47 protein-coding genes and 1 tRNA gene (2 of these 48 running past the window's edge) are annotated in these 57,671 nt (G+C 63.8%); 31 read left to right on the plus strand and 17 right to left on the minus strand.

Going from position 1 to position 57,671, the window contains the following annotated elements; translation table 11 throughout:
* Positions 1 to 41, plus strand: partial view of a hypothetical protein gene (locus EI171_RS20300; RefSeq protein WP_011088238.1) — the end only. The gene continues 163 nt to the left of window position 1, outside the view; only the last 41 of its 204 coding nucleotides appear in the window; the start codon falls outside the window, past its left edge; it ends in the stop codon at positions 39 to 41.
* 9 nt (positions 42 to 50) lie between these two features.
* Here the strand turns inward: EI171_RS20300 and EI171_RS20305 are convergent, their stop codons facing one another.
* A complete protein-coding gene (locus tag EI171_RS20305) occupies positions 51 to 764 on the minus strand; it encodes an ABC transporter substrate-binding protein (protein ID WP_161534522.1) in 714 nt (237 codons plus the stop codon).
* 334 nt (positions 765 to 1,098) lie between these two features.
* Between EI171_RS20305 and EI171_RS20310 the strand changes: the two genes are divergently transcribed.
* On the plus strand, positions 1,099 to 3,504 hold the full coding sequence (locus EI171_RS20310; RefSeq protein ID WP_097532320.1) for an ATP-binding protein: 2,406 nt from the start codon (positions 1,099 to 1,101) through the stop codon (positions 3,502 to 3,504).
* Positions 3,505 to 3,821: 317 nt separating this feature from the next.
* Positions 3,822 to 3,895: transfer RNA gene (locus tag EI171_RS20315), tRNA-Gly, on the plus strand.
* A gap of 714 nt (positions 3,896 to 4,609) precedes the next feature.
* Here EI171_RS20315 and EI171_RS20320 read toward each other — a convergent pair.
* Positions 4,610 to 4,849: a hypothetical protein gene (locus EI171_RS20320; protein WP_038967506.1), complete on the minus strand. Its 240-nt coding sequence runs from the start codon at positions 4,847 to 4,849 to the stop codon at positions 4,610 to 4,612.
* Between the two features lie 295 nt (positions 4,850 to 5,144).
* On the opposite strand from EI171_RS20320, the gene EI171_RS20325 reads away from it, so the two are divergent.
* On the plus strand, positions 5,145 to 6,437 hold the full coding sequence (locus EI171_RS20325) for a c-type cytochrome (protein WP_038967505.1): 1,293 nt from the start codon (positions 5,145 to 5,147) through the stop codon (positions 6,435 to 6,437).
* Positions 6,438 to 6,496: 59 nt separating this feature from the next.
* Here EI171_RS20325 and EI171_RS20330 read toward each other — a convergent pair whose 3' ends face one another.
* Positions 6,497 to 6,790, minus strand: a complete 294-nt coding sequence (locus EI171_RS20330; protein WP_244647574.1) for a hypothetical protein — start codon at positions 6,788 to 6,790, stop codon at positions 6,497 to 6,499.
* A gap of 4 nt (positions 6,791 to 6,794) precedes the next feature.
* A complete protein-coding gene (locus tag EI171_RS20335) occupies positions 6,795 to 8,765 on the minus strand; it encodes a 4Fe-4S binding protein (protein WP_161534523.1) in 1,971 nt (656 codons plus the stop codon).
* Positions 8,766 to 8,917: 152 nt separating this feature from the next.
* Between EI171_RS20335 and EI171_RS20340 the strand changes: the two genes are divergently transcribed.
* The 10 genes from EI171_RS20340 to EI171_RS20385 all read left to right on the plus strand — a co-directional run bounded on the left by EI171_RS20340 (position 8,918) and on the right by EI171_RS20385 (position 18,128).
* Positions 8,918 to 9,673, plus strand: coding sequence for a biotin/lipoate--protein ligase family protein (locus EI171_RS20340; RefSeq protein ID WP_246740591.1), 756 nt, complete (start codon positions 8,918 to 8,920; stop codon positions 9,671 to 9,673).
* 2 nt (positions 9,674 to 9,675) lie between these two features.
* Complete coding sequence (locus EI171_RS20345) at positions 9,676 to 10,215, plus strand: DUF6505 family protein (protein WP_028176011.1); 540 nt, start codon at positions 9,676 to 9,678, stop codon at positions 10,213 to 10,215.
* Positions 10,212 to 11,219, plus strand: a complete 1,008-nt coding sequence (locus EI171_RS20350) for a DUF6352 family protein (RefSeq protein ID WP_161534524.1) — start codon at positions 10,212 to 10,214, stop codon at positions 11,217 to 11,219. Before EI171_RS20345 ends, EI171_RS20350 begins: the two co-directional genes overlap by 4 nt.
* Entirely contained in the window at positions 11,216 to 11,734 is a 519-nt protein-coding gene (locus EI171_RS20355) for a DUF3305 domain-containing protein (protein ID WP_161534525.1), read from the plus strand. Before EI171_RS20350 ends, EI171_RS20355 begins: the two co-directional genes overlap by 4 nt.
* Positions 11,731 to 12,357 carry a DUF3306 domain-containing protein gene (locus EI171_RS20360; protein ID WP_161534526.1) on the plus strand — a complete coding sequence of 209 codons (627 nt, stop codon included), beginning with the start codon at positions 11,731 to 11,733 and terminating at the stop codon, positions 12,355 to 12,357. The genes EI171_RS20355 and EI171_RS20360 overlap by 4 nt, the downstream gene beginning before the upstream one ends.
* Before the next feature lie 132 nt (positions 12,358 to 12,489).
* Complete coding sequence (locus EI171_RS20365; RefSeq protein WP_011088228.1) at positions 12,490 to 13,269, plus strand: molecular chaperone TorD family protein; 780 nt, start codon at positions 12,490 to 12,492, stop codon at positions 13,267 to 13,269.
* A gap of 29 nt (positions 13,270 to 13,298) precedes the next feature.
* On the plus strand, positions 13,299 to 13,517 hold the full coding sequence (locus EI171_RS20370) for a twin-arginine translocation signal domain-containing protein (protein WP_011088227.1): 219 nt from the start codon (positions 13,299 to 13,301) through the stop codon (positions 13,515 to 13,517).
* Positions 13,518 to 13,519: 2 nt separating this feature from the next.
* Positions 13,520 to 16,462 (plus strand): formate dehydrogenase subunit alpha, encoded by a 2,943-nt coding sequence (locus EI171_RS20375; RefSeq protein WP_161534527.1) that lies wholly within the window; start codon positions 13,520 to 13,522, stop codon positions 16,460 to 16,462.
* Between the two features lie 12 nt (positions 16,463 to 16,474).
* Positions 16,475 to 17,071 carry a formate dehydrogenase FDH3 subunit beta gene (gene fdh3B, locus EI171_RS20380; protein ID WP_011088224.1) on the plus strand — a complete coding sequence of 199 codons (597 nt, stop codon included), beginning with the start codon at positions 16,475 to 16,477 and terminating at the stop codon, positions 17,069 to 17,071.
* Between the two features lie 43 nt (positions 17,072 to 17,114).
* Positions 17,115 to 18,128, plus strand: a complete 1,014-nt coding sequence (locus EI171_RS20385; RefSeq protein WP_161534528.1) for a formate dehydrogenase subunit gamma — start codon at positions 17,115 to 17,117, stop codon at positions 18,126 to 18,128.
* A gap of 17 nt (positions 18,129 to 18,145) precedes the next feature.
* On the opposite strand, the gene EI171_RS46460 is transcribed toward EI171_RS20385, so the two are convergent.
* Entirely contained in the window at positions 18,146 to 18,268 is a 123-nt protein-coding gene (locus tag EI171_RS46460; protein WP_256380430.1) for a hypothetical protein, read from the minus strand.
* Between the two features lie 114 nt (positions 18,269 to 18,382).
* On the minus strand, positions 18,383 to 18,697 hold the full coding sequence (locus tag EI171_RS20390) for a hypothetical protein (RefSeq protein ID WP_011088222.1): 315 nt from the start codon (positions 18,695 to 18,697) through the stop codon (positions 18,383 to 18,385).
* A gap of 238 nt (positions 18,698 to 18,935) precedes the next feature.
* On the opposite strand from EI171_RS20390, the gene EI171_RS20395 reads away from it, so the two are divergent.
* Positions 18,936 to 19,190, plus strand: coding sequence for a hypothetical protein (locus tag EI171_RS20395; RefSeq protein WP_161534529.1), 255 nt, complete (start codon positions 18,936 to 18,938; stop codon positions 19,188 to 19,190).
* Positions 19,191 to 19,242: 52 nt separating this feature from the next.
* Here EI171_RS20395 and EI171_RS20400 read toward each other — a convergent pair whose 3' ends face one another.
* Together EI171_RS20400 and EI171_RS20405 are read right to left on the minus strand one after the other, a co-directional pair.
* Positions 19,243 to 19,623, minus strand: coding sequence for a hypothetical protein (locus EI171_RS20400; protein WP_244651782.1), 381 nt, complete (start codon positions 19,621 to 19,623; stop codon positions 19,243 to 19,245).
* Between the two features lie 122 nt (positions 19,624 to 19,745).
* Positions 19,746 to 20,165, minus strand: coding sequence for a hypothetical protein (locus tag EI171_RS20405; protein ID WP_028176019.1), 420 nt, complete (start codon positions 20,163 to 20,165; stop codon positions 19,746 to 19,748).
* Between the two features lie 240 nt (positions 20,166 to 20,405).
* Here EI171_RS20405 and EI171_RS20410 point away from each other — a divergent pair, with 240 nt between their 5' ends.
* A complete protein-coding gene (locus tag EI171_RS20410; protein ID WP_161534530.1) occupies positions 20,406 to 22,844 on the plus strand; it encodes a DUF5801 repeats-in-toxin domain-containing protein in 2,439 nt (812 codons plus the stop codon).
* The gene (locus tag EI171_RS20415) at positions 22,751 to 32,074 is read left to right on the plus strand and encodes an immunoglobulin-like domain-containing protein (protein ID WP_161534531.1); all 9,324 of its coding nucleotides are present in this window, start codon (positions 22,751 to 22,753) and stop codon (positions 32,072 to 32,074) included. The genes EI171_RS20410 and EI171_RS20415 overlap by 94 nt, the downstream gene beginning before the upstream one ends.
* A 53-nt stretch (positions 32,075 to 32,127) precedes the next feature.
* Here the strand turns inward: EI171_RS20415 and EI171_RS20420 are convergent, their stop codons facing one another.
* From EI171_RS20420 to EI171_RS20435, 4 genes are all read right to left on the minus strand, one after another.
* Complete coding sequence (locus EI171_RS20420) at positions 32,128 to 33,165, minus strand: transglutaminase-like cysteine peptidase (RefSeq protein WP_371740522.1); 1,038 nt, start codon at positions 33,163 to 33,165, stop codon at positions 32,128 to 32,130.
* Between the two features lie 234 nt (positions 33,166 to 33,399).
* Positions 33,400 to 34,650, minus strand: coding sequence for an HlyD family type I secretion periplasmic adaptor subunit (locus EI171_RS20425; protein ID WP_011088217.1), 1,251 nt, complete (start codon positions 34,648 to 34,650; stop codon positions 33,400 to 33,402).
* Positions 34,640 to 36,895: a type I secretion system permease/ATPase gene (locus EI171_RS20430; RefSeq protein ID WP_161534533.1), complete on the minus strand. Its 2,256-nt coding sequence runs from the start codon at positions 36,893 to 36,895 to the stop codon at positions 34,640 to 34,642. The genes EI171_RS20425 and EI171_RS20430 overlap by 11 nt, the downstream gene beginning before the upstream one ends.
* Before the next feature lie 191 nt (positions 36,896 to 37,086).
* Positions 37,087 to 38,811 (minus strand): TolC family outer membrane protein, encoded by a 1,725-nt coding sequence (locus EI171_RS20435; protein WP_161534534.1) that lies wholly within the window; start codon positions 38,809 to 38,811, stop codon positions 37,087 to 37,089.
* Positions 38,812 to 39,375: 564 nt separating this feature from the next.
* Here EI171_RS20435 and EI171_RS20440 point away from each other — a divergent pair.
* The 4 genes from EI171_RS20440 (at position 39,376) to EI171_RS20455 (ending at position 42,565) form a co-directional block, all read left to right on the plus strand.
* On the plus strand, positions 39,376 to 39,696 hold the full coding sequence (locus tag EI171_RS20440) for a hypothetical protein (RefSeq protein ID WP_049832405.1): 321 nt from the start codon (positions 39,376 to 39,378) through the stop codon (positions 39,694 to 39,696).
* A gap of 508 nt (positions 39,697 to 40,204) precedes the next feature.
* Complete coding sequence (gene gmd / locus EI171_RS20445) at positions 40,205 to 41,275, plus strand: GDP-mannose 4,6-dehydratase (RefSeq protein WP_011088213.1); 1,071 nt, start codon at positions 40,205 to 40,207, stop codon at positions 41,273 to 41,275.
* Entirely contained in the window at positions 41,256 to 42,209 is a 954-nt protein-coding gene (locus EI171_RS20450) for a GDP-L-fucose synthase (protein WP_028171353.1), read from the plus strand. The genes gmd and EI171_RS20450 overlap by 20 nt, the downstream gene beginning before the upstream one ends.
* A gap of 152 nt (positions 42,210 to 42,361) precedes the next feature.
* Positions 42,362 to 42,565: a hypothetical protein gene (locus tag EI171_RS20455; protein ID WP_161534535.1), complete on the plus strand. Its 204-nt coding sequence runs from the start codon at positions 42,362 to 42,364 to the stop codon at positions 42,563 to 42,565.
* A 34-nt stretch (positions 42,566 to 42,599) separates the two neighbouring features.
* On the opposite strand, the gene EI171_RS44815 is transcribed toward EI171_RS20455, so the two are convergent.
* Positions 42,600 to 42,950 carry a hypothetical protein gene (locus EI171_RS44815; RefSeq protein ID WP_179883825.1) on the minus strand — a complete coding sequence of 117 codons (351 nt, stop codon included), beginning with the start codon at positions 42,948 to 42,950 and terminating at the stop codon, positions 42,600 to 42,602.
* 120 nt (positions 42,951 to 43,070) lie between these two features.
* On the opposite strand from EI171_RS44815, the gene EI171_RS20465 reads away from it, so the two are divergent.
* The 7 genes from EI171_RS20465 to EI171_RS20495 all read left to right on the plus strand — a co-directional run bounded on the left by EI171_RS20465 (position 43,071) and on the right by EI171_RS20495 (position 49,914).
* A complete protein-coding gene (locus EI171_RS20465) occupies positions 43,071 to 44,468 on the plus strand; it encodes an MFS transporter (protein WP_011088210.1) in 1,398 nt (465 codons plus the stop codon).
* Between the two features lie 124 nt (positions 44,469 to 44,592).
* Positions 44,593 to 45,420 (plus strand): 3-keto-5-aminohexanoate cleavage protein, encoded by an 828-nt coding sequence (locus EI171_RS20470; RefSeq protein WP_097532579.1) that lies wholly within the window; start codon positions 44,593 to 44,595, stop codon positions 45,418 to 45,420.
* A 134-nt stretch (positions 45,421 to 45,554) separates the two neighbouring features.
* Positions 45,555 to 46,760: an MFS transporter gene (locus tag EI171_RS20475; RefSeq protein ID WP_161534536.1), complete on the plus strand. Its 1,206-nt coding sequence runs from the start codon at positions 45,555 to 45,557 to the stop codon at positions 46,758 to 46,760.
* Between the two features lie 183 nt (positions 46,761 to 46,943).
* Positions 46,944 to 48,173 (plus strand): CaiB/BaiF CoA-transferase family protein, encoded by a 1,230-nt coding sequence (locus EI171_RS20480; protein ID WP_028171358.1) that lies wholly within the window; start codon positions 46,944 to 46,946, stop codon positions 48,171 to 48,173.
* A gap of 4 nt (positions 48,174 to 48,177) precedes the next feature.
* A complete protein-coding gene (locus tag EI171_RS20485; RefSeq protein WP_161534537.1) occupies positions 48,178 to 49,053 on the plus strand; it encodes a 3-keto-5-aminohexanoate cleavage protein in 876 nt (291 codons plus the stop codon).
* Positions 49,054 to 49,210: 157 nt separating this feature from the next.
* Positions 49,211 to 49,426, plus strand: a complete 216-nt coding sequence (locus EI171_RS20490; protein ID WP_028171360.1) for a hypothetical protein — start codon at positions 49,211 to 49,213, stop codon at positions 49,424 to 49,426.
* A gap of 95 nt (positions 49,427 to 49,521) precedes the next feature.
* Positions 49,522 to 49,914 carry a RidA family protein gene (locus tag EI171_RS20495; RefSeq protein WP_028171361.1) on the plus strand — a complete coding sequence of 131 codons (393 nt, stop codon included), beginning with the start codon at positions 49,522 to 49,524 and terminating at the stop codon, positions 49,912 to 49,914.
* Positions 49,915 to 49,917: 3 nt separating this feature from the next.
* Here EI171_RS20495 and EI171_RS20500 read toward each other — a convergent pair whose 3' ends face one another.
* Positions 49,918 to 50,589 (minus strand): TetR/AcrR family transcriptional regulator, encoded by a 672-nt coding sequence (locus tag EI171_RS20500; protein WP_161534538.1) that lies wholly within the window; start codon positions 50,587 to 50,589, stop codon positions 49,918 to 49,920.
* A gap of 326 nt (positions 50,590 to 50,915) precedes the next feature.
* Between EI171_RS20500 and EI171_RS20505 the strand changes: the two genes are divergently transcribed.
* The 3 genes from EI171_RS20505 to EI171_RS20515 all read left to right on the plus strand — a co-directional run bounded on the left by EI171_RS20505 (position 50,916) and on the right by EI171_RS20515 (position 54,187).
* Positions 50,916 to 52,151, plus strand: a complete 1,236-nt coding sequence (locus EI171_RS20505; protein WP_011088203.1) for an acyl-CoA dehydrogenase family protein — start codon at positions 50,916 to 50,918, stop codon at positions 52,149 to 52,151.
* A 139-nt stretch (positions 52,152 to 52,290) separates the two neighbouring features.
* Positions 52,291 to 53,349, plus strand: coding sequence for a phosphotransferase family protein (locus tag EI171_RS20510; RefSeq protein ID WP_161534539.1), 1,059 nt, complete (start codon positions 52,291 to 52,293; stop codon positions 53,347 to 53,349).
* A gap of 211 nt (positions 53,350 to 53,560) precedes the next feature.
* On the plus strand, positions 53,561 to 54,187 hold the full coding sequence (locus tag EI171_RS20515) for a LysE family translocator (protein ID WP_161534540.1): 627 nt from the start codon (positions 53,561 to 53,563) through the stop codon (positions 54,185 to 54,187).
* A gap of 123 nt (positions 54,188 to 54,310) precedes the next feature.
* Here the strand turns inward: EI171_RS20515 and argE are convergent, their stop codons facing one another.
* From argE to EI171_RS20530, 3 genes are all read right to left on the minus strand, one after another.
* Positions 54,311 to 55,483 (minus strand): acetylornithine deacetylase, encoded by a 1,173-nt coding sequence (argE, locus tag EI171_RS20520; protein ID WP_161534541.1) that lies wholly within the window; start codon positions 55,481 to 55,483, stop codon positions 54,311 to 54,313.
* Between the two features lie 126 nt (positions 55,484 to 55,609).
* Positions 55,610 to 56,176 (minus strand): hypothetical protein, encoded by a 567-nt coding sequence (locus EI171_RS20525; RefSeq protein WP_246740592.1) that lies wholly within the window; start codon positions 56,174 to 56,176, stop codon positions 55,610 to 55,612.
* A 207-nt stretch (positions 56,177 to 56,383) separates the two neighbouring features.
* Positions 56,384 to 57,671, minus strand: partial view of a YadA-like family protein gene (locus EI171_RS20530; protein ID WP_161534543.1) — the 3' portion only. Its footprint extends 689 nt past the window's final position; the window shows 1,288 of its 1,977 coding nt (coding positions 690-1,977); its start codon lies off the right edge, out of view; the stop codon is at positions 56,384 to 56,386.

Here is a 57,671-nt window from a genome sequence, read left to right on the forward strand (position 1 = left end):
TCGCCGCTGTGGCGTTACGCGAACGGCTTCGCGCGACCTGAGCGGCGCTGTTACGGCGCGCTCAGGACCTGCTTGACGAGGACCTCACGCAGCGCCGCCAGCTCGCCGCTCGCCTCCATCTGCGCGATCACCTTGCCGACCTTCGGCACCAGATCGCGATGACGTTCGTGCAGGTAGTGGTAGATGTGGATGCGCTCGAGCGGCGGGGAGAGCGGGTAGATCCTGGCCTGGAGGTTGAGCTTCCTCACCGCGACGAGTCCACTGAAGAGGTCGGTGACCATCACGTCGAAACGGTCGGCATCAAGCATCTGGATCATGTTCTCGAGGCTGGTGGTCGCCGTGACACGGGCCATGTCGCGGGTGCCGGCCTCCGATGAGCCGACGCCGCGGACGATGCCGATGTTGTAGTCCCTGATCGAATTCCAGCCGGCGACGTCGAAACGCAGTTTCGTCGTGAACACCGCGGGCTCGATGTAGTTGATCGCCGGCGTGACCTGGATCAGCGTCGGGTAGTCGCGCGAGAGCGTTCCGATCCGCTGGATTTCGCCGTCGACCTCGCCGGCGCTCGACAGCGCGAGTGCCCGCTTGCCGGGGACGTCCTCGAATTCGAGCTTGATGCTGAGCTTGGCGTAGACGGCCCGCAGCATTTCGCCGCCGACATATTGATCGGGGATGTCCGCGATGCGCGCCAGCCGGATCAGCTCCTGCGCCTGCGTTGGACCGGCTGCGAGCAACGACAGGCAGGCGATGGCCATCCGCCACATCACGCGTCTCCTTGGTCGTGCCTTGCTACCACTGGATTCGGAGGCCCGCGCGATCTACCGGGAGTGGCGCGCGCCTGCGCGCCAGCCGCAACGGCCATCACTCGCCGCCATGCCGGCGACTCCGGACTTTAACCGATGTTATTCTAGCACGCGAAGTGATAGTTTGCGCCGGAATCCTGCTGCTGGGCGCAAGATATGACCCCGCCGACCTCAAGCCGCCCATGGGCCGACAGGAATCGCCACGCGCATCGCGTGGAGGGGAAGTCTCAACGATCGAATTGCTCGCGACCGCTGCCGGCCGGAGCAGGATGCCGCCATTCCGGGGACGTGGTGCATGGGCAACGCAGGCGACGAGGATTCCAAGCGCGGCCGCGCCGTTGCCCCGGCGGCCGCGAAGCAGGATTTGAGCGGGATCGGCGCCGCGTTTGCGCCGGCGATGATCGGTGCGTTGCTGTCGCGGATTTTCAACTGGTCGCGCAGCGGCGTCGGGCCGCGCCTCCTGGCCGCCGTGCTGCTGTTCTCCTCAATCGTCACGCTGATGCTGACCGCGCTTCAGCTCTATCTCGACTATGACCGCGAGGTCGGCGTCATCGAGACGCGGCTCGACGAGATCGGCCGGAGCACCACCGGCAGCCTCGGCGAAAGCCTGTGGAATCTCGACCAGAACCAGCTCAAGCTCCAGCTCGACGGCATCCTGCGGCTGCCCGACATCCGCGCCGCCGAGGTGCGCGAGATCGCTGATCGCCCCAATCCGGTCCGTGTCGCGGTCGGCGAGCCGAACACCCGTTCGATCGTCACGCGCGATTACCCGCTGAACTACTCCGTGCAGGGCGCCGCGCGCCCGATCGGCGTGCTCCATGTCGAGGCGACGCTGAGCGAGGTCTATCAGCAATTGCTGCACCGTGCCCTGATCATCCTGGCAAGCCAGGCGGCGAAGACGTTCCTCGTCTCGCTGTTCATCATCTACATGTTCCATCTCCTGGTGACGCGGCACCTTGTTGCCATCGCCGACTTCGTCAGCAAGTACAGCCTGGTGCGGCCGCCGCCGCCTTTGCACCTGGAGCGCCGGCCGCCCTACGATGCGGACGAACTGGACAAGGTGATCGACGCCTTCAACGCCATGTGCGCCAATCTCGAGCGGGCCTATGGCGAGCTGCGTGAGGCCAATACGAATCTCGAGCGCGACCTGAAAATCCGCCAGCGCGCCGAAGGCGACGCGCGCGCGAGCGAGCAGCGCTTCCGTGACTATGCCGAGACCGCGTCCGACTGGTTCTGGGAGACCGGGCCGGATCATCGGTTCACCTACATATCCGACCGCGCAGGGGCCTTCGGCATGGACCATAAGGCGCTGATCGGCAAGCGCCGCACCGATGCCGCCTTCGACCACGACGCCGAGCCGGAGAAATGGCGCGCGCACATGGCGGTGCTGGATCGCCACGAGCCGTTCCGGAAGTTCGAGTATCGCGGCCGCGATATGACCGGACGCGTGCGCCATTTCAGCGTCAACGGCCAGCCGGTATTCGCGGCCGACGGACGCTTCATGGGTTATCGCGGCTCCGCCACCGACCTCACTGAGCAGCACGAGACCGAGGAACGGCTTCGCCAATCCCAGAAGATGGACGCGATCGGCCAGCTCACCGGCGGCGTCGCGCACGACTTCAACAACGTGCTCACCGTCATCACCGGCACCATCGAGATCATCCAGGAAGGGCTTGCGGACAGGCCCCAGTTCGCCGCGATCGCGCAGCTCATCGACGATGCGGCCGCGCGTGGCGCCGAGATTACCTCGCAGCTGCTGACCTTCGCGCGCCGCCAGCCGCTGGAGCCGCGCGAGATCGACGTCAACGCTCTCGTGGTCGAGACGGCGAAGCTGCTGAAGCCGATCCTGGGCGAGCATATCGAGATCGTGACCCGGCTCGCGGACGACGCCTGGTCCGCGATGGCGGATCCGTCGCAGCTCTCGTCCGCGATCGTCAATCTCGCCGTCAACGCGCGTGACGCGATGCCGGACGGCGGCAGGCTCACGCTCGAGACCGCGAACCGGGAGCTTGACGGCGTGCGCAGCGACGGCGACATCATGCGCGGCGCCTTCGTGATGATTGCGGTGACCGATACCGGCCACGGCATCCCGGCCGACATCCGCGAGCGCGTGTTCGAGCCGTTCTTCACCACCAAGGGGGTCGGCCGCGGCACTGGGCTCGGGCTGAGCATGGTCTACGGCTTTGCCCGCCAGACCGGCGGCACCGTCGCGATCGAGAGCGAGGAGGGACAAGGCACGGTGATGCGGTTGTTCCTGCCACGATCGGAGGGCGAGGCGGCAACCAGGACGGGACCGGCTCAGGCGGCCGCCGCGGCGCGCGGGCACGAGACGATACTCGTGGTCGAGGACGATCCGCTGGTGCAGGGCTATGTCATCGCCCAGCTCGGGAGCCTCGGCTATCGCACGCTCGTGGCCGGCGACGGCGCAGCCGCCCTCGCGCTGGTCGACCAGGGCGCCAGTTTCGACCTGCTGTTCACGGACATCATCATGCCCGGCGGCATGAACGGGCGGGAACTGGCCGAAGCCGTCCGGCTCCGGCGGCCGGGGGCGAGGGTGCTCTACACCTCCGGCTATACCGACAACACCATCGTCCACGAAGGACATCTCGATCCCGGCGTGGCGCTGCTTCAGAAGCCATACCGGAAGTCGGAGCTGTCGCAGAAGATTCGCGAGGTGCTTGCGGGCGAGCCGGCCGCCTGAGCGGCGCCCGCCCACGAAAAAGGCGCGGCGGGGAGGCCCCGTCGCGCCCGATTTCGTGCTCGCTGGTCCAGGGCTGAGAGCGCCCCGATGCCAAGCCTTGTTCAGAGCTTAGCGGGCGATCCCAGCGAGGTGACAGCGCTTGAGATAAGACACTGGATCACCTCCTTTCGTTGGTTTCGGGAGACTCAATATAGGGCGAAACACCCTCGTCGTTAATAGGTAGGGCGGGCGGCCGGGAACAAGCCCTTCGCGAAGCGGGAAAGACCGATCCGGGGCAGTTGAGGCCGCCGCGCGGCCGTGTTAGGGGAACGCGAGATGCGGGTGTAGCTCAATGGTAGAGCAGCAGCCTTCCAAGCTGAATACGAGGGTTCGATTCCCTTCACCCGCTCCAATGTTTTCAATGGCTTAGCGCGTCAAGAGTTTTCCATTCTGACAAGTCGCGCATTCTCATTCTGACAGACGTTCGCTTTCCTATCGCTTGTCTTGCGCGGCGCTTGACGCGTTTCACTTGCGCGTCTTGCTTTGCTTCATCGTCGTGATGCACATCAGGCGCCATGGCCGCTGCGTGACGTGTGCATCGAGAGGTCAAGAAAGACCTATTGAACGCAAATGTCAGCAGTCCTTCCACGGCGCACCAGATGACTGGAGCGAGGAACAGCCGCCCCGGCGATGATCAAGAGATGATCAAGAGAAAGAGAGATGTGAGAGATCTCACACGGGAACTTCGAGTCTTGCACTAGTCAGAGCTTCGACTCTCTCAGAACCAACGGAGGTTCGCGTGAAGCTCCTGATGATCTCTGGCTTGGCCGTGTTCGCGGTTTTCGTGGCCGCGACGAATATGCTGCGATCGCATCCATTACCGGTAAGTCGCACATCGGTAGCAGGGATGTCGGTGCAAGAGATGCAAAGACAAGCGCAACAAGGCAAACTGCCGGTTGAAGATTTCGTAGATCGATCTCTTGTGTTTCCAAGGGGAACACAGGAGTAGACGCGTCTCAACCAATCGTGGCCGAGCTGGACGTCTTGGTCGGCTCGTATGTTCTCGAACGGCTATGCGCCAGCGGCTGGTCGGGTCGCGAGCGCAGCAATTGTCGCAGGCGCTGTCTCAAGGACCCATGAAAATCGGGTTGATCCCGATGGGATCGCCGAGCAGTCCCAGGGATTGAAGCTGCGCGCTGTGGATGTCGATTTCAAGGACAGCCAAGAGCAGCGCTAACACGACGGCGATGTAGACGAGCAGTGCCGACGCATCCTGGCTGTCGGGATCGCGATTTCGCGGCGGCGACGCGCGAAAGTGCCACAACCGCGCGATGAGCTGCAGATAGGCTTTCGGGTGTACTTGCATGTCCGGCCTCGCTCTCTGAGGCGCCTTTCGCAAGACTGCGACCACCTCGATCGCCAATCAAGGCGCCGCTTGTCGCACCTGGAACCGAATATGAGCTACCCCCGTTGAGCTGGATCAAATGGGTGCGCTTTTGCCCAGAGGCCAGGCCAGTCGGCCACGGACACGCCACGGAAGATCTCCACAGAACGATCGCCGGCAAGAAGCGCGGGACGTCACGGGACGGCATTTGGCCATGGTGCAAAGGCCGGGCAAAATGGCACGGTGGGTGCTTTGCTGTGAGTGTCTCCGACGGCCAATGGATTTGACCTTGCGTCTCGCCACCGCCCTTCTGACGGCATCGCTGCTTCTTCCACTGCGGCCCGCGCAGGCGCAATTGGCGGGGCACGGCGGGCCTGTCCGCGCAATCGCCGTTTCGAGCGATGGTAAGACGGTTTTGTCGGGGAGCTTCGACACGGCAGCGATCCGATGGTCCCTGGCAACCGAGTCGGCCGAGCAGGTCCTTCGCTTCCATTCGGGTGCGGTGAACGCGGCTGCCTTCCTCGGAGACGGACGAATGGCAACGGCTGGTGCGGACGGCCAGATTGCCATCTGGACGGCGGGCGGACTGCAGCCAGACCAGGTTCTCGAAGGTCATACAGGACCCATTGTCGGACTCGTCGTCTCGCCCGATACATCGAAGCTCGCGTCGGCCTCGTGGGACCACACCGTGCGGATTTCATCCCTGTCCGATGGTGGGACGCGCGTGCTGCAAGGTCACTCGCAAAGCGTGAACGGTGTGGCCTTTGCCCCCGATGGAAAATCGCTGGTGAGCGTTGGCTACGATCTGACGGTGCGGATCTGGCCCTTGGCAGGCGGCAGCCCCGAGATCGTTGTGATGCCGGCGCCGCTGAATGCCGTCGCCATCTCGCCTGATGGCGAAATCGTCACCGGCGCGGCAGACGGGAAGCTGCGCATGATGACCGCCGATGGCAAGGAGAACGGCGAGGTCATGGCTGGCGCCAGGCCGATCGTGGCCCTGGCGATCTCGCAAGACGGGGCTTTGATCGCCACGGGGGCAATTGACGGCACCGTTGCGATCGTCGATCGCAAGGCGCGCAGCGTGATGCGCACGCTCGCCGGGCTCGGCGCGCCGGTCTGGTCGGTCGCGTTCCTGCCTGATGGCGCGACGCTCCTGACGGGCGGTGCTGACGGCAAGATCAGGCGCTGGAACGCACTGACCGGCGCGGCGATCGGGTCGAACGTGCTGGGCACGCCGGCGGATCCGCTCGCTGCCTATGTCGGCGATCACGGCGCCGAAATGTTCAGGGCCTGCGTTGCCTGCCATACATTGTCGGAGAATGAGGTACAGCGTGCCGGGCCGACGCTTGCGGGGCTCTTCGGCCGGAAGATTGCCTCGCTGCCGGGCTATCGGTTCACCGACGCGCTCAAGGCGATGGATATCGTCTGGACGCCGGAGACCGTGTCAAAACTGTTCGAGATCGGGCCGAACGCCTACACGCCCGGCACCAAGATGCCGGAGCAGCGGATCGGCTCGGCCGAGGATCGCCGCGCGCTCACGGACTTTCTGGCGCGTGCGACGTCGAAGTAGCCCGCAACAACGCCTTGCGCGTCTTCAAGCGAAGGCGGCAAGGTCTTGATGTCAACGCCCTAATAGCCCGGCCATCGCTCCACGGGAATATTCGTCAGATCCGGGTTCTCCTCGAGCATGCGAGCCACGTTGACGCTGGGACGTTCCTTGAGCGCCGTCACGACACACTGATTGACGTATGTCCGGCGTGACAGCCACTTGATCTTCTTGCCCTTTGCCTCGGCCTTGCAGGCGACGATCGCCTGCTTGAGCGCGACCTTTTCCGCCTTGGCGAGGGCGGCGGCCTCGACGGCTGTGCCAGCGAGCACCGTGATGACGAGGCATGTCCAAAAGACCATCATGAAACGAGGCATACGGCTAGTCCTTGTTCTCGCGTTGACGCAGATAGTCGTCCGTCGTCCGCGGTGGCGCGCGTTCCGGAACGTCCTGGATCGGATCGAACTGCTGTTCGCTCATGACAATGACGCGGCAATCGGCGCACATCCGCAAGGCCTCGGTCCGGCGGTCCCCGGTGGGATACATCCAATGGTGCCCCTCGAGCTTCGTCGCGATCCGATCGATCGTGCTCTTCACGCCGAAGGGCGTGCCGCAGCGGACACACAGGGCCGGTTCTTCTTCCTTGATCACTTGCGCCTGCGCACGCCTTGCCCGGAAGTCGATCTGCGGGGTGAGCGTGATGACCTTCTCAGGACAGGTGCTCTGGCACAGACCGCACTGCACGCAGGCGTCCTCCACGAATTTGAGGACGGGACGCTCGGGATCGGCGCGAAGCGCGCCGGTCGGGCAGGCCGAAACACAGGCCAGGCATAGCGTGCAACCGCCGGTGTCAACGGTGATCGCACCGATCGGTGCGCCTTCGGGCAAGGCGATTACGTCGACCGGCTTGGGTGCGAGGCGATGCAATTCACTCAGGCCAAAGCGAAGCAGATCGCCGCGCTTGCCGACCGTCCGGAAAGTCGCAGGATTGTCGAGGCCGGCGAGGGGACCAATCCCCGTCAGTTGGTCAGCCAGAGTGTCGGGATCGTCGGTTTCGATCGTGGCCACGCGTCGGCCCTCAAATCCGAGCCCGGCGAGAATGGTCTCGGCCATGACGATCGTCTGCAGCAATCCGGTCACGCCGTGTCGCGGCTTGGCGCGCAGGAGAAACCGCACGGCCGCCGCGCCATACGCGAATGCGCCGATAACGGCCTCCAGGCCGACCTGCGTCAACTCGTTGACGGCGAGGGGCAGCACGTTGGCTGGCAATCCGTCGCCATGACGGGCGAGCGCATCGATCAGCGGCGTGCCGTGCGCGCCGTCATGCAGCAGCAGCACCGGATGCGTGCCGCCGGCTTCGCGATAGGCGAGCAACATGGCGCGAAGCATCTGCAACTGGGTGTCGGCCGGCGGCAGCGCGTAGGATGCAGCGCCTGTGGGGCAGGCGGCCGCGCATTGCCCACAACCTGCGCAGACGTCTGCGTTGACAGCGACATGGTCGCCGTCCGGCGTAATCGCGCCGGTCGGGCATAAGTCAAGGCAGCGATGGCATCCGGTCAGCTTCGAGCGCGAATGCGCGCAGAGGCTGGGCGTGAAGTCGACATATCTCGGCTTGTCGAAACTTCCGACGAGATCGCGAGCGGCAAGCACCGCGCGCAGCATCGCCGCCGGATCTCTCGGATCGGCGCGGAGATAGCCGTCCCGCAGGTCGTGCGCCGGAAACAGCGGTGGCTCGCCGGAGAGGTCGAGCACCAGATCGCAGCGCGAGGTCGCCCCGTTGCGCGGGGCCTCGAACACGAAGCGGTCGCGTGAAGAGGGGTGCGGTTGCGCGTAGTCGTCGATCGTGAGCTCGAAGGCGCCAAAATGTCCTCGCGCGTTGCGGATCTTGCCTTTGACGATCGGAAACACTGCCGCGGCAGGCGGCGTAACGTCTGCCGGCGGCTTCAGCATGACCGTGACATCGAGATGGTCTGCGAGCAGCCGCCCGGCTTCGATCGCGGCCTCGTCGCGGCCATAGATCAGGATGATGCCGTCACTCGACAATGTGACCAGCGGAAAGTCCGGTGCGGGAATTGCGGCTGCCGCAAGCAGCGCCGCCATCTTCGCGCCCGCATTCGCACCGTCGCGCGACCAGCCCGCCGTCTCGCGGATATTGACGAAGGTGATCCCGCCAGGGCGTTCGCCGATCTCATGGGTGAATTGCGCAGCCTGCTGCGTGCAGGCCACCGTCAGCGGGCCATCGGCCTTTGCCGCGTCGCGGAAATGATCGAGCTCCGTGCCGCAGAGATGGCGAAAGCTTCTGATCTCGCAGTTGGGGCATCCTCGCCGGATCGCAGCCGTGTCGAGGCGCATCGTGTCTTCACACGAGCAGATCAGGACGGTCTTCGCTGGCTGCTCCAGGTGAAATCCCTCCGTCAGTGCGGCGCCGACTTACGGACTCGCGCCGTTCCTGCACCTCGTATAGATTTTCACTATTGGGAAGAAAAGGAAAGTGGAGGACGGCCTTGCGGTCGACCCCGATCAACCACGTTTCCCTGGTAGAACCGATCCAGCTGCCGCCGCCCTTCACGCTCGTCCGGCTGCGGGAGAGCGGAGACGCCTTTGCCCACGCTTGCGGCATTGCACCCAAGTGCGGCGCCGGCACGCTGGTGTGCGTCGGGCGGTTCGATCTCGCCGAATTCGCCGTGGTGCTCGAGCCAGGCGAACCTTTGAGCACCGCGCGGCGCGCCTTCTACGCCGGCATGGTCGCGCTGACCGACGCTCTTCGCGGCTATGCGCCGCCCAACAAGACGGTTGCGATCGGCTGGCCCGGCTCCGTCGAGATCGACGGCGGGCTGGTCGGCGGGGGGCGGATGGGGTGGCCATCGTCCGCGCGCGAGAATGAGCCGCCCGCGTGGCTGGTGTTTGGCGCCATGATCCGGACGGTGGCAATGGCCGATCAGGGGCCCGGCGTTCATCCGCTCGCGTCCGCGCTGGATGAGGAGGGGTTCGGCGAAGCGGGCGCCGTGCAGGTGACCGAGAGTTTTGCCCGGCACCTGATGCGGGCGATCGATCGTTGGCAGGTCGATGGCTTTGACAGCGTCGCACGCGATTATCTCAGCCGGGTTCCCCGTGAGCGGCGAACCGTCCTCAGCATCGACGAGAGCGGCGATCTCCTCACGCGCCAGGTCGGTACCGGCAAGGTTGAGCGGAGCGAGCTCGTCAAGGCGCTCGCCAGGCCATCCTGGCTCGATTCGAAGCTCGGAGGGCCAAGGACGTGACTGTGAAACTGCTGCGCGCCATCGCGCTCGATCCCTCCGACACCTTCGTGTTCGACGCGGCGGCAGAGCCCGGCGAATGGGCCGTCTCCGGCGCGTTCCGCTTCTGCGACCAGGATCCGGCGACGTTGAGCGGCAAGGCGCGCGCGGCGTTCCGCAGCGGCTTCCTCGGGGTGCAATCCTGGGGCTGGTCGACGCTGGTGCAGATCGTGCCGGCAACGGAGAGCGATTGCCGGGCGCTGATCGAGCTCCTCGCCGGACAACTCATCGATCGTTTCGGCGCGCCGGATCCGGCAACCGCGCGGACGGCCGCCGAAGAGGAGGTCGCCTTCGTGCGGTCGCTCTGCACGCATCCGATCAGTTCGCTCATTGCCGTCCACCGCTCGGTGAGCGACGGCGAAGTCCGCGAGTCGTTCCGCAGGCTGCAGCTGCGGCAAGGGCAGGGGCACGGCAAGGCGTTCTCGTTCATGGAAGCCGAGGATGATGTCGAACCCGACAGCAATGTCAGGCTTGCCGATATGAGCCAGGAGCCGCAGCATCGATGAATGATTTCTGGATCGCATGCGGCCACCATCTGCTCGATCGCGAGGCGGGCGGCGGGCTTTGCGTCACCGACGAGTTCCTGAAGGTCTATTTCGTCCGGCCCGAGCTGATTCCACCGGACGAAGCATGCCCGGTCGAGCGGCGGCTGCACCGCGAGCTGCTGGCCGCTCCGCGCCGGGCGGTCAGTGCGGACGAGATCGCAGCGATTGTCGATGCGGATGCCCGGGAGAACTGGCAGTTCGTGCTTGCCGTTCGCGATCTCCTGGTGCGGCACCCGACCCTGGAGGCCGCCTATCTTGCGACCGTCCGGTCGGGGGGAAACGGATTGCCGCCGCTGTTCGTCAATCAACTCGTGCATGTCATCCTGCGCAATGCGCTGGATGGCTGCGATGACCCGTTCGTGCTGCGCGCCGCCGAGCTGTTCTTCCGCCCCCAGCGCATCCTGCCGCATGAACGGGCCTTGCTGCTCGGCGATGAGGAGGTCGTCGGTGGGCAGAGCCCGACCCCGGTGCTCTCGCTGATGTCGATGCTCGGGGCCGTGACCGATGCCGAGCTGGACGTCTTGAACGAGGATAACGCCGACGACTATTGGCACCGAAGCGACCATTTCGACATGGTTTTCGATCTCACCGCGGGCGGGCGCGGGCCGAGGGCGCTGGCGCAGGCGATGGCGCGCTGGATCTCCCATCTGCTCGGGATCGACGTCGGCATTGAGCCGCTGCGCGAACTGCGTGATGCGCGGCTCACCTGGTATGTTGGGCTCGACGCCGATGCGACCAGGCTCGGCGACCGTCTCTGGCATGGCGAGCAACTCGACGACCGCAGCGCCGGCCGCGTGCTTTCATTGTTCCGCCTGACGTTTGCAGACACGAGCGCGGTCGCAGACGAGATGCAGGGCGAGCCGGTCTATCTCATCCTGTCGATGAACTCCGATCAAAAGCTCCGGATGAAACCGCAGAATTTGCTGACGGGGCTGCCGATCAAGCACCTGGAGAGGGTAACATGAGCCCGGCTGCGCTGCCGCTTGTGCGCATCCCCGTCGGTATCGTGGTCGGGCGGTACAAGGCGGACTCGCCGTGGACCGACTTTGTCTGGCGCGCCGTCGCCGTGCTGCCGGACGAGCCGGACACAAAGTCCTGGACGGTGCTCCGTGACGAGGGCGGTGGGACGACGCTGTTCTATGCCGGCAGCACTATGGTCGATCTCTACAGTTCCGAGACGGCGCGCTATCGCGACAATCTTGCTACGGGTCGTCCGAGCATCTGGACAGTGTTGTCGCCTGCGGAAGGCACCTGGCCCTATTCGGTGGCTGCCGCCACCGCCGATCCTGCGGAAGGCGAGGCGTTCACCGGGACCGCTGCGAATCTGGTCGAGGCCGTTCCCATGCCGGACGTGCTGCGTGAGCAGATTGAAAGCTTCGTTGCCGAGCACCACGTCGAACGGGAGTTCTTCAAACGGAAGCGGCGGCAGGCCGATCCGGAGGCGCTGGCGCGCCGGCAGCATGAAGGCGGACACGAATGAGTGAGGATAGGTTCCTGACGCGCTGGTCCCGTCGCAAGCAGCACGCAAAGGCGAGCCCGACGCAATCGGATCCGGCAAAGCGCGACGACATGCAGTCGGCACTGCCGCCCGCCGCGAAGGATGACGAAGCGGAGTTCGACCCCTCGAGCCTGCCTTCGATCGACTTGATCACGTCGGCGACCGACATCAAGGCGTTCTTGCGCAAAGGGATTCCGCAGGAGCTGACGCGTGCGGCGCTTCGTCGCGCCTGGAGCGCTGATCCCGCCATTCGCGACTTCGTGGGGCTTGCCGAAAGCGCGTGGGACTTCAACGATCCGACCGCGATGCCGGGCTTTGGTCCGCTGGATTGTTCGGAAGCAGAACTGGCCGCGTTCGTGGACAGAATCGTCGGCGGCCTCAGCAAGTCAGCCGAGACGCTGTCCGAGACTCCGGTTGAAGTCACGGATTCTTCGCAGGAATTGCGCCAGGCCGAGAGATCGAATGTCGAGATCGTCGCCGAAGAAGCTGCGCCCACCAAGCCCGCACCTGTTCCTGCTGCAGCGCAACTAACGAACCCTGAAAGCAGTGCAAGCGAACACCTGTCGCTTCCCCGTCGCCCGCATGGCGGCGCGCTGCCCCGCTAGGGCTCCCCGACGAAAGGCCATAGCCTCAGACTATGTGATGCGATTGACCCTCCGCTGGGCCGGGATTACGCTTCGTCTAGCGCTTTGTAGCAAAAGCAAAATCAGCACCCGGGACTTGGATGGGAGGTCCACGTGCGTGATGATGGCCTTGAGCGAGCCATTGACGCCGCCGGCGGCGTTGCTGGGCTTGCGCGCAAAATCGGCATTAGCCAACCCTCCGTTTCGAACTGGAACCAGGTGCCCGCGCAACGGGTGATTGCGGTCGAAGCGGCGACCGGCGTATCGCGCAAAGACTTGCGGCCTGATCTGTACGGCGAGCCGTTTGTGTCCAATGAGCTGATTGAACCCGTCGATGCGGCGCGTGCGCAGGAATATCTGCTGCTCGCGACGCTCTTGTCCGCAGCACCGTCAAGAAGGCTGCTCGATCAACTGGCCGCATTGACCGGTGATGCGACGCCACTCGGGCGCGCGCATGCTGGGCTGGCCGCGGCCGCCGCCAATGCAGTCGCAACCCAGGTCGAACGCGAATATTTCGATCTGTTCGTCGGTCTCGGCCGCGGCGAGCTCTTGCCCTATGCCTCCTACTATCTGACCGGATTCCTCAACGAACGGCCGCTGTCGCGCCTGCGCGCCGATCTCGCCGCGTCCGGGATCGAGCGCGCCGCGAATAATTCCGAGCCGGAAGATCACGCCGCCATCCTGTGCGAGATCATGGCAGGTTTCGCGGGAGGCCGCTTCCCTACGTCGTTCGAGGCGCAGCGCGCATTCTTTGTCAAACACGTCGAGCCCTGGATAGGGCGGCTGTTCGCCGACATCGAGGGCGCGGAGAGCGCCGTCTTCTATCGTGCGGTCGGCGCGCTCGGTCGCGCCTTTATCGAGATCGAGGCGGAGGCATTCACGTTCGCCAACTGACCTGCACCGGCGGGTCCAGGAGAGATGCGATGAGTGAAGACAGGAAAGCCACAGTCGGGCGTCGCGATTTCCTGCGCAAGGTCGGCGCCGGCACGTTGGGCGCCGGCGCGACGCTCGCGACACCGCTGGTCGGGTCCGCGCAGGCTGATAGCGAAACCAACGATGAGAAGCGCAAGGCGCGCTACAAGGAAACTGATCACGTCAAGGCCTTCTATCGCGTCAATCGTTATCCGGCCAAGGGAGGTTGACCGTGCTGATCAAGCGAGCAAACCAGCGTTCCCTGCGCCATGGCTCCGTTGCCGAGTCCCTTGCAGGGCAGGCCGGCGGTCTCGACCGCCGCAGCTTCTTGCGCAAATCCGGTCTCGCCGGTGGCGCGCTCGCCGTGCTCGGCACGCTGCCGGTCGGCGGCGTGCGCAAGGCGGAGGCGGCGATGGCCGGTCCGCTCACCGCGGGTGCGAGCGTCCGCAAGAGCGTCTGCACGCATTGCTCGGTTGGGTGCACGGTGACTGCCGAGGTGCTGAACGGGGTATGGATCGGCCAGGAACCGAGTTGGGATTCTCCGATCAATCGCGGCTCGCATTGTGCCAAGGGCGCATCCGTGCGCGAGCTCGTGCACAGCGAGCGACGGTTGCGCTATCCGATGAAGCTCGTCGGAGGGCAGTGGACCCGCGTGTCCTGGGATACTGCAATCAACGAGATCGGCGACAAGCTTCAAACCGTACGTGAGAAGTCAGGCCCCGATTCCGTCTATTGGCTTGGCTCGGCCAAGATGACCAATGAAGGCGCCTACCTGTTCCGCAAGCTTGGCGCATTCTGGGGAACCAACAATACCGATCACCAGGCCCGCATCTGCCATTCGACCACCGTCACCGGCGTCGCCAACACCTGGGGCTACGGCGCGATGACCAACAGCTTCAATGATATCCGCAATGCGAAGACGCAGGTCGTCCTGGGCGGCAATCCGGCAGAGGCGCATCCGGTCTCGCTGCAGCACCTGCTCGAGGGCAAGGAACTGCAAAAGGCCAACTTCGTCGTCATCGACCCGCGCCTGACGCGCACCGCCGCGCACGCGACGGAATATGTGCGGATGCGGCCGGGCACCGACATCCCCGTGCTTTACGGCATGATGTGGCACATCCTCCAGAACGGCTGGGAGGACAAGGAGTTCATCCGGCAGCGGGTCTACGGGTTCGACGACCTCCGCAAGGAGGTGGAAAAGTGGAATCCGGAAGAAGTCGAGCGCGTCACCGGCATTCCCGGCGAGCAGCTCAAGCGCGTCGCCAAGATGTTTGCCACCGAAAAGCCGGCCACGCTGATCTGGGCCATGGGCCAGACCCAGAAGACCGTCGGCACCGCCAACGTGCGTGCCAGTTGCATCCTGCTGCTGATGACCGGCAATGTCGGCGGCGCGGGCATGGGAGCCAACATTTTCCGTGGCCACGACAACGTGCAGGGCGCGACCGACGTCGGGCTCGATATCGTCACGCTGCCGTTCTACTACGGCCTCGCCGAGGGCGCCTGGAAGCACTGGTCGCGGGTTTGGGAGGTCGACTACGACTTCCTGAAGTCGCGGTTCGATTCCAAGCAGATCATGGAAACCCCCGGCATCCCGCTGACCCGCTGGTTCGAGGCGGTGACGCTGCCGAAGGATCAGGTCGCGCAGAAGGACAATGTGAAGGCGGTGTTCGTGCAGGGACACGCCTCCAACAGCATCACCCGTATCCCTGAATCCCTCAATGGCCTGAAGGCGCTGGAGCTGCTCGTCATCGCCGATCCGCATCCGACGACCTGGGCCTCGCTCGCAGTCGAGGCGGGACGCAAGGATGGTGTCTACATTCTCCCGGTCGCCACCCAATTTGAGTGCAAGGGCTCTCGCGTCGCCTCCAACCGCTCGCTGCAATGGGGCGAGCAGATTGTGAAGCCGGTGTTCGAGTCGAAGGATGATCTCGAAATCATCTACCTGCTGGCCAAGAAGTTCGGCTTCGCGGATCAGATGTTCAAGAAAATCAAGGTCGAGAACAATCTTCCTGAAGCAGAGGATGTACTTCGCGAGATGAACCGCGGCAGCTGGTCGACCGGCTATTGCGGGCAATCGCCCGAGCGCCTCAAGGCGCACATGAAGAACCAGGCGAAGTTCGACATGCTGACGATGCGGGCGCCGAAGGACGATCCCGAGGTCGGCGGCGACTACTACGGCCTGCCCTGGCCATGCTGGGGATCACCGGAGGTCAAGCATCCCGGAACGCCGCTGCTCTACAATACCAATCTGCACGTGATGGATGGCGGCGGCACGTTCCGGCCGCGGTTCGGCATCGAGCGCGAGGAGAAGCTGCCGGACGGCACGACGCGTAAGGTGAGCCTGCTCGCGGACGGCTCGTACTCGCTGGGGTCGGGCATCCAGGACGGCTATCCGGAATTCACGCTCGCGAGCCTGAAGAAGCTCGGCTGGGACACCGAGCTCACCGAAGCGGAAATGGCCGTGATCAACAAGGTCAACCCCGCCACTCCGGACGCGGTGTCGTGGTCGCTCGACCTGTCGGGCGGCATCCAGCGCGTCGCGCTGGCGCATGGCTGCGTTCCCTATGGCAACGGCAAGGCGCGCATGAATGCCTTCGGCTTGCCCGATCCCATCCCGGTTCACCGCGAGCCGATCTACACGCCGCGGGTCGATCTCGTCGCCAAATACCCGACGCTGCCCGACGCCAAGCAGTTCCGGATGCCCAATATCGGCTTCTCCGTGCAGAAGGCTGCGGTGGAGAAGGGAATTGCAAAACAATTCCCGCTCATCCTGTCGTCTGGCCGCCTGGTCGAATATGAGGGCGGCGGCGAGGAGACCCGGACCAACCCGTGGCTCGCCGAATTGCAGCAGGACATGTTCATCGAGATCAATCCTGCCGACGCCGCCGAGCGCGGCGTCAAGGACGGCGGCTGGGTCTGGGTCACGGGTGCCGAGAACAATTCCCGGGCGAGGATGAAGGCGCTCGTCACCGAGCGCGTCGGCAAGGGCGTTGCCTGGATGCCCTTCCACTTCGGTGGCTGGCTTGCCGGCAAGGATCTCCGCGGCAACTACCCGAAGGGCACCGACCCGATCGTGCTCGGCGAAAGCGCCAACACGATCACCACCTACGGATACGATCCCGCGACGAACATGCAGGAAACCAAGGTCACTCTCTGCCAGATCGCGGCGGCATAAGGAGCAACGACGATGGCACGTATGAAGTTTCTCTGCGACGCCGACCGTTGCATCGAGTGCAACGCCTGCGTCACGGCCTGCAAGAACGAGCACGAGGTCCCCTGGGGCATCAACCGCCGCAGGGTCGTCACCATCGCCGATGGCAAGCCGGGCGAACGATCGGTCTCGATGGCTTGCATGCACTGCACGGATGCGCCGTGCGCGGCAGTGTGCCCGGTGAACTGTTTCTATACCACCGCCGATGGCGTGGTCCTGCACTCCAAGGATCTCTGCATCGGCTGCGGCTACTGCTTCTACGCCTGTCCGTTTGGCGCGCCGCAATATCCGAAGGTCGGCAATTTCGGCTCGCGCGGAAAAATGGACAAATGTACCTATTGCGCCGGCGGACCCGAGGCCGATGGCAGCAAGGAGGAATACGAGAAATACGGTGCGAACCGCTTGGCCGAGGGCAAGCTGCCGCTGTGTGCCGAGATGTGCTCGACCAAGTCGCTGCTCGCCGGCGACGGCGAGATCATCGCCCAGATCTATAAGGAGCGCGTGCTGAAGCGCGGCTACGGCTCAGGAGCGTGGGGCTGGAAGACCGCCTATCGCGAGACGATCGAGTCCTGAAGCAGGCCGCGGGCGACGCGGCACAGATGCCGAGGAGAAGTCCATGTCCTCATTTGCAAGGTTCATTCGACCAACCATCGGCGCGTGGGCGTTGCTTCTGTTGATCATGGCAGCTCCGGCACCGTCGCTGGCCCAGCAGATCAATCCGACGGCGAGCTCGGTCAACGAGCGCCAGTTGCTCCAGGAGATGGATCGGATCCAGGGACGCGTCAGCATCCCCGACCAGCGCTCCAGCGTGCTGATACAACCTGCTGGCCGCGAGTGGCGTGAATTCCGCAACGTTGTGCTGCGGTGGATCGGCGGCGTTGCTGTGCTCGGCATGCTGGCGGTGCTGGTGATCTTCTATTTGACACGCGGCATGATCCGCCTCGAAAGCGGACGATCCGGCCGCACCATCGTACGGTTCAACACCTTTGAGCGCTTCGTGCATTGGATGACCGCGACCTGCTTCGTTATCCTGGCGATCTCGGGGCTGAACATCACGTTCGGGCGGCCGCTGCTGCTTCCGCTGATCGGATTTGACGCCTTCTCCGATTGGTCGCGATGGGCGAAATTCGCGCACAACTACCTGAGCTTTCCCTTCACGATTGGTGTCGTGCTGATCTTTCTGATGTGGATCGGCGGCAATATCCCCAACAAGGTGGATCTGGAGTGGATCAAGCGCGGCGGCGGCCTGATCGGTCACGATCATCCGCCGGCTCGCCGCTTCAACGCGGGGCAAAAGGGGATCTACTGGATTGTTGTGATCGGCGGTGGTCTCGTCGCCGCGACCGGGTATCAGCTCATGTTCCCATTCTACGTGTCGGGAATCGAGGGCATGCAGATTGCCCAGATCGTTCACTCCGTCGTGGCCGTGCTGTTTATCGCCGCGATGCTCGCTCACATCTACATCGGCACAATCGGGATGGAGGGGGCTTTCGAGGCGATGGGATCAGGTGAGGTGGATGTCAACTGGGCGCGCGAGCATCATAGCCTGTGGCTCGACCAGGAGTTGGCACGGAGCGGACCGAACGATTCTCAGCCGCGGCCTCGCCATGCTGCGTCGGCAGCCGAATAGAGCTGACGGAGCATTGCTTAGAGACGCACGCCTGTCGTCGCAAAGGCCTCTGCGACGGGTTGCTGTATGCTGTCGAGAACGGCAACTCCAGCCGCCGCGATTACGATCGTCGCAACACAGGCAAGGATGAAAGCCTTCATCGCGATCCCTCCTCGCGAGTATTATACAGGACGTCTGGCCGCGAATAAACGCTGTGGTTGGGCAGGTTCGCCTTGTTCACCTGTAGAACCCAAAACGCTCGCGGCGTCTTGATACTAGATGTTGGATTCGAAACCGGTGTTTCGTGTCTCCGCAGCGCGTTCGAGATCCCAGGCCCGCTGCAGGCGCTCGGCGCTTGTCGACTTCAATATGGCGGCCCAGGCGTTGCCGAGTGCCTTGATGCCGTCGTGCAGACTGGCAGCGTTTCCGACCGACCAATCAGGCAAGCCCATGGGAACGCTTATCGACCAGGACCAGCTGTCTCCGGACCGATGTACGTTGCCGATCACATGCCCCTCATAGAGGACGACGTAGTGGTCCTTGACGTCCGGCCACCGAAGCTTGGCATTGAGGGAAATAGATTGTTTCATGAACAATGCTTGTGTGTAAGGCGAGTGGGCAAATCACTTCGAATGCAATGCTCTGAACGCGCTCGCGATCGACGCGTCCGGTCAACAACTTCCAAAAGAGGCCCACGCACCAGGCGAATGGCCTCGTGATATCGTGTCTGGCCGCTTGCCGAGGAGGGGAATGCCGGGACGACCGAAGTTTCCGAGCTTGATCCCGCCCCGTCGGTTTGACACTATGCCGACATATTCGGAGAAAGTCATGTACAAGTCATGTTTTGTTGCGATCGCAACCGTCGTCTGCTTGTACGCATCGCCCGTCAGCGCTCAGGGGCCGTATCCCTTCGGTGATGAACCGTATCGGCTGAACTGGTATCCCGATCCCGAGATCGCGGCTGGCTGCTGGAAATGGAATTGGCAGCAATACCAGTGGGACAACTATTGTCCGGTCTACGTCCGTCCCAAGGCTTACATGTACCCGCGAGCGCGGGCGGTGGCCGTTCGCGCGAAGGGCTAACGGGCGGGGCCGGTGCACGGCGCCTTGCGGAGGCGCCGCTCGGTCCTATCGATCAGTAGTTCTCGATCGTGCAGGCGATCTGGCTGTGCTTGCCGAAATTGAGCAAGGCATTGCCGCGGAAGCCGTCGACCCAGACGCCGGGACCGGCATAGCGGTATCCGACTCCCATCGGGACCAGGCGCACATGCACGCCGCCGGAGTGGCTCGTATGCAGCGATGCGGTCACAACCTCACCGGCAATGGACACCGCGATCGGGCACAGGGGGTATTGCCTGCCGTTCTCGCAGGTGAAGACGAGTTCCGAGCAGCTGCCGATCGCGCTCGGTGAAGCCCGCAGGGCCATATCGGCGGCGGTGGCTGCGCCGGGATTGGCGGCCAAGCCACCTCCGATGAGAATGGCTGCAGTGAGACTCTTGGCCATCAAATTGCGCATCGTTGCCCCCAATGGATTCTTAAAATCACCGGCTAACAGAGCAAAAATCCCTAACAGCGTCAAACCGCAATGAATGGCAACACGGCCGGCGGCTTGATCAGCATCGTGAAGAGGTCGCGCGCCTAGATCTTCTGCTGCGCTCCGGGCCCGGCAACGTTGATCGTGATCTTCTGAATTTCCGTCCGACCGCCGGCATATTTGACCTCGATGGTCAGAACGTCATCGCCGATGAAGTCGGGCTGCGACCTGTAGAACGCGACATAGGCGGGCACTTCCAGCGCGAGGCATGACTTGTAGTTGGTGGCTTTCACCTTCGCCGACTTGACCGTCACCTTCCCGGATGCGGGCGCATTGACCAGGCGGATCGTCGGCAGGGGACCTGACGTGCAATCGGGTAGTACGTTGATGAAGACGCCGACCCGCGTGTCCTTATTGGGGGCGGATTTGACCGTTCGCTCGACGGGAGACAATGCGTCCTCGGCCAAGGCTGGTGCGACGAACCCAGACAACATTGCGATGCCTGCGGACAATAATACCCTCATTGGTGCTCTCCCGCTTACCGGGTTTTCCCGGTCAGTTCGCTGCAAGATGCTCAATCTAAATGCCTTTTCGGCGCCCGGTGTCCCGATTAGCCAATTTACCACGGCGCACCAAAAACCCCTCGTTAACTAGTTGATTTCGTTGACCCCCGCCTCGGTTAACAATAGCTTAATAGCGAAATTTTTCGGATTGCTTTCTAAAGACTTGATTTGAACTGCATAGAGTTTTGGCAGGGGCAGATAATGAACGCACAATTTCAGGTAGCGCAGGCTACCGGCACGGCTATTCCTACCAACACAACTCCAGTTCGAACTTTCACGCTGGCAAAGCCGCTAACAGATCAGGCGGTGGTCGTACATCTCGGATATGACCAGAAGGTCAAGCTCGATTTTTCGGCGATAGCCAACGAAAAGATCACGCTCGTCCATGTCGGCGAGAAGCTGATCATTCTGTTCGACAACAAATCGACGATCACGGTCGATCCGGTCTTCGATTCCCGACACGACGATCAGCACCTGCTGTCCATCGAGCTGGCGCCCGGACGCGACGTCAACGTGCAGGAATTCGCGAGCCTCTTCCCCATCACCACAGACCAGTCCGTGCTGCCTGCAGCCGGTGATGGCAACGGCAACGCCCAGGGAAGCGGCGCCAACTTCTCCAATGCTGCGGTCGATACCCTAAACGCCGGCAATCCGTTGGACCTGCTCGGGCAGGAACAGCTCGGCAATTTCGCCCTCAATCCCGAGACTTTCGCCGGACTGCCTGCAACGACTCCGCCGAGCGCAGGCTTTACGCTCTCGGATACGATCGTCATCCACGATGAAACCGTCGATGTACAGATTCTGAACGGCGCGAACGATCAGCCCAGTGCTGGTCTGCCCGCAGTCTTCTCCGCCGTCGGACTGATCGGATGGGCCCAAAGCGCCGTTTCGGAGATCGCGTCGTCGAGCGCCGGTTTCGGCAGCGGCGGGACCGGAACGATCGCCTATGCGCTGACGACCTCGACCGGCGCGGCGTTCGCCGGCGTCGATTCCGGTCTGCAGGCCACGGTCACCGGCAATGAAATCTTCCTGTTCACCGAGGGCAATCTGGTCGTCGGACGTGAGGGCGCCGGCGGCGTGGCCGATCCGAACGGTGCGGTCGCCTTCCAGCTCTACCTCGATCCTGCGAGCCTGAAGCTTGACGTGGCCCAGTATGAAGCCATCAAGCACGGCACCGCGTCCGACTCCGACACGAGCGAAGGCGCGCAGCTTGGCCATGTCGTTTTCGTGCAGCAGACGGTGACGGACGGCTCCGGCAACACGGCGACTGCGCTGTCGACCGGCTCGCTCGGCGTGTCATTTCTCGACGATGGTCCGACGATCCTGGTGACGGTGGCTGACGGAAGCGAAGGACCCACGCGTCTTGCAACCTTGTCGCTAGACGAATCGATCGCCAGTGACCGCGGCGCGAACGGCTTCCCGGACGGAACGTTCGACGACGTCTCGGGCAATACGAGTCCGGATCCGACCGGCACCCATCCCATCGGCACGATGAAGACCGATGTCGGCAATGTCGAAAGCCCGGGCGATCTGGCAGCCCTGTTCAATGTCGTCAAGGATGGCGGCACGGACACCGAGAAGACGACCGACTATGCCTATTCGTTTACTCTCAACGCCGCCGGCTTCTCGGAGGAATCGAAGGGTGGCATCGCCACCACGTTGAAGGTGACGGACCCGAACCACACCTATTCTGACGACACGATCTATCTGTTCAAGGTCAGCGACACCGAGATCGTGGGCCATGTCGGCGACGATCCGAACGGCCCGGTCGCGATTCGCATCACGCTGGATAACGCAGGCAGCCTCTCGGGAGGCCAGCTCGTCGTCGACCAGTACATGGCGATCGACCATGGCGCGGACCTCAACAATTTCGATTCGACGCAGTTCCTCAATCTGGTCGGAGAAGGCGCGAGCCTCGGCATTACGCTGACCGCGACCATCACCGACGGCGACAATGATACCGCGACGTCCTCAGCCACGATCGAGATCGCGGGGCCCCAACAGTCAAGCATCGGCTTCCAGGATGACGGCCCGTCGATTGATGTGACCGTGCATCAGCCGGTGGAGGGTTCGGCCCATCTAGCCACACTGTCGCTCGACGAATCGATCGGCGGCGATCGCGGCGCCAACGGTCTTCCTGACGGAACGGTCGACGACGTCTCAGGCAACACGGGCCCGGATCCGACCGGCACCAATCCGATCGGCGAGCTGAAGACGGTGGCCGGCGAAGGCGAGCTGAAGGGCGATCTGGAGGCGCTGTTCGACGTCACCAAGATTGCCGGCACCGACGGCGAGAAGTCGACCGACTATGCCTATTCGTTCGCGCTCTCGGGCGCCAAAGAAGCGGAGAACGGCGGCTTCGCCACCACGTTGAAGGTGACGGACCCGAACCACACCTATTCTGACGACACGATCTATCTGTTCAAGGTCAGCGACACCGAGATCGTGGGCCATGTCGGCGACGATCCGAACGGCCCGGTCGCGATCGCATCACGCTGGATAACGCAGGCAGCCTCTCGGGAGGCCAGCTCGTCGTCGACCAGTACATGGCGATCGACCATGGCGCGGACCTCAACAATTTCGATTCGACGCAGTTCCTCAATCTGGTCGGAGAAGGCGCGAGCCTCGGCATTACGCTGACCGCGACCATCACCGACGGCGACAATGATACCGCGACGTCCTCGGCCACGATCGAGATCGTGGGTACCGAGGACTCCAGCATCAGCTTCCAGGACGACGGCCCCGCGGTCTCGGTTTCCGCCAATTCGGCTTTCCAGGTCGTTCACGACGAGACCCTGCTGCTGCAGAGCCCGCCGTTCGGCGACGACAATGACATTCTGTTCACGCCCGTGTTCAACGGCGTCAGCAATCCCGGACACGATCCGCAGGTTCTCTTCGGCCTTCCGGTCGGGTACGCGCAGAGCAACGTCGCCGCGCTCACCATCGACAATGTGGATTTCGGCACCGACGGCGCGGCCAAGACGGGCGCCCAGCTCTTCTCGCTGACGCTGACCGACGCGCAGGGTCAGAGCACGACCGGCCCGATCGATTCGAATCTCGCCACGACGGAAGGGAAAGAGATCTTCCTGTTCCTCGAGAACGGCCTAATCGTCGGCCGTTACGACGGGGGCGATCCCGGCAATGACGTGACCAGCACCAACGATCCGGCCGCGTTTGCGATTGCGATCGATCCGGTGAACGGCAAGGTGTCCGTCGTCCAGTATGTTTCGCTTCACCATAACACCGCTGATATCGGCGGCGATATCGATGAGGCGGTCTCGCTTGCAGGCGCCCTCGGCCAGGTCAAGGCGACCGTGACGGTCACCGACGGCGACGGCGACCACGCTTCGGCGTCCGCCAACATTGGCGGTGGTATCCAGTTCGAAGACGACGGCCCGCTGGTGGCGGCGACGCTGTCTCGCAATTTCGGGGTGACGGCGGACGAGACACCGGGCAACCAGGCCAATGACGTCACGGGTCCTCTGGCGGTCTTCGCGGACGTTGCCAACCCCGGCGACGATCCGGACAAGGCCGGGCCGGTGCTCGCCTACGCGACCAGTAGCGGCGCGGCCCTGAGCATCCTGCCGTACTTCGGCGTCGACGGACCCGATCCGGCTGCGGCGATCGCCTATTCGCTCGATCTGAAATCGTCCGAGTCCGGCGTGACGTTGACAGATGGAACGGCGATTTCGTTGTCGCTGGACAGCGCCGGCCGGGTGATCGGCACGGTGGGTACGGATAACGTGCATCCCGAGCTGAGCGGCACCACCGCCTTTGCCGTGGCCATCGATCCGCTCTCCGGCAAGGTGTCGGTGGTCGAATATCTCTCGCTGCATCACTCCGATTCGTCCAATCCGAACGATCAGGTTTCGCTCGCTGCTGGCTCGATTTCCGCCGTCGTAACCATCAAGGATGGCGATGGCGACACGGCGTCCGCGTCGGCGGATATTTCGAGCAAGATCCACTTCAACGACGACGGTCCGGCGCTGACCATCGGCACCGGCGTGACCACGCCGGAACTTGTCGCGCTCGCACTGAATCTGGACGAGACGATCGGCCATGACGGGTCGCCGCCGGATCAATACAACATCGGCGAGGGCGAGTCGGGCGGCGGAGCGCCGAACGGAACGGCCGACGACACCGGCAACGCCACAGTCACGTTCACGACGGACGCGACCTCGACGGCTCAGATCGGCGAGCTGATGACGGGCGCGGGGCTGCTGGCGCCGTTGTTCACGAATGCGGTGATCGATTACGGGGCTGATGGTCCCGCCCTGGTCAATCCCGTCACGTCCGCGCTCAGCCTCGTCCTGACGGGCGCGCCCGAGGCGGGCGGCATCAAGACCAACCTTGTCGCGACCGCGCTGGCGGATAGCCTGCTCGAAGGCACGTCGCAGGAGCATCGGACCGTCTGGCTGACGATCGAGGGCGGTCAGATCGTCGGCCGCGTCGGTCATGATACGCTGTCCACGGCCGATGATTTCGTCGTGCTGCGTATCTCCCTGAATTCGACCGATCCGGCCACGGCACAGCTCGTGGTCGATCAATTCCTGCCGATCGATCACGACGCGTCGGAGCCTGCCGGGGCCCAGTTGCCCGAGAATCCCTCGCTGTTCGACGAGTCGATCTCGTTGCTCACGGCGATTGCCGGCCAGAGCGTCGGCGTGAAGCTGACCGTGACGGTGACCGACGGCGATGGTGACCATGTCACGAAATCGGCCACCGCGACTGTCATCGACCATAGCAATTCCATCGTCTCGATCGACGATTCTGGTCCGACGATCTCCGCTTCGCAGGATTGCGTCGATACGCCGCTCAGCTATGTCGGCATCAAGGCGGGCAACGTCGACGAGCGCGGTCTCGATGGTCCGAGCGATCAGGACGTGCTGATGTCCGGCGTCGGCCAGGGCAATAGCCCGAACGCGAACACGATCAACACGACAGGGAGTGATATTGGCGTCGGCAACCAGTCGATCGAGGGCCACGAGGTCCACGGAGGCAACGACCTGGCTGCGGAGATACTGCGGCTCGACTTCGTCAACAATGTCACGTTCCCTGCCAATACCTTCGCCTATAATGGGCACTATGAGGTTGATGCGGCCTCGTTCACGATCCACCAGATCCAGGGCAATCCGAGCAATACGGCGACGGTTTTCGTCCAGGTCTTCAATGCCAATGACAACAACGACTTCACCGATGACGGCAATCCGCTGCCGATCACGCTGAACGACGTCACCGTGACCGGGGATGCCAGCTACACCAAAATTCCGGTGTATGACGGCAATACGCTGGTCGGCGTCGTCATCGTCGGCCTGAACGAGGGTGCCACCGTCACGGTTGACACGTCGAACGATTTCAATCGTCTCGTCATTTCCAATTACGACAATGTCGCCTTCTCGAGCACGCCGAACGGCGCGCCGACCCTTCCGGTCGACCCGAACGATTCGCATGAGCTCAATGTCGGTCATCCGTTCTCGGTGAGCGGCATTTCGTCCGTGGTGTGCGCGCCCGCCACGCTCAGCGTCACCCATGACGAGAGCGCGGGATTCGCTCCGCAGTCCGGCCCGAACCCGGAGAACGACGTCGATCCCGCGACCGCTCCGAGCGTGCTGACAGCCGCGATTGCCGGCGCCCAGATCGGTACGGTTCTCGGCTACGCCGAGTCGACCGGCGCCGCCAACACTCTGTTCACGACGCCCGATTTCGGCACGGATGGACCCGGCCCGGCCGGAGGTGTGTCCTATCAACTGACGAATTCCACCGGTGGCGGGTTCACCGGCCAGGATTCCGGGCTGAACACCACGGTCGGCAACCGCGACATCTTCCTGTTCACGGATTCCGCCAACCCGAACATCGTCTGGGGCGTCGACAGCAACAACCTCCAGACCGGCGAGAAGGTGTTCGCGCTTTATGTCGACACCGACGGGCATCTGTGGGTCGCACAGTTCGCGGCGATCGCGCACAATGTCGATGGCTCGACGCCCGCCGCCTATGACGACGAGGTCTCGATCACCAACGGCCTCGTGTACATCTCGGCCACCGCGACCGACGGTGATGGCGACACCGCCCATGCCGTTTCGCCGGCCGGGCTTCACATCAATTTCCAGGACGATGGTCCGCATGCATTTGCGGAAGCGCCGCAGGATGTCCTCGAAGGTTCCGCGCCGGTCACCGGACAGCTCGAGTTCGATCCGGGCGCTGACGGCGCGACCGTCACTGAGATCAACGGGGTGAACTTGTCCTTCGGTGTGGACGGGTATTCCCAGGCGATCGCGCTCGCCCATGGCAGTCTCCAGGTCACCGCGGACGGCGCCTACAAGTTCGTTGCGCAGCCCGACGACGTCTACAAGACCGGCGGGCCGGCGAACTTCACGTACACCGTGACCGATGGTGACGGCGATACGTCGGCATCGACGGTATCGTTCGTGGTCACCGATGACAGCGACCCGACCAAGGTGACGTTGAACGACGTGACGGTGAACGAGGGCGTCGGCACGGCAACGATTTCGGCCAGCGTGGATCATGCCCCGCAGGGCAGCAATCTCGTGCTGACCTTGAGCAACGGCGCGACGATCACGATCCTTGCCGGTCAGACCACCGGAACGTCGACGCCGTTCGCGGTGCAGGGCGACGATCCCTATGTCGATCACGAGACCTACCCTGTCTCGGTCACCGGTGCGGTCGGTGGCAATTATGAGCTCCTGGACACCACCGACACGTCGACGGTGACGGTCAACGATACGATCACCACCAACTTCGTGACGCTGGACAACGTCGTGGTGTTCGAGAACCAGTCGTTCGTCTACACGGCGCACATGGACTACGCCTCGCTGACGTCGTTCACGGTGACGCTGAACAATGGCGTGAACATCACCTTTGCGCCCGGTCAGTTTACCGCGATGTCGGCTCCGCAGGCGGCGCAGGGCGAAGACGTCTATGTGGACGGCCAGGTCATCCCGGTCTCGATCGCCGGCACGTCCGGCGGCAATTTCGAGGCGGTGAACACCACGACCTACGGCAATGCCACGGTCACGTTCAAGGACACGATCGACCCGACCAAGGTGACGTTGAACGACGTGACGGTGAACGAGGGCGTCGGCACGGCGACGATCTCGGCCAGCGTGGACCATGCGCCGCAGGGCAGCAATCTCGTGCTGACCTTGAGCAACGGCGCGACAATCACGATCCTTAATGGCCAGACGACGGGCACCTCGACGCCGTTCGCGGTGCAGGGCGACGACCCCTATGTCGATCACGAGACCTATCCCGTCTCGGTCACCGGCGCGACCGGCGGCAATTATGAGCTCCTTGACACCACCGACACGGCGACGGTGACGGTCAACGACACGATCACCACCAACTTCGTGACGCTGGACAACGTCGTGGTGTTCGAGAACCAGACGTTCGTCTACACGGCGCACATGGACTACGCCTCGCTGACGCCGTTCACGGTGACGCTGAACAACGGCGTGGACATCACCTTTGCGCCCGGTCAGTTTACGGCGACCTCGGATCCGCAGCCGGCGCAGGGCGAAGACGTCTATGTGGACGGCCAGGTCATCCCGGTCTCGATCGCCGGCACGTCCGGCGGCAATTTCGAGGCGGTGAACACCACGACCTACGGCAATGCCACCGTTACGACCAAGGATACGATCGATCCGGTGACGGCCACGCTGAGTGCGACACCGTCGACCAGCGAGGACGGCGGCTCGATCACCTACACGGTGACGCTGACGAGCGGGCTGAGCCCGTTCACGCCGACCAACAATCTGGACTTCACCCTGGCCAATGGCGAGCACGTCATCGTGCAGGCGGGCCAGGCCAGCGGCTCGACGACGATCGCGGTCAACGAGGACGACGTCTATATCGACACCCACCCGGTGACGAACAGCATTGTCAGCCATACCGGCGGCAGCGAGTACGAGAGCCTGGTGACGAACCCGGCGACGGTGACGACGACGATCACCGACGACAGCGACCCGGTGACGGCGACGCTGACGGCGACACCGTCGACCAGCGAGGACGGCGGCTCGATCACCTATACGGTGACGCTGACGAGCGGGCTGAGCCCGTTCACGCCGACCGGCAATCTGGACTTCACCCTGGCCAATGGCGAGCACGTCATCGTGCAGGCGGGTCAGGCCAGCGGCTCGACGACGATCGCGGTCAACGAGGACGACGTCTATATCGACACCCACCCGGTGACGAACAGCATTGTCAGCCATACCGGCGGCAGCGAGTACGAGAGCCTGGTGACGAACCCGGCGACGGTGACGACGACGATCACCGACGACAGCGACCCGGTGACGGCGACGCTGACGGCGACACCGTCGACCAGCGAGGACGGCGGCTCGATCACCTATACGGTGACGCTGACGAGCGGGCTGAGCCCGCTCACGCCGACCAGCAATCTGGACTTCACCCTGGCCAATGGCGAGCACGTCATCGTGCAGGCGGGCCAGGCCAGCGGCTCGACGACGATCGCGGTCAACGAGGACGATGTCTATATCGACACCCATCCGGTGACGAACAGCATTGTCAGCCATACCGGCGGCAGCGAGTACGAGAGCCTAGTGACCAACCCAGCGACGGTGACGACGACGATCACCGACGACAGCGACCCGGTGACGGCGACGCTGACGGCGACACCGTCGACCAGCGAGGACGGCGGCTCGATCACCTATACGGTGACGCTGACGAGCGGGCTGAGCCCGTTCACGCCGACCGGCAATCTGGACTTCACCCTGGCCAATGGCGAGCACGTCATCGTGCAGGCGGGCCAGGCCAGCGGCTCGACGACGATCCCGGTCAACGAGGACGACGTCTATATCGACACCCACCCGGTGACGAACAGCATTGTCAGCCATACCGGCGGCAGCGAGTACGAGAGCCTAGTGACCAACCCAGCGACGGTGACGACGACGATCACCGACGACAGCGACCCGGTGACGGCGACGCTGACGGCGACACCGTCGACCAGCGAGGACGGCGGCTCGATCACCTATACGGTGACGCTGACGAGCGGGCTGAGCCCGTTCACGCCGACCAGCAATCTGGACTTCACCCTGGCCAATGGCGAGCACGTCATCGTGCAGGCGGGTCAGGCCAGCGGCTCGACGACGATCGCGGTCAACGAGGACGACGTCTATATCGACACCCACCCGGTGACGAACAGCATTGTCAGCCATACCGGCGGCAGCGAGTACGAGAGCCTGGTGACGAACCCGGCGACGGTGACGACGACGATCACCGACGACAGCGACCCGGTGACGGCGACGCTGACGGCGACACCGTCGACCAGCGAGGACGGCGGCTCGATCACCTATACGGTGACGCTGACGAGCGGGCTGAGCCCGTTCACGCCGACCGGCAATCTGGACTTCACCCTGGCCAATGGCGAGCACGTCATCGTGCAGGCGGGCCAGGCCAGCGGCTCGACGACGATCGCGGTCAACGAGGACGACGTCTATATCGACACCCACCCGGTGACGAACAGCATTGTCAGTCATACCGGCGGCAGCGAGTACGAGAGCCTGGTGACCAACCCGGCGACGGTGACGACGACGATCACCGACGACCAGGATCCCGTTACAGCCACCTTGACGACGTCCACCGCCGGCATCTCCGAGTTTGGCGGCTCGGTCACCTACACGGTGACGCTGACGAGCGGGCTGACGCCATTCACTCCAAAGACCGATTTGGTGTTGACCCTGGCCAACGGTGAGCACGTCACGATCTTCGCCGGGCAGCCGAGCGGTTCGGTGACGACCAACTACACCGACGCGCAGATCACAAATCAGGCGTCGATCGCCGATTCCATCACCGGAGTCTTCAGCGGCGGCGGCGAATACGAGCAGCTGCTGACGACCGGAACGACCTCGGTGCCAGTCGTGTACGCGCCAACCGTTGCCGTCGGCAACAATGTCGCCCTGCCGGAAGACACCCAGGAGGTGTTCCAGTTCACGGCTACGCCCGTCAGCGCCGGCTCGCATGTCACCCAGGTCGTCGTTTCAGGCCTCACGGGCTGGAGCGTCGATACGTCCACGGCCACGGTCAACGGTGCGACTGTGACCGCAACCTTCAACTCCGGTAGCGGCGTGCTGACCTTCAACATCAGCGGCGCCGGGGCCGGCACAGTCGAGACGGTCTCGGTGGCGATGACGCCGCCACTGAACACCGACGTGGACGCGAGCATCACGATGACGGCCACCGCCGCGCAGGGCGCGATCAGCGCCACCAGTGCGGGTACGGCGGGCACCATCTATGTCGACGCCGTCGCGGACATGCCGACCGTGGTCGCCGGCCAGACGCACATGATCTTCGTGACCGACTCGCCCAGCGATTCCAATACAGCCTTCAGCAACGGCGAAACCGGAGCGCTGCAAATCAAGGCGACGTTCGGCGACGTTCACGACGGATCGGAGAGCCACACGCTGGATATCCATCTCCAGAGCGGGTTCACGGCCGGCCTCCTGGCAAGCGGCACGATCGCTGGCACCTACAACGGTGTCGCCACGACGTTCAGCTACACCTACACTTCGGCGACGGGCGACATCCACATCGCCGTCCCCCAGGATACAGGTCTCAATCCGAACGCCAACCAGACCGCCACGATCGATCTGAGCTTTGCGGTGACGGCGCCGGCGACGGGCACGCTGCCAAGCACGCTGAACTTCACGGCCACGGCGACTGCCACCGAGACCACTTTGCATGGCGGTGGGGTCGGCGCGAGCAATGCCGATCTCACCACAGACAACGTGGCGGCCTTCACCGATACGACCGGTATCCCGGCTGCGCGGCTGCTGTCCGGGACGATCGTCACCAACTCGAACCAGACCGCCCAGGACATGATCCTGACGTTCGTCGACCAGGAGCACCCGCTCGACGCCTTCTCACAACTGGTGATCACCAACGCGCAGGGCCAGCAGGGCAACGTCACCTCGGACGCCGGTTTCAACATCTCGGGAGCGGACCACTTCCTGGTCTCGCTCGATGCCCCGTTCGACACTTCAAAGATCGGTGTGACCAACTTCACACTCAACGGCACGCATATCGACGAGGCGTCTGGGCACCCTCAGATCGGGATTAGCGGCGGCAGCGTCAGTGCCGGCTTCACCGCGGTCATGACGACGAACAATGCCGCTGGCGTGACCGGCACGGATTCACACGACTCGCACACCAACAACGACAGCATCTCGGATCCGTCAGCCAATACCAACACCTACAACATGACGTATGTGGATGGTAAGAGCGCGACCGCGTCGGGCAGCAATGATGCCGACCTTCTCAATGCGGCGGGTTCTCCGGGCAACGTGGAGAACGGCGGAGCCGGCAACGACATTCTGGTGTACCACCCGTCGACCACGATCGATGGCGGCAGCGGCTTCGATATTCTGCGCATCGATGACGGAGCGATCTATAACTCGTCGCTGGAGATCAGCGGTGCGTCGGCCAACGGGCTGTCAGCTGGCAATGCCCACACGGTGGGGGGCGTCCATCTCTATGGAATCGATCTGTCGGGGGCGAACCTGACCAATCTGGAATCGATCCTGATCACCGACGATCCGCTCGCAAGCTCGCTCTACGGAACCGAGCTCAACGGGCTATCGATCGCCAAGGTCACCGCCATCACTGAGGCGACCAACAGCACTTCGGCGACGGCTCACTCGCTCTTCGTTGTCGGTTCGGCCGGCGACGATGTGCAGCTTGCGACGGGGGCCGGGGGGTGGACCGAGTCGGCCAACACCTTCACCTCCACCGGCGGGCAGGTCTTCCATCAGTGGATTCCGACAGGCTCGACCGTGGCGACGGCGACGGCAAGCCTGTTCATCGACAATGACCTGCAGGTGAACCACGCCGCGCAGGCCTAGTCGACAGCGGAAAGCGGCTCAACCGGAGCCGCTTTCGCCTCTACTGCACAAGCTCACATCAGCAGCGGGAGCGCGCCGGGCCAGGCGCTGCCGGCGGCGATGTCCGCATTACCCCATTCCGTCGCTTCGTCGCTGGCGGCGGGTGCGGCTTCCGCGGGGCCGGCCAGCTGGCGCTGGGCATAGGGCGCGGCGAACAGGTGGACGCCGGCGTGGTCGATGGCGAACAGCGGGGCCAGGTTCGTCGCCCCTGAATCCTCGATCAGCTCGGAGCGCCGGTTGTCCAGCACGAGCCACTGTCCCTCAAGGCGCGCGGCGAGCACGGCGTGGTCCTGCCGCACCGCGCGGTCGCGGACCAGTACGAGCCGCAGATCCTCGCGCGGAAATCCGGTTTCGTAGAGCGCGACATATTTCGCGATCGCATAATCCTCGCAGTCGCCCTTCGCCGTGGCGAAGGTCTCGAGCGGCGAGCTCCAGCGATCGGCTTCGCCGTGCTGCGCATAGTCGCTGACGTAGCGGACGACCATGTTGACCGCGCGATTGACCTCGTCGAGCCTTGCGCGTCCCGATTTCGCTTTCGCGGCGCCGATCAATCGCAGGAACTGCGCTGCGTTCGAGGGGCAATTGGCGGCATCAGACTCGCACCGCTTCAGGGTCTCTGCGTCCCTGGCCAGCCTGGTCTCGAGGCCCCGCCATTTCTGCCACAACAGGCCTTCGGGCGCGCGGAAGGTGAAGAGGCCGAACGGCTCGTCGCCTTTCGCCGGCACGGGCCTGGGCTCGGGGGCCGCGTCGGTCGCGATGTTGGAAGGTGTCAGCGCCGCGAGACGGACGGCATTCGGCCCGCGGCCGCGCATGGCATCGAGCTTCGCCAGCACGTCGTTGATGCGGAAGAACGTCGCCGGCGCACGCGTTGCCGCGTCAATGCCGGGAGCGAGAGTGTCCTGGGCGTCCTGAGCCAGGGCGTCTTGAGTCAGGGCGTCTTGAGTCAAGACGTCCCGAGCCAGGGCGTCATCGGCCCGGGCGGGCGATGTCACGCCGGCAACGACCAATGCAACCAGCCCCACGCCGAGCGCGCACAGGCCTTTGCGCTGCAATTCCCAATGCAGTGTCATAGACGACGTCCCCTGCGCCGGGAGCGTCGTCAACGTCTATTGCGTCGATCCACGCCCCGATCCTGTTGTCGGATCGAGACTGAGGTCTGCGACGCTTAGGTGAGGTTAAAGCGGGGGGAGGGCGGCAGCCTTGTCGCAAAGGCGGTCAATCGCGCGCTTCGAGCGACCGGCAAATTGTCGCCGCGACCTTTGCGCCCTGTTAACCTTGTCGAAGCCTCAACGCTCGCGCAGGGCTTCGTCGCGCAGTGTGCGGGCCGGCCTCACCAGATAATCGAGAACCGATTTCTCGCCGGTCAGCACCTCGACCGTCGCGATCATGCCGGGAATGATCGGGAGCGGCTTCTGCTCCGTGCCCAGGTGGTTCTTCTCTGTCCGCACCATGACGCGGTAGAAGCTCTCCTGGCGATCCGGGGTCTTTTCGGCCTTGTCGTCGACGATCGTATCGGCGCTGATGCGCTCGACCTTGCCCTTCAGCGAGCCGTAGACGGAGGAATCGTAGGCCGAGATCTTCACCACGGCGTCCTGGCCGGGCCGGATGAAGGCGATGTCCTGGGGCTTGATGCGACCTTCGACCAGCAGCGTGTCGTCGAGGGGGACGATGTCCATCACATTGGCGCCGGGCTGCACGACTGCCCCCACGGTGGTCACGTTCAACTTGTTGACGATCCCGTGCACGGGTGCCTTGAGGTCGGTTCGCCGGACCCGGTCCTGCGCCGATTTGATATTTTCATCGAGCACGGCCAGGTCGCCCTTGGACTTCGCAAGATCTTCGTCCGCCTGGGAGCGGAAGGAGGAGACCGTGCTCGCGATCTTGGATTGGGCCTCCGCGAGTTGTCCTCTCATCTCGGTCGCCTGGCGGTCGAGCCGCAACATCTCGATTTCCGGCACCACCTTTTGCTCGTACAGCTTGCGCGTCAACGCCAGCTCCCGATCCAGCAATTTGAGCGTGCCGCCGAGCCGGGCGACCTGCTGGTTCAGGACGTCGACATCCTGCGCCAGTTTCTGTGCGCGCATCTTGAACACGCTGCTTTCCGTGGCCACGGCCGACGGCACCACCTGGTCAAGCTGATCGGGAAAGATCAGCTCGCCCTTTCCCCTGGCTTCGGCCTCAAGTCTGGTGACACGGGCCGCCATCGCAGCCCGCCGTTCCCTGATCTCGCCGAATTCGGATGCAAACTTTGTATCGTCGATGCGCATCAGGGATTGTCCCTGCTGGACGATCGATCCCTCCTGGACGAGGATATCGCCGACGATCCCGCCTTCGAGCGACTGCACCACCTGCATCTGGCGCGCGGGTACGACGCGGCCGTTGCCTCGCTTGACTTCGTCCAGCACGGCGAAATGAGCCCAGGTCAGGAACGTGGCGAGCAGGGCAAGGGACGCTACAAGCAGCATGCGGGAGGTCCGCGGCGCACGAAGCGCGGCGGCAGCCCGAACATCGTTGGCAAATGCGAAATCAGACGACATTGGTTCTGGCCATGGGTGAGACGGGTTGCTCGGCAGCCGCCGGCATCGGGGTCTGGCTCGGCGTCGATGGCGCCGGCTTGCCCTGCAGGAGCGCGAGAACCTTGTCGCGGGGGCCGTCGGCGATCAGTCGGCCGTTGTCGAACAGCAGCAGGCGGTCGACCATATTCAGCAGTGAGAGCCGATGCGTCGAGATCAGAATGGTGATCTGCTCTTCGCGCAGCGCTCTCAGGCGCTCGAGAAATTCGGCTTCGCTGCGAATGTCGAAATGGGCTGTCGGTTCGTCCAGAAACAATATCCGCGGCTTCCTGATGAGCACCCGCGCAAGGCCGATGGCCTGCTTCTGGCCGCCGGAGAGGCTCCGGCCGCCTTCCGAAATGGGCATGTCGTAGCCCATGGGATGGCCCGCGACGAACGTCTCGACGCCGGCCAGCCGTGCCGCGGCCAGGACTTCCTCGTCGGTTGCCTCGGGTTTGCCCAGCGCGATGTTGTCGCGCAGCTTTCCGAAGAACAGCTCGGTGTCCTGCATCGCAAAGCCAACCCCGGACCGCAGGTCGGACGGATCGTATTGCCGCGAGTCGACACCATCGACGAGGATGCGGCCCTCCTGCGCCTCATAGAAGCCGAGCAGAAGCCGCCCCACAGTCGTCTTGCCGGATCCAATGCGTCCGATGATGCCGACCTTCTCGCCGCCTTCGATCTTGAAGGATACCTTGTCGAGGGCCTTGCCGGGCGCATTGGGGTAAGTGAAGCTGACGCCGTCGAAAGCGATCGCGCCTTCACGGATCTGTCGAGAGACATAGGCACGCGCAGGGGATCGCTCGCGCTCCAGCGACATAATGCGATCGATGGCCTTTAGCGAACTCAGCGTTTGCGTTCCGCGCGTGATCACCGAAGCGATCCCGGCGATCGGTGCCAGAACGCGCCCCGCCAGCATGTTTGCCGCGACCAGCGCTCCGACCGTGAGCTTGCCGTCGAGTATCAGGAATACGCCGACGACGATCAGGGCGAGGCTGGTGAGCTGTTGGGCCGTATTGGCGCTCGTCAGCGCGAGCGAGGCCCAGAAATGGACGTCTTCGCCCGAGCGGGCCGTTGCCGCGACCGATCGTTCCCAGGCCGTTTGCATGCGCGCTTCGGCGCCGGTCGCGCGTATCGTCTCGAGGCCGGACAGCGATTCGACCAGCACGCCATGACGTGCCGCAGCTTCAGCCTGCTGGCGTTTCATGGCCCGGTCCAGCGGGCGCTGCAATGCCAGGCCGATCAGGAGCATGACCGGCAACATCACCAGAGGTATCCAGGCCAGCGGCCCGGCGATGACAAAGAGAATCCCGACAAACAGCATCGCGAACAGCAGATCCGTCGCGGATACGACGCTGCCGGACGTGAAGAACTCGCGAACTGAATCGAAGTCGCGCAACTGATTGGCGAGGATGCCCACCGACGCGGGGCGCTGCGCCATCTTCACGCCCATCACGTGCTCGAAAATGTTGGCAGCGAGGATGACGTCGATCGTCTTGCCGGTGACATCGATCATACGGCTGCGAACCGTCCGGAAGATGAAGTCGAACGCAATCGCCAACCCCATTCCGATCGACAGGGCGATCAGCGAAGGAAGCGCGCCATTGGGGACAACGCGGTCGTAGACGCTCATGGTGAAGAGGGGCGTCGCCAGCGCGAGCATATTTATCAGGAAGGCTGCAAGCGCGATGTGACCGTAGCCGCGCCAATGCAGCTTGACCACCGACCAAAACCAATGGCTTCGCGGCAGGTCGCCGGCAGCGACGGCGCGTGCGTTGCTCTCGACCGTAGCCCTGACGAAGAAAGCGTATCCGGTGTAGCCGGCCGAGATGGTCTGGATCGCGTGAAGCTCAGGGATGCCGGCCTTGAGGGACGGATTGAGGACTTTGACACTGCTTCCGGATTTGTCGAACTCCAGCAGGATCAGCGTCGTGCCATTCTTCATGATAAGGACGGCCGGCAGCACCAGCGCGGGAATATCGGCAATGTCGCGCTTGACGGCTTCGGTCTGGAGGCCCGCGCGCTGAGCCGCACGGTCATAGAGGGGAACTGACAACCGGCCGTCGAGGATCGGCAGGCCGCCTAGCAATGCCTCGCGACTAACGGCACGGCCGTGGTACGACGCCAGGTAAATGAGCGATGATGCAAGTGGGTCGTCGCTTTCGAGGCGACCTGTCGCTTGCTTCGGTTCAGACGCAACGGCTTGCTCCGCGAAGGAGTTGCCATGCATGTGCGTTGACTCGGATGCTCGAAACAACAAATGCGAATGTCCAAAATGAAATGATGCGGAGCGAAAAGCGAACCGTCATTCCAGCATAGCGGAAAACGCACGAAATCATTTGGTTAATCGGCAAAAGCGCAACTAAAGGTTAATCTTCGAACCGCCTTTCGCCGATCACGGACGCGCTCGCGGAGTTGGAACTATCTCTGAACCGGCTCGAATGCCGTCGCCAGCCAGTGCGGCTTTCTATCGGCCGCGTACGCGGTAGCGGGAGAGGGAGAGGTGTTGAGTTTGACCGGATCGTCGGTGCTTCGCTGCTGCGTGATCCATTCGGATGCTCCCACCATGGTCGGCAGATTGGATCGTGTCGGCCATCTATCCTTGAACGCATCAGGTTCGGGCGCTTCGCTCGCGTAGCCCAGACGGGCGGGAACTCGCTCCGGTGCAGGCACCGGGACGTTCAGCGGTTCGGAACCGGTCTGGGGCAGCTTCACGCGGAGCGTCGGCGCCTTGTAGTCGGGCGTTCCGAAAACCCCAAGATCCACCGGCGCTGCGTCAACAGGCGGCGGAGATTTCAAATATTCAAGCAGCGTGCCCATGGCCGCCAAAAGTTGATAGTCGGCGAACACCACGACGCCACGAGCCGAGGTCAACGAAACCAATGCGTTGAAATACTGGTTCTGGGCATTCAAGAGGTCGATCAGCGAACGCTGGCCAAGCTCATATTCCTTTTGGAAGGCCGCAATCGTCTTGCGATCAGCCTCGAGTTGCCGCGTCAGCGCGGCGATTCGTGTCACGGTGACCGTCCGCGCTGCCCAAGCCTTGTCGATGGATTCGATTGCATCGCGCTGAAGGCGTGCATGCCGCGCGGTACTTTCGACGTAGCGTTCGGACATCTCCGACCGCCGCCAGACATCCTGACCGCCGCGGAAGACATCCCAGGACATGACAACCTTGCCGCTGTAGTCGTCGTGAGTAACCCCAAGATAGGGGTAGGTGTTGTCGTTGTGCGTCGCCCGGCCCTCGAGCGAGAAGGTCGGAACAAAAGCGCCGTCCGTCACGCGAAACGCATGCTTTGCCGCATCGGCGTCGGCCTGCGCGGCCTGAATGGTGGGGTTGAACCGTACCGTGGTGGCAAGGGCCTCGTCGCGGGTCGTGGGCAAGCCGCCCAGTGGTCCCGGGAAGCGAAGATTGATGGGTTCAAGTCCGACGACCTTGCGGAATCTGGCGCGGGACTCTTCCAGGCTCCGGCGGAATTCGGCGAGCGTCGCACGCGCATTTTCAACCCGTTCGCGGGCCTGCTCGAGATCGCCTTCACCGGCGCGTCCGCCGGAAAAGCGCGTGTTGACGTTGCTGAAGATCTTCTCGTGGGTGACGACGTTCTGCTCGCTGAGCGTGACCAGTCGCAAATAGCGCACGACGTCGACATAGGCTTCCGCTGCGTCCAGAGCGATCAACTCGGTCCGCTCGCGAACGCGGAAAGCCGCTGCGTTGACGCGCGCCGTCTGCCGCCAGATGTCGTGAATCGAGGCGAAGCCGTCGAACAAGATCTGCCGGACGACGACGGATTCCTGCGATCCGTTTCGCCACGAGCCATTTCCGACGATCGGGACGGGCAGGGCGGTGCCGGTTGATACGGCAGCACTCTGGTCGAATTTTTCGGGACCCCAGCGCGCTTCCACGCGAACCTGCGGAAGCAGCGTGCTCTGGGTCTGGCGAAGCTCGCTCTCGGTAGCGCGGCGGTTGGCCGAGGCTTCACCAACTCCAGGGTTGGTACGTACGGCCTGTTTCAACGCGTCATTGATCGAGAACGGTTCGGCTAATGCGCCGCCGCATGGAACCACAGCCAATGCTGTGAAAACGAAAATGTACTTGAGCAATTTTACCTCCGCCCGTTTCCGAAATTCGGTCGCGGGGTCCCCCATGAAATTGCCTCAAGTCTCGCAAGGACTGAACCGACAAGCTAGGCGCAATGCGGGAAAATTGAGCAATTGTACCGGGTTGTCGCATTTCTGCCACGTCGGAGGCAGAGCGGAGGTTTAATAATACCTCTATCTTCGGAGTGGAGGGCGGCGCCAAACCTGGGTGTGACGAAGCGCAAGCTTCCGCTGTGCCGCTTTACCTCTCAGCCTGTTGTCGATCCACGATGCCCGTACTGTTCCGCCAGCGGACCATTCTGTATTGGCGAACAGAAACCGGGCTTCACGCTCAACCGATCGTCCGAAGGAGCCCGCTGCCACAGCGCGAGGACAGGTCGCGGCCGACACGCGGGCCGGCTTCGGCGCCTGTCATCACAGCCATCGTTGCATGCAGGTGTCGCCGATGCAGAGCGTCGGCGCTGGTAACACTGCACGGTCCTTTAGGCGAGGAGGGCGCGCATTTTGCTTGCGTCCGGCAAGGCACCTAGTGATTGTGACGGAAAGCGTGAACGAATATTCGCAGAAATGACGTGACTGATTTTTTTTCGATTGATATTTTTCGGATTTTCGATGCGAACTCTGCTCATTATTCTTGGCATTTGGCTGCTCATCAATGTTCTCTTCGCCGTGATCATGATCCCCCCGCGGAAGTCGCGGAGGTCGAATGGCGAGCGAGGACAGAGCGGCCTGTCGCCTGCATTGATCGATCCGAAAAGCCGGCTGGAAGAGGACGAGGGTTTTTCGCTTCGTCACGCGATTATTGCAGTCGCGCTCGGCGCCTTCTTTTCTCTGAGCCCGCCGTTGCTGCAAGCTTATGATGCGATCGCGGCATTCGTCAGAAAGCTCCGTCGAGGCGAGGGGGCCGGCGTGAAGCCCTCGGACGACGAATAGGTCCTGAAATCCGTTCATTCGAGGATCCGTGCCGAGCATGAAATGCGGTTTCCCTGACGTCGATTGACGCCGGCTGCATCGCCGCAGAATGAAGAAACTTCAAAGCGGCGTGTTGGGTGGGTGAAGCGCTCGACATCCTTGGCATGCGTGCGGCGCTATCCGGACTGAGGCCGCGAGCGATCGACAATGGCCGGTTTGAGCAGAACCTGCGCCGGCGAGCGCCCCCGACTCGCCGCGTCATGGGTGCCGGCCGTCTTGCGCAGCACACGCGCCAAAGTGAGCCGCGGCTGGAACGTCCAACACGAAACTTGGGGGATGATGTAACTTCTTGGAATTACGTATAAAAACGGGAAAGAGATTCTGAGTCGGAGCGCTTCACCCGCTTCAATCTCCATTGCGTCCCGTACGTGTTGACCGGGGCGGCCGTTCTGTCAAAGAAGGGCGTCACATCGACGGCCATGAACGCGCGGACCGCCCCGCCAATGGGTACCAGGAGATCGGGATAGCTATGACCGAGCGGATCGCTCTCATCACCGGCGTGACCGGCCAGGACGGCGCCTACCTCGCCGAATATCTGCTGTCGCTCGGCTATGTCGTGCACGGCATCAAGCGGCGCTCGTCTTCGTTCAACACCGCGCGGGTCGATCACCTTTATCAGGATCCCCATGTCGGCAACGTGCCGTTCCTGATGCATTACGGCGACATGACCGACTCGACCAATCTGATCCGCCTGGTGCAGCAGATCCGGCCGACTGAGATCTACAATCTCGCCGCCCAGAGCCACGTCGCCGTGAGCTTCGAGAGCCCGGAATACACAGCCAATGCCGACGCGATCGGCGTGCTGCGGCTGCTGGAAGCGATCCGCATCCTCGGCATGGAGAAGGAGACACGGTTCTACCAGGCCTCGACCTCCGAGCTCTACGGTCTCGTGCAGGAGATCCCGCAGAAGGAGACGACGCCGTTCTATCCGCGCTCTCCTTACGGCGTCGCCAAGCTCTACGGCTATTGGATCACGGTGAACTACCGTGAGGCCTACGGCATGTTCGCGTCCAACGGAATCCTGTTCAACCACGAGAGCCCGATCCGCGGCGAGACTTTTGTCACGCGCAAGATCACGCGCGGCGTCGCCCGCATCGAGGTGGGATTGGAGGACACGCTCTATCTCGGCAATCTCGAGGCCAAGCGCGACTGGGGGCATGCCAAGGACTACGTCGAGGGCATGCACATGATCCTCCAGGCCGACAAGCCCGACGACTTCGTTCTCGCCACCGGTGAGACGCGCTCGGTGCGGGAGATGGTCGAATTGTCGTTCGCGCAGGTCGGCCGGCGCATCGCGTGGCGTGGCGCAGGCGTCGAGGAGACCGGTGTCGATGCCAAGAGCGGCAAGACGGTGGTGAAGATCGATCCGACCTATTTCCGCCCGACCGAGGTCGATCTCCTCATCGGTGATGCCAGCAAGGCGCGCGAGGTGCTCGGCTGGAAGCCGAAGCGGAGCTTTGCCCAGCTTGTCGAGGAGATGATGGCGAGCGATCTGGCACAGGCGAAGCGGGACGCTGCCCATGACAAACGCTCCGTTTGAGCTGAAGGGCAGAAGCGTCTACGTCGCCGGCCATCGCGGCATGGTCGGCAGCGCGCTGGTGCGCCGGCTCGCAGGAGAGGATGTCAAGCTCGTCACCGCAGACCGTCGCGAGGTCGATCTCTGCAACCAGGCCGCCGTGTTCGACTGGTTCGCAAAGGTGCGGCCGCAGGTCGTGTTCCTCGCGGCGGCGAAAGTCGGCGGCATCGTCGCCAACAACACGCTGCGCGCCGAGTTCATCTACGACAACATCGCGATCGCGGCCAACGTGATCCACGCCGCGCATCGGAACGGCGCCGAGAAGCTGATGTTCCTCGGCTCCTCCTGCATCTATCCCAAATTGGCCCCGCAGCCCTTGCGCGAAGAGTCCGTGCTGACCGGCCCGCTGGAGCCGACCAACGAGCCCTATGCAATTGCAAAAATCGCCGGCATCAAGATGGCCGAGGCCTACCGCAGCCAATATGGATGCGACTTCATCAGCGTGATGCCGACCAACCTCTACGGCCCCGGCGACAATTATCACCCTGAGATGAGCCACGTCGTCGCCGCGCTGATCCGCCGCTTCCACGAGGCGAAGGTTTCGGGCGCCAAGGGCGTCGTCGTGTGGGGCACCGGCACGCCGCGGCGCGAGTTCCTCTATGTCGACGACATGGCGGATGCCTGCGTGCACCTGATGAAGACGTATTCCGGTGCCGGGCTGATCAACATCGGCACCGGCGAGGACATCACCATCGCCGAATTCGCGCGCGTCGTTGCCGAGGTCGTTGGTTACAGCGGCGAGATCTCTTTCGACACCTCGCGGCCCGACGGTACGCCGCGCAAGCTGCTCGACGTCAGCCGCCTTGCAGGACTCGGCTGGCGCGCGACTACCTCGCTCGAGGACGGCCTGAAGCGCGCCTATGCGGCGTATCAAGCCGCGCAGCTAGCTGCGCAATAATCCAGCGACTGCTCGCCCGCGTTGTTCGATGCAGGGGGAGATCAGAACAAATCCCCATGGGAACCTTCACCGCAAGCACGAGTTGGCTGGTCGGAGGGGGTGACGGCTAACTCGCGCGCGGCCGCAACCCGGGCAGCGACAGGATTTGGACAATGGGCCTTGCTCAATACGCCATCGTGCCGGTCCGGGACCAATGGGGTGTGCTGCACGACGGCAACGTCAACGGCAAATATGCGACCAAGGAATCGGCGTTCGAAGCGGCCGTGGCCGCCGCCTCGCTGGCACTCCGGCAGGGGCACGAGGTCCATGTCAGTGCGCCCGGCCGCGAAGACGGCGAGCCTGACCTCGGGAGCTAGCATCGTCAGTGTGGTGGGCCTCTTGCGCGCCGCATCAAACGATCAATCGCCCGCGCCGCGCGGCAATTCCGATCGTGACCTCGGCACCCGCATTGGAATAGAGGCGGTCGGCTTCGACGCCGCCGCTGAAGATGGCGCCGTTTTCCGACATCAGCGAGCGGATGCGCAATTGTTCAGCGGGGGGCGAGTTGGCGGGGAGGGCTGACCAAAGCTGCTGGCGATCGCAAGCGAGCCGGTGACGATGCTCTCCCGCGGCGGCATGCCGAGCCGCGGTCCGCGAGCCCGCTGCCCGACGTTCGCGCTCCGACGCAAATAACATCATGTTAGGTTTATCGCATAACTGGGTAATTGTGTTAGCCCAGCGAAAGCCTATTGTCGCGATCAATCAGACACCCATCGGCAGTGACCAGCGCTCGCGAAGCTTCGCAGAACGCCCGGAGATTGCTGCCCAATTTTCAACGAAGCCCGGCAACGGGACGCCAGAAAACCAGGGAGGAATTTTGAAATGGTCACGACTCGCGCGATGCACCACATGAGTCAGTCGAGGAAGGCTGCTGCCAGCGGCTGGATCGGGTCGGCTCTCGAATATTATGACTTCTTCATCTACGCGACCGCTGCGTCGCTGATCTTCCCGCAGATCTTCTTTCCGTCGGACAATCCCACCGTCGCCATCGTCGCATCGCTGGCGACCTATGGTGTTGGATACGTGGCCCGGCCGATCGGCGCCTTCGTCCTCGGACATTGGGGCGACACCCATGGCCGCAAGACTGTTCTCATCGTCTGCATGTTCCTGATGGGCATCTCGACGATGGCGGTGGGTATCCTGCCGACCTATCAGCAAGTCGGCATCCTGGCGCCGATCCTGCTCGTCATCCTTCGCCTCGTGCAGGGATTTGCCGTGGCCGGTGAGATCTCCGGCGCAAGCTCGATGATTCTGGAGCATGCGCCGTTCGGCCGGCGCGGCTTCTATGCAAGCTTCGCCCTTCAGGGCGTGCAGGCCGGACAAATTCTCGCGGCCGCGGTCTTCCTGCCGCTGGCGGCCTATATGCCGACCGACGCCTTCAATAGCTGGGGCTGGCGGATTCCCTTCCTGCTCAGCTTCTTCGTCATCGTCGCAGGCTACATCATTCGCCGCGAAGTCGACGAAACCCCCGCCTTTGCCCGCGAGGGCGAGCTGGGAGAAACGCCGCGGGCGCCCATCGTCCAGGCCATCAAGCTGAGCTGGCGCGACATGCTCAGGGTCATCTGCATGGCTCTGATGAACGTCATCCCCGTCGTTGCGACCATCTTCGGTGCGGCCTACGCGGTCCAGCCCGCCTATGGCATCGGCTTTGCCAAGGACGTCTATCTCTGGATCCCGGTGCTCGGAAACATGCTGGCCGTGTTCGTCATTCCCTTCGTCGGCCATCTCTCCGACAAGGTCGGCCGCAAGCCTCCGATCATCGTGGGCGCGCTGCTCTCCGGCTTGCTCGCCTTCGGCTATCTCTATGCCATCAGCATCCGGAATGTGCCGCTGGCGATCCTGCTGTCCCTCCTGATGTGGGGCGTCGTCTACCAGGGCTACAACGCGATCTTCCCGAGTTTCTACCCGGAGCTGTTTCCGACGCGCACCCGTGTGTCGGCAATGGCGATCTCGCAGAACATCGGCACGACCATCACCGCGTTGCTTCCCGCTTTGTTTGCGACCGTGGCGCCTCCCGGCTCGGCCAACATTCCGTTGACGGTGGGGGCGATCGCCTTCGGCATCACGATCATCGCCGCGCTGGCGGCCGTCACGGCCCGGGAGACCTACCGGATCAACATCGAGGATCTCGGTAATCCCGAAGCCGTTCCGATGGCGCGTGCAGACTATGAGCGGCAGCGTGCCGGAGCGGCGAGCGGGGCTGCCGCAGTTCCGACCTGACGGGTATGGTATGAGGCGATTGCCGCTGCGATCGATGATTGTCGCAGCGGCAGGGTTTCGCAGCACTGTGTGGCTGCCGATCCAGAATATGTGCGCGTGAGCGCGATCATCATGAGGTTGCAGGATGAACCCCGTTGTCGTTGCCGTCGCTATCACCGGCTCCGTTCCGCGCAAGAAGGACAATCCCGCGGTGCCGATCTCGCCGTCCGAGCAGATCGAGTCGACGCAACAAGCCTTCGAGGCCGGCGCCACGCTTGCCCATATCCATGTTCGCAACGATGACGAGACGCCGTCCTCCGACCCGGAGCGTTTTGCCCTGGTGCAGGAAGGCATCAGGAAGCATTGCCCAGGGATGATCGTTCAGTTCTCGACCGGCGGGCGGGGCCGCGATCCCTCGGCGCGGGGATCATCGCTCTATCTGAGGCCGGACATGGCCTCGCTGTCCACGGGATCGGTGAACTTTCCGACGATTGTCTACGAGAACAGCGCTGCCCTGGTCGAGACCCTCGCCACCAGCATGAAAGAAGGTGGCATCCGGCCGGAGATCGAGATCTTCGATTTGTCGCATCTGCATGGCGCCCGCCGCCTGATCGAGGCGGGGCTGATCGACCCGCGACCGCACGTGCAGTTCGTCATGGGCGTCAAGAACGCGATGCCGGCGGACGAGCATGTCCTCGATATCCTCCTGGGAGAGCTCAGGCGGCTGATCCCGAAAGCGACGTGGACCGCGGCCGGGATCGGGCGCCACCAAGCCGAGGTCATGGGCTGGGCGCTCGCGCGCGGCGCCGACGCGGTTCGCACCGGGCTCGAGGACAATATCAGGGTCGACAAGACGCGCCTCGCCGCCAGCAACGCGGAGCTCGTGACCATCGCGGGCGAGGCTGTCGCGCGCCACGGCCGGCGCGTCGCGACCGCAGTCGAGGCGCGATCCGTGCTCGGGATCGCGCGGTAGGGGCTACTGCCTCCGCCTGACATGCTCCCGGCTGCCTTCTGCCATTCGGCGGCCGGCGTTCCCGTGCGCTGAGTCTCCGGGTAAGACGAGTGCCACAGGCGCGATCTGCGCCTGCCGGGCAGGCGACGTTTGGAATGCGGTTCTTGAAGACTGACGGCAGGCTCATCGGGGTCCTGCTGGTGCTTGCAATCACCCAGCTCATCGGATGGGGAACGATCGGTCTTCCGCCGATCGTCGGCCGCGACCTTGCGGCCGATCTCGGCATGAGCCTGCCGATGGTGTTTGCGGGCACCTCCACGCTCTATGTCACCATGGGGCTGTGCGCGCCCTGGCTCGCCAAGGCGTTTGCGCGGCACGGTGCACGCAAGGTGATGATGGTGGGCACCGTCGTTGCCGTGCCGGGCTATGTCGTTCTGTATTTTGCGCGCGAGCCGCTGCTCTATTTCGTGGCCTGGGTCATTCTCGGCATGGGCGGCAGCGCCACGCTGTCGACCGGTGCCTATATCATGCTCAACGAGGTCGCCGGGCGCCAGGCCAAGAATGCCATCGGCGCGCTGATGCTGGTGACGGGCCTCTCCAGCAGCATCTTCTGGCCGACCACCTCGTTTCTCAGCGGCCATTTCGGCTGGCGGGGCACCTGCCTCGTCTACGCCGCCATGCTGATCCTGGTCTCGCTTCCGCTCTATGCCTTTGGTGCGCCGCGCCGGAATATCATGAAGGACGACGGCGGCTCGGTTGCAAGACCTTCCGATGCGCCCGCGATTCCGCGAAGCACCTTCAATCTCGTCGTCATCGCGATCACGCTGAACGCCTTCGTGAATTTTGGTCTCGGCGCCGTGCTCATCGAGCTGCTGCGGGCGGAAGGGCTGGCGCCGGCCCAGGCCATCGCCTTCGGTTCGATGCTCGGTGTGATCCAGGTCAGCGCCCGCGGGCTGGACTTCCTCGGCGGGGGACGATGGGACGGAATCACGACCGGGCTTGTCGCAGGCACGGCGCTCCCCGTCGCCATGCTGCTGCTGATGCTGAGCGAGGGGGCGACCTGGGCGGTCGCAGCCTTCATCCTGCTCTATGGCGCGGGCAGCGGTGCCATGGCGGTGGCGCGAGCGACGATTCCGCTCGTCTTCTACGACCAGGCCGAGTTCGCCAAGGCGATGTCGATGATCGCGCTGCCGCTCAATCTGGCCTCCGCGATCTCGCCGCCGCTCCTTGCAGCTCTGCTCACCCAGTTCGGCAGCCGCGGCGCGCTGGGCCTGACGCTGGTGTTTTCCTGCGCGACCGTGCTGATCCTGGTCCTGCTCGGCCGCCGCCGGCCGCAGGTGGCTGCGGCTGCTGTAACCTGAGGCAATATTCACGGCGCGGAATTCGCTCTCGATGGCCGATCCGGCCGCCGGGGCAGGGATGGCCGTATGCCGGGAGTGCAGTGCTCAAGGCCCGAAAATGGTGTATCCGCAGGGAGCGCAGTCACGGCCGAACCTCAGCACTCGGGCCGCCGCGCCAACACCAGTTCCCCGGAGGAAACCGACATGTCGGCCTTGCCGCTCTCAGGCATCAAGATCCTTGACCTTACCCGCGTGCTCGCCGGGCCCCTGTCGGCCCAGATGCTGGGCGATCTCGGTGCGGAGGTCATCAAGATCGAGCGGCCGGGCACCGGCGACGACGCGCGCGCCTTCGGCCCGCCTTATCTGACCGACCCCGAGGGCAAGGCGAACAACAACAACTCGTTCTACTTGTGCGCCAACCGCAACAAGAAGTCGGTCACGGTCAACATCGCCAAGCCCGAGGGCCAGGCGATCATTCGCGAGCTTGCCAAGGACGTCGACGTCTTCATGGAGAACTATAAGGTCGGCGATCTCAAGCGCTACGGCCTCGACTACGAGACCATCAAGGCGATCAACCCCGGCATCATCTATTGCTCGGTGACCGGCTTCGGCCAGACCGGCCCGTACGCGCCGCGCGCCGGCTATGACGCCATCCTCCAGGCAATGGGCGGCCTGATGAGCGTCACCGGCCATATCGACGGCGAGCCGGGCGAGGGCCCGATGAAGGTCGGCCCGTCGATCGTCGATTACATGACCGGCATGAATTCCTCGATCGGCATTCTCTCGGCGCTCTACCATCGCGACGCCAATGGCGGTGTCGGACAGCATCTCGATGTCTGCCTGCTCGACACCGTGATTGCCTCGCTCAGCCACTGGCTCCAGATCTACCTCGTCAACGGCAAGACGCCGCCGCGCCGCGGCACCTGGGGCAATGGCGGCATGCCGGCCGGCGTGTTCCGCTGCACCGACGGGGAGCTGATGCTGGTGGTCGGCAATGACGGTCAGTTTCAGCGCACCTGTGCGGTGCTCGGCGAGCCCGAGCTCGCCAACGATAAGCGCTTCATCAAGAACAACGACCGCGTCGTGCACGGCAAGGAGATCATGGCGATCTTCGCCGGCCTGTTCCTGAAGAAGCCGGTGGCCTACTGGCTCGACAAGCTGGAGGAGGCCGGCGTGCCGTCAGGTCCGATCAACAATTTCGAGCAGGTATTTTCCGATCCGCACGTCCAGTCGCGCGGCATGCGGGTGAAGACCGAGCACAAGTTCGAGCCGGAGCTGTCGTTGATCCGCAACGCGCTGACCTTCTCGGAGACCCCGATCAAGAACTACCGCGCCCCGCCGCTGCTCGGCGAGCACACAAAGGAGGTGCTGGGTGGCAAGCTCGGCTATGATGCCGGGAAGATCGAAGCGCTGAAGCAGCAGGGCATTATCTGATTTCATGATCGGCAAAACCATCATCACCTGCGCCATCACCGGCAACCTGACCAAGCCCGAGCAGTCGCCGTATCTGCCGATCACGCCCGAGCAGATCGCGACATCTGCACTGGAGGCAGCTGACGCCGGTGCCGCCATCGCCCATATCCACGTGCGCGATCCCGCGACCGGTCGGCCGTCGATGGCGATCGACCTCTATCGCGAGGTGGTGGAAAAAATCCGCGCCCGCAACAAGAGCCTCGTCATCAATCTCACGACCGGCCCGGGCGGACGCTTTGTGCCTTCAATCGAGGATCCCCGCATCGCCGCTGCAGGCACCACGCTGCTTCCTCCCGAAAAGCGCGTCGAGCATGTCGAGCTGCTCAAGCCCGACATCTGCACGCTCGACCTCAACACCATGAACTCCGGCGGCGAGGTCGTGATCAACACGCCGCGCAACGTCCGTATCATGGCCGAGCGCATGAAGGCGGCCGGCGTGCTGCCGGAGATCGAGCTGTTCGATTCCGGCGACTGCCACCTGGCGCGCGATATGTTCGCCGACGGCACGCTGAAGGGGCCGGGCCTGTTCTCGCTCGTGCTCGGGGTCAAATACGGCTTCTCGGCGACGCCGGAGACGATGTTCTACGCCCGCGGCCTGCTGCCGCCGGGCGCGGTCTGGTCAGGCTTCGGCATCGGCCGCGCCGAATTCCCGATGGTGGCGCAGGCGTATCTGCTGGGCGGCCACGTCCGCGTCGGCATGGAGGACAATCTCTATCTGTCCAAGGGCGTGCTGGCCAAGACCAATGCCGAGCTGGTCGCGCATGCCACAGGCATTTTGAAGAGCCTGGGTGCGAGCGTCGCAACTGCGGCGGAGGCGCGTGCGATGCTTGGGCTCGGCTGAGCGCCGTCGAACCAAAAGTGACCGCAGCGTGACGCTTGCTGGCCTTGCGTGAGGCTTGCGCGCAATCCCCAGATAAACCCGGTCCGTACTTACACAGGCTTCCGCTCCGCGCGCGACTCTGATTCGATCTCCCTGCGAGTTCCGGGAGGGGAAGTGCATGTCCTATACGATCGGGTTTCAGTCCAAGAACCAGAAGGCCGTTCTGGCGACCGAGGCGGCAACCGCCAATCAGGCCGTCGCTATCATTGCCGCGCTGCGGCAAAGCGCCGACGAAATAAAGTTCATCCGTTCGCCGCAGGAGGGCGAGATGGGTATCGAGATGCTGCTGCTGCTCGCCAAGGAAGAGGCCGAGGAGATGCCGCAGCGGGCCTGATCCCGCTACGACCACACTTCGATCAGAAGCGAAACATGCCGGCTGCAATATAATGTAGCAAGGCGCCAGTCTCGCTCGAACCGAAGGTGGCCGCCATGAAACGCGAAGCGCTCCGCGTCGAACCGATCTCGTCGTTTCTCGACCGCTGGAAAGCGCCGACCTCGCCGGTGACGCGCGCCGGCAACATGATCTTCGTCGCCGGGCTGCCGCCATTCGATCCTGACACCGGCGAGATCGCCTCCGCGCCGATCGAACGGCAGAGCGAGATCATCATGGAGCAGATGAAGCTGTGCCTGGAGACGGCCGGCGCCTCCCTCGACAATGTCATGAAGTGCAACGTCTACTGCACCTCGACGAAGCACTTCGCCGCGTTCAACGCGGTCTATGCGCGCTATTTCCCGGTCGATCCGCCGGCGCGGATCTTCGTCTGCACGCCGGAATGGTTCGCCCCCTTCGACGTCGAGATCGACTGCATCGCGATGATGTGAAGGCTAGCGCGCGTCCCTCGCGAGCACGCGTGCCGGCGCCTTCGTCTCCATCTTTCCCGCGGTCAGCGCCATCGTCGCCACGCTGACGACGCGCGCGACCACGTCCTCGACGTCGTCGAGATCGCATTTGCCTTCCGACAGTTTCGTCAGGCGCTCGCTCTCGCGGATGGTGTGGTGGGCCATGGCGAGCGCGAAGTTGAGGCCCCAGTAGATGTCGACGTCGCTGCGATCGGGCAGGGATCTTCGCATCGCGCCGGCGAATTTGCGCAGATGGTCGATCTCGCGGTTCTTGATGCGGCGGATTGGCGGCACGGATTCGATCGAGGCGCGGATCATGAAGCGCGCCGCCGTCGAGCGCTGGTTCTCAGGGCCGAGGCAGCCGCGCAAGGTCGGGCCGACGAGGGCGCGCAGGATCACCTCGATCGGCGCGCGGCCGCCGCCTTCCTCTTCCGCCGCCTTCAATTCGCGCAGGCGCTCGCGGTTGGTGGCGATCGAGCGGGAGACGAACAGTTCCGCGATCAATTCGTCCTTCGAGCCGAAATGATAGTTCACCGCCGCGAGGTTGACATTGGCCTCCGCGACGATGTCGCGCAGCGTCACGTCGCCGAAGCCGCGATCGGCGTAAAGCCGTTCGGCGGCGGCGAGAATGGCAGACCTCGTATGATCGCTGGCCATGACTCTTTATCCCGTCATTCCGGGGGCGCGACATCGTCGCGAACCCGGAATCTCGCGCCGCAACTTCTGGATTCCGGGTTCGACGCTTCGCGTCGCCCCGGAATGACGAGTGGGCGCGAAGGGCCGAGGGAGTTGCAATTCAAACAGTTGTATGAAACTATCGTTTGAAGGCCGGGAAAAGTCAATCCGCAATCGGGACTCGTTCGCAACTGCGATCTGGTTCCGGTGCGCTTCGCAAGCCGCGCATTCGCGCTTGCGGGCCGTATGCAGCGGGAGGACAGTCCGGCGCAAAACGGGTTCGAACGAGAGAAAACGAGGAGCGTCCCATGGATTTCGATCTGTCCCCCAAGCAGAAGGAATGGCTCGACCGCGTGCGGTCCTTCATGGCCAAGCACGTACGTCCCGCGGTGCCGGTCTATGACGAGCAGGATCGCAACGGCGAGCGCTGGAAGGTGATCCCGATCCTGGAGGACCTCAAGAAGAAGGCGAAGGCCGAAGGCCTCTGGAACATGTTCATGCCGCCGTCCGAGCATGAGGACGATGAATTCCGTGGCGCGGGATTGACCAATCTCGAATACGCGCTGCTGTCGGAAGAGATGGGCCGCGTCACCTGGGCCTCGGAAGTGTTCAACTGTTCCGCGCCCGACACCGGCAACATGGAAGTGTTCATCCGCTATGCCACCAAGGAGCAGAAGCGCAAATGGCTGCGGCCGCTGATGGACGGCGAGATCCGCTCGGCGTTCCTGATGACGGAACCGGCGGTGGCCTCGTCTGATGCCACCAACATCGAGACCCGCATCGAGAAGGACGGCGATCACTACGTCATCAACGGCCGCAAATGGTGGTCGTCCGGCGTCGGCGATCCCCGCTGCAAGATCGCGATCCTGATGGGCAAGACCGATCCGAAGGCCGCCAAGCACCAGCAGCAGTCGCAGATCCTGGTTCCGCTCGACACGCCAGGCATCAAGGTCGAGAAGATGCTCCCCGTCTTCGGCTTCGACGACGCGCCGCACGGCCACGCCCAGGTGCTGCTCGACAATGTGCGGGTGCCGAAGGAGAACATCCTGCTCGGCGAAGGCCGCGGCTTCGAGATCGCGCAGGGCCGCCTTGGCCCCGGCCGCATCCATCACTGCATGCGCACCATCGGCAAGGCCGAGGAGGCGCTGGAGAAGATGGTGAAGCGGCTCTCCTCGCGCACCGCGTTCGGCAAGAAGATCATCGAGCATTCGGTGTGGGAGCAGCGCATCGGCGAGGCGCGCACCGACATCGAGATGAACCGTCTGCTGTGCCTCAAGGCCGCCGACATGATGGACAAGGTCGGCAACAAGGCGGCGCAACTCGAGATCGCCATGATTAAGGTCGCAGGCCCCAACATGGCGCTGAAGATCATCGATCAGGCGATCCAGGCCTTTGGCGGCGCCGGTGTCTCCGACGAGGCCGGCCTTGCCAAGGACTACGCCCACATCCGCACGCTCCGTCTCGCTGACGGTCCGGACGAGGTGCACAACCGCGCCATTGCCAGACTTGAAGTTCGGAAGTATGCAAACTCTTCCACGCACTAAAATGGGGGAGGGCACAAGCCGCTCTCCACGCCGTCATTCCGGGATGGTCCGAAGGACCAGACCCGGAATCTCGAGATTCCGGGTTCGCCTCTTCGAGGCGCCCCGGAATGACGGACAAAAGAATTGAGGGAGCGTCATCGTGGCCGACGGCGTCAGGAAAGACGAGGAGTTCTCGGGCACCAAGCCGGTCGAGGAGCGGCATCGTTTCGACGAGCTGCGCCTCGAGGCGTGGATGCGCGACAACGTCGAAGGCTATGAGGGACCGCTGGTCGTCCTCCAGTTCAAGGGCGGTCAGTCCAACCCGACCTACCGGCTGAACACGCCGAAGCGCTCCTACGTGATGCGCCGCAAGCCGTTCGGCAAATTGCTGCCGTCGGCGCATGCGGTCGATCGCGAATATCGCGTGATCGCGGCCCTTGGAAAACAGGGCTTTCCGGTCGCGCGCGCCTATGCGCTGTGCCAGGACGACGGCGTCATCGGCGCGGCGTTCTACATCATGTCGATGGAGGAGGGCCGGGTGTTCTGGGATCCGGCGCTGCCGAGCCAGGATGCCGACGCGCGGCGAAAGATCTTCACCAGCAAGATCGAGACGCTGGCGAAACTCCACATGTACGATCCCGTCGCGATCGGCCTTGGCGACTTCGGCAAGCCCGGCAACTATTTCGCGCGCCAGATCGACCGCTGGACCAAGCAATATCGCGCCTCCGAAACCCAGCACATTCCGGAGTTCGAGAAGGTCGCCGAGTGGCTGCCCAAGACCGTGCCGGAGCAGGCGCGCGTCTCGATCGTCCACGGCGACTATCGCCTCGACAACATGATTTTCCACGCAACGGAACCGCGCGTGCAGGCCGTGCTGGACTGGGAGCTGTCGACGCTCGGCGATCCCATGGCCGACTTCACCTATCTGCTCATGCAGTGGATCATGCCGGGCCTGCAGGGCGTCGATCTCAAGGCGCTGAACATACCGAGCCTGGAGGAGGCCGCGCAGATCTACTGCAACGCGACCGGGATGAGCGTGCCCGATCTCAACTGGTACTTCTCCTACAACCTGTTCCGTCTCGCCGGCATCACGCAAGGTATTGCGGGGCGCATCCGCGACGGCACCGCCGCCAACGCCAAGGCGCTTGAATCCGCCAAGCGCACCGTGCCGCTGTCGCAGACGTCATGGGAATACGCGCAGAAGGCGGGGGCGGTTTGAGGAACTATGAAGGCGCGGTCGATGGCCGCGCTTTTTTTCACATTCCTCTACACGCTCCGCGTCATTGCCCGCCTTGTGCGCAATTGCGCACTGGGGCGGGCAATCCGGTATTCCAGAGCCGGCAGTGCCTGAACCGAGCCGCCGCGGCGTACTGGATGCCGCGGTCAAGCCGGGGCATGACAGCGAGGTTGCGGTGACGTAAGCTCGCGACATGATCGACAGCACCACCCTCGTCACCTACGTCCTCATCGTACTCGGCTTCGTCTTCATTCCCGGTCCGGCCACGCTCCTCACCATGGCGCGGGCCGCAAGCTCCGGAACGAAGGTGGGTATCGCGACGGGCGCGGGGATTGCAGCGGGTGACGTGATTCACACCAGCATGGCGATCGTCGGCCTCTCGGCGATCATCGCCACTTCGGCGCTCCTGTTCAGCATCGTCAAATATGCGGGGGCCGCGTTCCTGATCTATCTCGGCATTCGCGCCATGCTCGACAAGGCACCGATCGAGCTGAATGGCGGAGCGCCCACGATCAGCGCTGGTCGCGCATTCCGCGAGGCCGTGCTGACCGAGGTGCTCAATCCCAAGACCGCGCTGTTCTTCCTCGCCTTCCTGCCGCAATTCGTCCGGCCGGAACACGGCGCGACCGCGCTTCAGCTTGCGGTCCTCGGCATCGTCTTCGTGCTGCTCGGCTTGTTGAGCACCGTCGTGTTCGCGGTGGGTGCCGGCCGTCTCGGCAATTTCCTGCGCCGCCATCCGGCCGTCGTGAGGTGGCAGGGCAAGGTGGTTGGGACCATCTACTGCGCCGTCGGCGTGCGGCTGGCGTTGCAGGAAAGATGAGGTGGCCCGCGCCAGCTCTCGTAGGGTGGGCAAAAGCGCGCAGCGCTGTGCCCACCATCTTGCCGCGATCGCGGTAACATTGGTGGGCACGCTTCCGCTTTGCCCACCCTACGGCAGCGTCGCTTACCCCTTCGCGCAATGCGCGATCAGCTTCTCGACGAACCCCGCGCATTTCAACAGCTCCGACATCTCCACGAACTCGTCCGGCGTGTGCGCCTGCGCGATCGCGCCGGGGCCGATCACGACCGAGGGGATACCGGCCATGCTGGCAAACAGGCTCGCCTCGGTGCCGAAGGCGACCTTGGCGTGGTCGTTGCGCCCCGCGAGGCTCTTGGCCAGCGTGACGATTGTCGCATCGGCGGCGGTGTCGAGCGCGGGATAGTCGAGGATCTCCTCGAAATCGATGCCGCATTCCGGATGCCGCGCCTTCATCGCCGGCTCGATTTCGGCCTTGGCCCAGGCGACGATCGCATCCGTCACCTCGCGCGACTCGGTGATGCCAATGCCGCGGCATTCGAAATCCACCGTGCAGGTATCGGGCACGATGTTCAGCGCGGCGCCGCCATGCACGATGCTGGTGAGGAGCGTCGAGTGCGGCACGTCGTAGAGGCTGTCGGTTGATTTCTTGCCAGCGAGCAGCACGGCGCGGCGGCGGATCTCGACAATCAGCTCGGCGGCATATTCGATCGCATTGACGCCGTCGGGCGCGATCGAGGAGTGGCGGGCAAGACCGCGGAAGGTGGCGCGTACGCCGTGCTTGCCCTTGTGCCCGATGATGACCTGCATCTGCGTCGGCTCGCCGATGAAGGCGCCGAGCGGCTTGACCTTCTTCCTGGCGACCTCGCCGAGCATCGGCCGCACGCCGACGCAGCCGATCTCCTCGTCATAGGAGATCGCCAGATGAATCGGCGTCTTGAGCCTGGCCTCCACCATGTCAGGCACCATGGCGAGGCACACCGCCACAAACCCCTTCATGTCGGTGGTGCCGCGGCCGTAGAGCCTGCCGTCGCGCTCGACCAGCTTGAACGGATCGTGACTCCAGTCCTGGCCCGCGACCGGAACGACGTCGGTATGGCCCGACAGCACGAGGCCCGGGCGGTCCTCCGGCCCGATCGTGACCCACAGCGAGGCTTTCTGTCCGGTCTCGTCGACGATGCGCTCAAAGCCGACGCCGAGCGCCGCGAGATAGCTTTCGATATGGGCGATCAGGGGCAGGTTGGTGCGGTCGCTGATGGTGTCGAAGCCGACGAGGTCGGCGAGGAGCTTGCGAATCCGGTCGGGTCTTGTGTCCAGCATTCTCGGGATCATGTGATGGGAGGGATCGTGGTCGGCTCTGCCGCCTGCACGAACCATACCAACGGAACGGCACGACGTGCAAACCCGCCGGGCAGGGGGCGAGCCCGCTCGGCCGTCCGAATGCGCTCAGTTCTTCTGGGCCGCGTTCTTCTTGGCCGGCGCGGGCGCCGGCGCCGCGGCGGTTTCCGGCGGCGCCTGCGGTGTCGCGACCGAAATGCCGTAGGGCCGCCACTGGTTGGCAACGTTCTGGAAGGTGAGGTCGAAATTGATCTGGAGCGGGCGGGTCGGAAAGAACCCTGTCAGCCGCAGCATCTTGTTGGGATCGAGATAAGGCGGCGTCGAGAGCTGCGGCGCGGCAAGCGCCACCGAGAACAGGTCGAAATTCCGCCGCCGCAGGTCGGTGAAGCCAAGCGCGAGATCGGCGGCGCTGTTCCTGGCCTGGAAGTCGGGCGCGGCGAGATCGCGCAGCACCGAATAGTTGCCGGAGCGGTTGGCATCGTTCAGCGTCAGCAGTGTCGAGCGGATCAGGTACAGCGCCTGCTCGGCGCTGACGGGAAGCTGCGGCTGTTTGGCGGCGGCCTTGTCGTCCTCGGCGCTGACCGGGTTCATCACGATCGGCGACAAGGCGACCACCACGCCCAAAGCGAGGCCGAGATATTTCCGCGAGCGCACGGCCCAACCCAGCCTCACCATCCGGGCCTGACCCCGACACGCGCGCCGAATCCCATCGATCCAGGTCGGGTTCCCACACCCGAGCCAATAAAAACATGCATCGCTATTCCTCAGACCAACCGAGCCCAACGACACTAGCGGTTCGATCAAACGGAATCTGTCACCGTCCGGCAACATCCGGACACTCGAAGTTGTCGCGGCCCGCAAGATCGGTCGGTAACATCATCCTCAGTTCAGCGTCCACGACGCGCCGGCCCTGACGCCGATGGCGCCTTGCTGTGCGGCCGTGAACGCCGCGTTGAAGCGCATGGCGTCCGAATAGGAATAGCCGAGGCCGACCGCGAGGCCGGATTGTCCCTGGAAATTGCCGAAGCCGCCGGAGACCGAGATCTTGCCCGGGCGAGGATCGAATTGCAGGCTGGACGCCGCGAGCGCCAACGCCACGCCGCCGCGCGACTCCCGTGTCAGGTTGTCGACGCGGCCGTTGAGGGCGGCCAGTTGGGAGTTGATTCCGTTGATGTCGCCGGCGGAGGCAAGTCCGAGGCCAGCCAGCGAGGTGGTCGCCAGATTGCCGGCCGCGTCCGATGTGACGAGCTGGGTCGGTCCGGACTGCGCCGCCTTGCTCGCAGCCGAGGTGATGCCGCTCATCGTGTAGGTGCTGCTGGCGGTGCCGACTGCGACCTGGTTGCTCCGCGTCGTGGTCGCGCCGCTGCCGATCGCGACCGAGTTGTCGAAATTCGCGCCGGCGCCGGTGCCCATCGCGATCGCGTTGATGCCGGTAGCGCCCGTGCCATTGCCGATCGCGACAGAGGACGCGCCGGAGACGGTGCTGTTGTTGCCCATCACCACGGCATTGGTGGCGTTGACGGTGTTGCCGCTGCCGAACACGGAGGAGCCGGCGGCGCTGGACGTTGCCGCAATGGTGTTGTTCGAGCCGACCAGCTGGATGTTGTCGCCGCGACCCGCCACATTGGACCCGTTCACCGTGTTGTTGTCGCCGAACACCAAACTGTTGTTGCCGTTGACGATGTTGGGATCGCCGATGGCGAACGTGCCGTTACCGCGGACGTTCTGTCCGGTGCCAAAGGCGCCGCTGTTATTGCCGCTGACGTTGTTGAAGGAGCCAACAGCCGCGCTGTTGCTGCCGGTGACGGTGCTGAAGGAGCCGACAGCCGCGTTGTTGCCGCCGGCGATGCCGATACTGGAGCCGAAGGCCGCGGTGTTGTCGCCGGTGACGCCATTGCCGGAGCCGACAACCGCGCCGTTGTTGCCGGCGACGACGTTGTTGGAGCCGACGGCCGCGTAGTTGGTGCCGTTGATGGCGTTGCCGGAGCCGAAGGCCGCACTGCCGTCGCCGTTGACGGCGTTGGTCGAGCCTACGGCGGCGCTGTTGTTGCCGGTGGCGGTGTTGTTGGTGCCGAGCGCGGCACTGTTGCCGCCGTTGGCGGTGTTGCCGAGGCCGAATGCGCTGCTCTGACTGCCGAACGCGTGGGCATTGGCGCCGAACGCCGACGAA

The organism is Bradyrhizobium sp. LCT2 (assembly GCF_009931255.1).
GTDB classification, from domain to species: Bacteria; Pseudomonadota; Alphaproteobacteria; order Rhizobiales; family Xanthobacteraceae; genus Bradyrhizobium; species Bradyrhizobium diazoefficiens.

Excerpts from the sequence above, each read along its gene's own strand:
- EI171_RS20305 (WP_161534522.1), bottom strand. The coding sequence starts at position 764 with ATGTGGCGGATGGCCATCGCCTGCCTGTCGTTGCTCGCAGCCGGTCCA.
- EI171_RS20310 (WP_097532320.1), top strand. The coding sequence starts at position 1,099 with ATGGGCAACGCAGGCGACGAGGATTCCAAGCGCGGCCGCGCCGTTGCC.
- EI171_RS20320 (WP_038967506.1), bottom strand. The coding sequence starts at position 4,849 with ATGCAAGTACACCCGAAAGCCTATCTGCAGCTCATCGCGCGGTTGTGG.
- EI171_RS20325 (WP_038967505.1), top strand. The coding sequence starts at position 5,145 with ATGGATTTGACCTTGCGTCTCGCCACCGCCCTTCTGACGGCATCGCTG.
- EI171_RS20330 (WP_244647574.1), bottom strand. The coding sequence starts at position 6,790 with ATGCCTCGTTTCATGATGGTCTTTTGGACATGCCTCGTCATCACGGTG.
- EI171_RS20335 (WP_161534523.1), bottom strand. The coding sequence starts at position 8,765 with ATGCGCCTCGACACGGCTGCGATCCGGCGAGGATGCCCCAACTGCGAG.
- EI171_RS20350 (WP_161534524.1), top strand. The coding sequence starts at position 10,212 with ATGAATGATTTCTGGATCGCATGCGGCCACCATCTGCTCGATCGCGAG.
- EI171_RS20355 (WP_161534525.1), top strand. The coding sequence starts at position 11,216 with ATGAGCCCGGCTGCGCTGCCGCTTGTGCGCATCCCCGTCGGTATCGTG.
- EI171_RS20360 (WP_161534526.1), top strand. The coding sequence starts at position 11,731 with ATGAGTGAGGATAGGTTCCTGACGCGCTGGTCCCGTCGCAAGCAGCAC.
- EI171_RS20370 (WP_011088227.1), top strand. The coding sequence starts at position 13,299 with ATGAGTGAAGACAGGAAAGCCACAGTCGGGCGTCGCGATTTCCTGCGC.
- fdh3B (WP_011088224.1), top strand. The coding sequence starts at position 16,475 with ATGGCACGTATGAAGTTTCTCTGCGACGCCGACCGTTGCATCGAGTGC.
- EI171_RS20385 (WP_161534528.1), top strand. The coding sequence starts at position 17,115 with ATGTCCTCATTTGCAAGGTTCATTCGACCAACCATCGGCGCGTGGGCG.
- EI171_RS46460 (WP_256380430.1), bottom strand. The coding sequence starts at position 18,268 with ATGAAGGCTTTCATCCTTGCCTGTGTTGCGACGATCGTAATCGCGGCG.
- EI171_RS20390 (WP_011088222.1), bottom strand. The coding sequence starts at position 18,697 with ATGAAACAATCTATTTCCCTCAATGCCAAGCTTCGGTGGCCGGACGTC.
- EI171_RS20395 (WP_161534529.1), top strand. The coding sequence starts at position 18,936 with ATGTACAAGTCATGTTTTGTTGCGATCGCAACCGTCGTCTGCTTGTAC.
- EI171_RS20400 (WP_244651782.1), bottom strand. The coding sequence starts at position 19,623 with ATGCGCAATTTGATGGCCAAGAGTCTCACTGCAGCCATTCTCATCGGA.
- EI171_RS20405 (WP_028176019.1), bottom strand. The coding sequence starts at position 20,165 with ATGAGGGTATTATTGTCCGCAGGCATCGCAATGTTGTCTGGGTTCGTC.
- EI171_RS20410 (WP_161534530.1), top strand. The coding sequence starts at position 20,406 with ATGAACGCACAATTTCAGGTAGCGCAGGCTACCGGCACGGCTATTCCT.
- EI171_RS20415 (WP_161534531.1), top strand. The coding sequence starts at position 22,751 with ATGGCGATCGACCATGGCGCGGACCTCAACAATTTCGATTCGACGCAG.
- EI171_RS20425 (WP_011088217.1), bottom strand. The coding sequence starts at position 34,650 with ATGTCGTCTGATTTCGCATTTGCCAACGATGTTCGGGCTGCCGCCGCG.
- EI171_RS20430 (WP_161534533.1), bottom strand. The coding sequence starts at position 36,895 with ATGCATGGCAACTCCTTCGCGGAGCAAGCCGTTGCGTCTGAACCGAAG.
- EI171_RS20435 (WP_161534534.1), bottom strand. The coding sequence starts at position 38,811 with ATGGGGGACCCCGCGACCGAATTTCGGAAACGGGCGGAGGTAAAATTG.
- EI171_RS20440 (WP_049832405.1), top strand. The coding sequence starts at position 39,376 with ATGCGAACTCTGCTCATTATTCTTGGCATTTGGCTGCTCATCAATGTT.
- gmd (WP_011088213.1), top strand. The coding sequence starts at position 40,205 with ATGACCGAGCGGATCGCTCTCATCACCGGCGTGACCGGCCAGGACGGC.
- EI171_RS20450 (WP_028171353.1), top strand. The coding sequence starts at position 41,256 with ATGACAAACGCTCCGTTTGAGCTGAAGGGCAGAAGCGTCTACGTCGCC.
- EI171_RS20455 (WP_161534535.1), top strand. The coding sequence starts at position 42,362 with ATGGGCCTTGCTCAATACGCCATCGTGCCGGTCCGGGACCAATGGGGT.
- EI171_RS20465 (WP_011088210.1), top strand. The coding sequence starts at position 43,071 with ATGGTCACGACTCGCGCGATGCACCACATGAGTCAGTCGAGGAAGGCT.
- EI171_RS20470 (WP_097532579.1), top strand. The coding sequence starts at position 44,593 with ATGAACCCCGTTGTCGTTGCCGTCGCTATCACCGGCTCCGTTCCGCGC.
- EI171_RS20475 (WP_161534536.1), top strand. The coding sequence starts at position 45,555 with ATGCGGTTCTTGAAGACTGACGGCAGGCTCATCGGGGTCCTGCTGGTG.
- EI171_RS20480 (WP_028171358.1), top strand. The coding sequence starts at position 46,944 with ATGTCGGCCTTGCCGCTCTCAGGCATCAAGATCCTTGACCTTACCCGC.
- EI171_RS20485 (WP_161534537.1), top strand. The coding sequence starts at position 48,178 with ATGATCGGCAAAACCATCATCACCTGCGCCATCACCGGCAACCTGACC.
- EI171_RS20490 (WP_028171360.1), top strand. The coding sequence starts at position 49,211 with ATGTCCTATACGATCGGGTTTCAGTCCAAGAACCAGAAGGCCGTTCTG.
- EI171_RS20495 (WP_028171361.1), top strand. The coding sequence starts at position 49,522 with ATGAAACGCGAAGCGCTCCGCGTCGAACCGATCTCGTCGTTTCTCGAC.
- EI171_RS20500 (WP_161534538.1), bottom strand. The coding sequence starts at position 50,589 with ATGGCCAGCGATCATACGAGGTCTGCCATTCTCGCCGCCGCCGAACGG.
- EI171_RS20505 (WP_011088203.1), top strand. The coding sequence starts at position 50,916 with ATGGATTTCGATCTGTCCCCCAAGCAGAAGGAATGGCTCGACCGCGTG.
- EI171_RS20515 (WP_161534540.1), top strand. The coding sequence starts at position 53,561 with ATGATCGACAGCACCACCCTCGTCACCTACGTCCTCATCGTACTCGGC.
- argE (WP_161534541.1), bottom strand. The coding sequence starts at position 55,483 with ATGCTGGACACAAGACCCGACCGGATTCGCAAGCTCCTCGCCGACCTC.
- EI171_RS20525 (WP_246740592.1), bottom strand. The coding sequence starts at position 56,176 with ATGGTGAGGCTGGGTTGGGCCGTGCGCTCGCGGAAATATCTCGGCCTC.